59 protein-coding genes, 1 tRNA gene and 1 riboswitch (1 of these 61 running past the window's edge) are annotated in these 55724 nt (G+C 53.4%); of the genes, 27 read left to right on the plus strand and 33 right to left on the minus strand.

Annotated elements, in window-relative coordinates:
- Window positions 1-73: 73 nt before the first annotated feature.
- The 9 genes from OGY17_RS13610 to OGY17_RS13650 all read left to right on the plus strand — a co-directional run bounded on the left by OGY17_RS13610 (window position 74) and on the right by OGY17_RS13650 (window position 7283).
- Window positions 74-652 (plus strand): recombinase family protein, encoded by a 579-nt coding sequence (locus OGY17_RS13610; protein WP_150388430.1) that lies wholly within the window; start codon window positions 74-76, stop codon window positions 650-652.
- Between the two features lie 64 nt (window positions 653-716).
- The gene (locus tag OGY17_RS13615; RefSeq protein ID WP_150388431.1) at window positions 717-1904 is read left to right on the plus strand and encodes a phage tail sheath protein; all 1188 of its coding nucleotides are present in this window, start codon (window positions 717-719) and stop codon (window positions 1902-1904) included.
- A gap of 12 nt (window positions 1905-1916) precedes the next feature.
- Window positions 1917-2435: a phage major tail tube protein gene (locus OGY17_RS13620; protein WP_149617897.1), complete on the plus strand. Its 519-nt coding sequence runs from the start codon at window positions 1917-1919 to the stop codon at window positions 2433-2435.
- Window positions 2436-2497: 62 nt separating this feature from the next.
- A complete protein-coding gene (locus OGY17_RS13625) occupies window positions 2498-2779 on the plus strand; it encodes a phage tail assembly protein (protein WP_023223220.1) in 282 nt (93 codons plus the stop codon).
- Window positions 2780-2811: 32 nt separating this feature from the next.
- On the plus strand, window positions 2812-2931 hold the full coding sequence (locus OGY17_RS13630) for a GpE family phage tail protein (RefSeq protein WP_000763326.1): 120 nt from the start codon (window positions 2812-2814) through the stop codon (window positions 2929-2931).
- The gene (locus tag OGY17_RS13635; protein ID WP_286607571.1) at window positions 2924-5353 is read left to right on the plus strand and encodes a phage tail tape measure protein; all 2430 of its coding nucleotides are present in this window, start codon (window positions 2924-2926) and stop codon (window positions 5351-5353) included. The genes OGY17_RS13630 and OGY17_RS13635 overlap by 8 nt, the downstream gene beginning before the upstream one ends.
- Before the next feature lie 11 nt (window positions 5354-5364).
- Window positions 5365-5829 carry a phage tail protein gene (locus OGY17_RS13640; protein ID WP_103014989.1) on the plus strand — a complete coding sequence of 155 codons (465 nt, stop codon included), beginning with the start codon at window positions 5365-5367 and terminating at the stop codon, window positions 5827-5829.
- A gap of 2 nt (window positions 5830-5831) precedes the next feature.
- Entirely contained in the window at window positions 5832-7025 is a 1194-nt protein-coding gene (locus tag OGY17_RS13645; RefSeq protein WP_286607573.1) for a phage late control D family protein, read from the plus strand.
- Window positions 7026-7064: 39 nt separating this feature from the next.
- Window positions 7065-7283 (plus strand): DNA-binding transcriptional regulator, encoded by a 219-nt coding sequence (locus tag OGY17_RS13650; protein WP_023223216.1) that lies wholly within the window; start codon window positions 7065-7067, stop codon window positions 7281-7283.
- A 157-nt stretch (window positions 7284-7440) separates the two neighbouring features.
- Here the strand turns inward: OGY17_RS13650 and OGY17_RS13655 are convergent.
- Window positions 7441-7516: transfer RNA gene (locus OGY17_RS13655), tRNA-Ile, on the minus strand.
- A 125-nt stretch (window positions 7517-7641) separates the two neighbouring features.
- On the opposite strand from OGY17_RS13655, the gene mug reads away from it, so the two are divergent.
- Window positions 7642-8148, plus strand: a complete 507-nt coding sequence (mug, locus tag OGY17_RS13660; protein ID WP_008785849.1) for a G/U mismatch-specific DNA glycosylase — start codon at window positions 7642-7644, stop codon at window positions 8146-8148.
- Window positions 8149-8193: 45 nt separating this feature from the next.
- On the opposite strand, the gene rpoD is transcribed toward mug, so the two are convergent.
- The 3 genes from rpoD to rpsU form a co-directional block, all read right to left on the minus strand.
- A complete protein-coding gene (gene rpoD, locus OGY17_RS13665; protein ID WP_003024699.1) occupies window positions 8194-10041 on the minus strand; it encodes an RNA polymerase sigma factor RpoD in 1848 nt (615 codons plus the stop codon).
- Window positions 10042-10205: 164 nt separating this feature from the next.
- Window positions 10206-11951 (minus strand): DNA primase, encoded by a 1746-nt coding sequence (gene dnaG, locus OGY17_RS13670; RefSeq protein WP_003828467.1) that lies wholly within the window; start codon window positions 11949-11951, stop codon window positions 10206-10208.
- Window positions 11952-12188: 237 nt separating this feature from the next.
- Window positions 12189-12404, minus strand: coding sequence for a 30S ribosomal protein S21 (gene rpsU / locus OGY17_RS13675; protein WP_001144069.1), 216 nt, complete (start codon window positions 12402-12404; stop codon window positions 12189-12191).
- A 236-nt stretch (window positions 12405-12640) separates the two neighbouring features.
- On the opposite strand from rpsU, the gene tsaD reads away from it, so the two are divergent.
- Entirely contained in the window at window positions 12641-13654 is a 1014-nt protein-coding gene (gene tsaD, locus OGY17_RS13680; protein WP_003024694.1) for a tRNA (adenosine(37)-N6)-threonylcarbamoyltransferase complex transferase subunit TsaD, read from the plus strand.
- Window positions 13655-13742: 88 nt separating this feature from the next.
- On the opposite strand, the gene ureG is transcribed toward tsaD, so the two are convergent.
- The 10 genes from ureG to ttdA form a co-directional block, all read right to left on the minus strand.
- Window positions 13743-14360: an urease accessory protein UreG gene (gene ureG, locus OGY17_RS13685; protein WP_270422378.1), complete on the minus strand. Its 618-nt coding sequence runs from the start codon at window positions 14358-14360 to the stop codon at window positions 13743-13745.
- Window positions 14361-14369: 9 nt separating this feature from the next.
- Entirely contained in the window at window positions 14370-15041 is a 672-nt protein-coding gene (locus OGY17_RS13690) for an urease accessory protein UreF (protein WP_234096780.1), read from the minus strand.
- A complete protein-coding gene (gene ureE, locus OGY17_RS13695; RefSeq protein ID WP_048215518.1) occupies window positions 15041-15499 on the minus strand; it encodes an urease accessory protein UreE in 459 nt (152 codons plus the stop codon). The genes OGY17_RS13690 and ureE overlap by 1 nt, the downstream gene beginning before the upstream one ends.
- Before the next feature lie 9 nt (window positions 15500-15508).
- Window positions 15509-17212: an urease subunit alpha gene (ureC, locus tag OGY17_RS13700; protein ID WP_079935214.1), complete on the minus strand. Its 1704-nt coding sequence runs from the start codon at window positions 17210-17212 to the stop codon at window positions 15509-15511.
- Window positions 17205-17525 (minus strand): urease subunit beta, encoded by a 321-nt coding sequence (locus OGY17_RS13705; RefSeq protein ID WP_286607580.1) that lies wholly within the window; start codon window positions 17523-17525, stop codon window positions 17205-17207. The genes ureC and OGY17_RS13705 overlap by 8 nt, the downstream gene beginning before the upstream one ends.
- 9 nt (window positions 17526-17534) lie before the next feature.
- Window positions 17535-17837: an urease subunit gamma gene (locus OGY17_RS13710; RefSeq protein WP_003024678.1), complete on the minus strand. Its 303-nt coding sequence runs from the start codon at window positions 17835-17837 to the stop codon at window positions 17535-17537.
- A gap of 10 nt (window positions 17838-17847) precedes the next feature.
- A complete protein-coding gene (locus tag OGY17_RS13715) occupies window positions 17848-18672 on the minus strand; it encodes an urease accessory protein UreD (protein WP_206196572.1) in 825 nt (274 codons plus the stop codon).
- 123 nt (window positions 18673-18795) lie between these two features.
- Complete coding sequence (locus OGY17_RS13720; RefSeq protein WP_048225566.1) at window positions 18796-20259, minus strand: anion permease; 1464 nt, start codon at window positions 20257-20259, stop codon at window positions 18796-18798.
- A gap of 48 nt (window positions 20260-20307) precedes the next feature.
- Window positions 20308-20913: a L(+)-tartrate dehydratase subunit beta gene (ttdB, locus tag OGY17_RS13725; RefSeq protein ID WP_057067200.1), complete on the minus strand. Its 606-nt coding sequence runs from the start codon at window positions 20911-20913 to the stop codon at window positions 20308-20310.
- A complete protein-coding gene (ttdA, locus tag OGY17_RS13730) occupies window positions 20910-21818 on the minus strand; it encodes a L(+)-tartrate dehydratase subunit alpha (RefSeq protein ID WP_003828445.1) in 909 nt (302 codons plus the stop codon). The genes ttdB and ttdA overlap by 4 nt, the downstream gene beginning before the upstream one ends.
- A gap of 213 nt (window positions 21819-22031) precedes the next feature.
- On the opposite strand from ttdA, the gene ttdR reads away from it, so the two are divergent.
- Window positions 22032-22973, plus strand: a complete 942-nt coding sequence (gene ttdR, locus OGY17_RS13735; RefSeq protein ID WP_048236787.1) for an L-tartrate utilization transcriptional activator TtdR — start codon at window positions 22032-22034, stop codon at window positions 22971-22973.
- Window positions 22974-23004: 31 nt separating this feature from the next.
- On the opposite strand, the gene plsY is transcribed toward ttdR, so the two are convergent.
- On the minus strand, window positions 23005-23622 hold the full coding sequence (gene plsY, locus OGY17_RS13740; RefSeq protein WP_003828443.1) for a glycerol-3-phosphate 1-O-acyltransferase PlsY: 618 nt from the start codon (window positions 23620-23622) through the stop codon (window positions 23005-23007).
- Window positions 23623-23728: 106 nt separating this feature from the next.
- Here plsY and folB point away from each other — a divergent pair, with 106 nt between their 5' ends.
- Together folB and bacA are read left to right on the plus strand one after the other, a co-directional pair.
- Window positions 23729-24097 carry a bifunctional dihydroneopterin aldolase/7,8-dihydroneopterin epimerase gene (folB, locus tag OGY17_RS13745; protein ID WP_003024659.1) on the plus strand — a complete coding sequence of 123 codons (369 nt, stop codon included), beginning with the start codon at window positions 23729-23731 and terminating at the stop codon, window positions 24095-24097.
- An 86-nt stretch (window positions 24098-24183) separates the two neighbouring features.
- A complete protein-coding gene (gene bacA, locus OGY17_RS13750; RefSeq protein ID WP_003828439.1) occupies window positions 24184-25002 on the plus strand; it encodes an undecaprenyl-diphosphate phosphatase in 819 nt (272 codons plus the stop codon).
- A 109-nt stretch (window positions 25003-25111) separates the two neighbouring features.
- Here the strand turns inward: bacA and OGY17_RS13755 are convergent, their stop codons facing one another.
- Together OGY17_RS13755 and OGY17_RS13760 are read right to left on the minus strand one after the other, a co-directional pair.
- Entirely contained in the window at window positions 25112-26347 is a 1236-nt protein-coding gene (locus OGY17_RS13755; protein WP_286607585.1) for a multifunctional CCA addition/repair protein, read from the minus strand.
- A gap of 62 nt (window positions 26348-26409) precedes the next feature.
- Window positions 26410-27030, minus strand: a complete 621-nt coding sequence (locus OGY17_RS13760) for a TIGR04211 family SH3 domain-containing protein (RefSeq protein ID WP_048236784.1) — start codon at window positions 27028-27030, stop codon at window positions 26410-26412.
- A gap of 241 nt (window positions 27031-27271) precedes the next feature.
- Here OGY17_RS13760 and OGY17_RS13765 point away from each other — a divergent pair, with 241 nt between their 5' ends.
- The 3 genes from OGY17_RS13765 (at window position 27272) to hldE (ending at window position 33039) form a co-directional block, all read left to right on the plus strand.
- Window positions 27272-28579, plus strand: a complete 1308-nt coding sequence (locus tag OGY17_RS13765; RefSeq protein ID WP_286607587.1) for a CYTH domain-containing protein — start codon at window positions 27272-27274, stop codon at window positions 28577-28579.
- Between the two features lie 126 nt (window positions 28580-28705).
- Window positions 28706-31546 carry a bifunctional [glutamate--ammonia ligase]-adenylyl-L-tyrosine phosphorylase/[glutamate--ammonia-ligase] adenylyltransferase gene (gene glnE, locus OGY17_RS13770; protein ID WP_191215397.1) on the plus strand — a complete coding sequence of 947 codons (2841 nt, stop codon included), beginning with the start codon at window positions 28706-28708 and terminating at the stop codon, window positions 31544-31546.
- A 59-nt stretch (window positions 31547-31605) separates the two neighbouring features.
- A complete protein-coding gene (gene hldE / locus OGY17_RS13775) occupies window positions 31606-33039 on the plus strand; it encodes a bifunctional D-glycero-beta-D-manno-heptose-7-phosphate kinase/D-glycero-beta-D-manno-heptose 1-phosphate adenylyltransferase HldE (protein ID WP_003828429.1) in 1434 nt (477 codons plus the stop codon).
- A gap of 103 nt (window positions 33040-33142) precedes the next feature.
- Here the strand turns inward: hldE and OGY17_RS13780 are convergent, their stop codons facing one another.
- Together OGY17_RS13780 and OGY17_RS13785 are read right to left on the minus strand one after the other, a co-directional pair.
- Window positions 33143-34810 carry a flotillin family protein gene (locus tag OGY17_RS13780; protein WP_103284705.1) on the minus strand — a complete coding sequence of 556 codons (1668 nt, stop codon included), beginning with the start codon at window positions 34808-34810 and terminating at the stop codon, window positions 33143-33145.
- A 23-nt stretch (window positions 34811-34833) separates the two neighbouring features.
- Complete coding sequence (locus OGY17_RS13785; RefSeq protein ID WP_234103472.1) at window positions 34834-35463, minus strand: OB-fold-containig protein; 630 nt, start codon at window positions 35461-35463, stop codon at window positions 34834-34836.
- A 261-nt stretch (window positions 35464-35724) separates the two neighbouring features.
- Between OGY17_RS13785 and glgS the strand changes: the two genes are divergently transcribed.
- The gene (gene glgS, locus OGY17_RS13790; protein WP_008785836.1) at window positions 35725-35931 is read left to right on the plus strand and encodes a cell surface composition regulator GlgS; all 207 of its coding nucleotides are present in this window, start codon (window positions 35725-35727) and stop codon (window positions 35929-35931) included.
- A gap of 33 nt (window positions 35932-35964) precedes the next feature.
- On the opposite strand, the gene ubiK is transcribed toward glgS, so the two are convergent.
- A complete protein-coding gene (ubiK, locus tag OGY17_RS13795) occupies window positions 35965-36261 on the minus strand; it encodes a ubiquinone biosynthesis accessory factor UbiK (RefSeq protein WP_020996337.1) in 297 nt (98 codons plus the stop codon).
- 132 nt (window positions 36262-36393) lie between these two features.
- Window positions 36394-36543, plus strand: a riboswitch (FMN riboswitch).
- 106 nt (window positions 36544-36649) lie between these two features.
- On the opposite strand from ubiK, the gene ribB reads away from it, so the two are divergent.
- On the plus strand, window positions 36650-37303 hold the full coding sequence (ribB, locus tag OGY17_RS13800) for a 3,4-dihydroxy-2-butanone-4-phosphate synthase (RefSeq protein ID WP_003828424.1): 654 nt from the start codon (window positions 36650-36652) through the stop codon (window positions 37301-37303).
- Between the two features lie 84 nt (window positions 37304-37387).
- Here ribB and dsbI read toward each other — a convergent pair whose 3' ends face one another.
- Genes dsbI through assT form a run of 3 tightly spaced genes read right to left on the minus strand, consistent with a single transcriptional unit; the run spans window position 37388 to window position 40568 of the window.
- A complete protein-coding gene (gene dsbI, locus OGY17_RS13805; RefSeq protein ID WP_286607592.1) occupies window positions 37388-38065 on the minus strand; it encodes a protein-disulfide oxidoreductase DsbI in 678 nt (225 codons plus the stop codon).
- 14 nt (window positions 38066-38079) lie between these two features.
- Complete coding sequence (locus OGY17_RS13810; protein WP_234103474.1) at window positions 38080-38748, minus strand: thiol:disulfide interchange protein DsbA/DsbL; 669 nt, start codon at window positions 38746-38748, stop codon at window positions 38080-38082.
- Between the two features lie 23 nt (window positions 38749-38771).
- Window positions 38772-40568, minus strand: coding sequence for an arylsulfate sulfotransferase AssT (gene assT / locus OGY17_RS13815; RefSeq protein WP_008785832.1), 1797 nt, complete (start codon window positions 40566-40568; stop codon window positions 38772-38774).
- Between the two features lie 396 nt (window positions 40569-40964).
- On the opposite strand from assT, the gene OGY17_RS13820 reads away from it, so the two are divergent.
- The gene (locus OGY17_RS13820; RefSeq protein WP_003828416.1) at window positions 40965-41141 is read left to right on the plus strand and encodes a hypothetical protein; all 177 of its coding nucleotides are present in this window, start codon (window positions 40965-40967) and stop codon (window positions 41139-41141) included.
- Window positions 41142-41206: 65 nt separating this feature from the next.
- Here the strand turns inward: OGY17_RS13820 and zupT are convergent, their stop codons facing one another.
- Window positions 41207-41980, minus strand: coding sequence for a zinc transporter ZupT (zupT, locus tag OGY17_RS13825; protein ID WP_003024600.1), 774 nt, complete (start codon window positions 41978-41980; stop codon window positions 41207-41209).
- 147 nt (window positions 41981-42127) lie between these two features.
- Between zupT and ygiD the strand changes: the two genes are divergently transcribed.
- Window positions 42128-42916: a 4,5-DOPA-extradiol-dioxygenase gene (ygiD, locus tag OGY17_RS13830; RefSeq protein ID WP_286607595.1), complete on the plus strand. Its 789-nt coding sequence runs from the start codon at window positions 42128-42130 to the stop codon at window positions 42914-42916.
- Window positions 42917-43001: 85 nt separating this feature from the next.
- On the opposite strand, the gene OGY17_RS13835 is transcribed toward ygiD, so the two are convergent.
- The 3 genes from OGY17_RS13835 to tolC form a co-directional block, all read right to left on the minus strand.
- Entirely contained in the window at window positions 43002-44162 is a 1161-nt protein-coding gene (locus OGY17_RS13835) for a glutathionylspermidine synthase family protein (RefSeq protein ID WP_286607597.1), read from the minus strand.
- Window positions 44163-44167: 5 nt separating this feature from the next.
- The gene (locus OGY17_RS13840; protein WP_003024591.1) at window positions 44168-44845 is read right to left on the minus strand and encodes a DUF1190 family protein; all 678 of its coding nucleotides are present in this window, start codon (window positions 44843-44845) and stop codon (window positions 44168-44170) included.
- A gap of 147 nt (window positions 44846-44992) precedes the next feature.
- Window positions 44993-46471 (minus strand): outer membrane channel protein TolC, encoded by a 1479-nt coding sequence (tolC, locus tag OGY17_RS13845; RefSeq protein WP_122973808.1) that lies wholly within the window; start codon window positions 46469-46471, stop codon window positions 44993-44995.
- Between the two features lie 199 nt (window positions 46472-46670).
- Here tolC and nudF point away from each other — a divergent pair, with 199 nt between their 5' ends.
- From nudF to parE, 5 genes are read left to right on the plus strand one after another with little or no spacing between them, the layout of a single operon-like run.
- Window positions 46671-47303, plus strand: coding sequence for an ADP-ribose diphosphatase (nudF, locus tag OGY17_RS13850; protein ID WP_048215533.1), 633 nt, complete (start codon window positions 46671-46673; stop codon window positions 47301-47303).
- Window positions 47300-47722: a DUF1249 family protein gene (locus OGY17_RS13855; protein ID WP_003024582.1), complete on the plus strand. Its 423-nt coding sequence runs from the start codon at window positions 47300-47302 to the stop codon at window positions 47720-47722. Before nudF ends, OGY17_RS13855 begins: the two co-directional genes overlap by 4 nt.
- 24 nt (window positions 47723-47746) lie before the next feature.
- A complete protein-coding gene (gene cpdA, locus OGY17_RS13860; RefSeq protein ID WP_008785825.1) occupies window positions 47747-48574 on the plus strand; it encodes a 3',5'-cyclic-AMP phosphodiesterase in 828 nt (275 codons plus the stop codon).
- Window positions 48574-49155, plus strand: coding sequence for an esterase YqiA (gene yqiA / locus OGY17_RS13865; RefSeq protein WP_286607599.1), 582 nt, complete (start codon window positions 48574-48576; stop codon window positions 49153-49155). Before cpdA ends, yqiA begins: the two co-directional genes overlap by 1 nt.
- 28 nt (window positions 49156-49183) lie before the next feature.
- Window positions 49184-51076: a DNA topoisomerase IV subunit B gene (parE, locus tag OGY17_RS13870; protein WP_003024571.1), complete on the plus strand. Its 1893-nt coding sequence runs from the start codon at window positions 49184-49186 to the stop codon at window positions 51074-51076.
- Between the two features lie 106 nt (window positions 51077-51182).
- On the opposite strand, the gene OGY17_RS13875 is transcribed toward parE, so the two are convergent.
- From OGY17_RS13875 to qseB, 4 genes are all read right to left on the minus strand, one after another.
- Window positions 51183-51497: a putative quinol monooxygenase gene (locus OGY17_RS13875; protein WP_003024557.1), complete on the minus strand. Its 315-nt coding sequence runs from the start codon at window positions 51495-51497 to the stop codon at window positions 51183-51185.
- Between the two features lie 30 nt (window positions 51498-51527).
- Window positions 51528-52109 carry an NAD(P)H-dependent oxidoreductase gene (locus OGY17_RS13880; RefSeq protein ID WP_003828397.1) on the minus strand — a complete coding sequence of 194 codons (582 nt, stop codon included), beginning with the start codon at window positions 52107-52109 and terminating at the stop codon, window positions 51528-51530.
- Window positions 52110-52218: 109 nt separating this feature from the next.
- Window positions 52219-53568, minus strand: coding sequence for a quorum sensing histidine kinase QseC (gene qseC / locus OGY17_RS13885; protein WP_100271902.1), 1350 nt, complete (start codon window positions 53566-53568; stop codon window positions 52219-52221).
- Window positions 53565-54224, minus strand: coding sequence for a quorum sensing response regulator transcription factor QseB (gene qseB / locus OGY17_RS13890; protein ID WP_048236774.1), 660 nt, complete (start codon window positions 54222-54224; stop codon window positions 53565-53567). Before qseB ends, qseC begins: the two co-directional genes overlap by 4 nt.
- 148 nt (window positions 54225-54372) lie before the next feature.
- Here qseB and OGY17_RS13895 point away from each other — a divergent pair, with 148 nt between their 5' ends.
- Window positions 54373-54771, plus strand: a complete 399-nt coding sequence (locus tag OGY17_RS13895; RefSeq protein WP_286607602.1) for a YgiW/YdeI family stress tolerance OB fold protein — start codon at window positions 54373-54375, stop codon at window positions 54769-54771.
- Between the two features lie 45 nt (window positions 54772-54816).
- Here OGY17_RS13895 and OGY17_RS13900 read toward each other — a convergent pair whose 3' ends face one another.
- Together OGY17_RS13900 and tssD are read right to left on the minus strand one after the other, a co-directional pair.
- Entirely contained in the window at window positions 54817-55500 is a 684-nt protein-coding gene (locus tag OGY17_RS13900; protein ID WP_286607604.1) for a DUF2931 family protein, read from the minus strand.
- Window positions 55497-55724, minus strand: partial view of a type VI secretion system tube protein TssD gene (gene tssD / locus OGY17_RS13905; RefSeq protein ID WP_286607606.1) — the end only. It continues 1758 nt past the right edge of the window; only the last 228 of its 1986 coding nucleotides appear in the window; its start codon lies beyond the right edge, outside the window; its stop codon occupies window positions 55497-55499. The genes OGY17_RS13900 and tssD overlap by 4 nt, the downstream gene beginning before the upstream one ends.

Consider the following 55724-nt stretch of genomic DNA (forward strand, 5'->3'; position numbering starts at 1 on the left):
AAACCAACGTTTAAGAAAATGCAGGTTTAAGCCTCAACTGGCATCATTCCGGCTTTTGCATGAGGGAAAAAGGATGCAGGTTGGTTATGTGCGTGTATCAACAAATGAACAAAACACCGCGCTACAGCGTGACGCGCTGGAGCGGTCGGGATGTGAGCTAATATTCGAGGATAAAATCAGCGGCAAATCGACAAACAGACCAGGATTAAATCGCGCTCTCAGGCAACTAAATGCCGGTGATACTCTCGTTGTCTGGAAGCTCGACCGACTCGGGCGTAGTATGCGTCATCTTGTCTCGATGACTGAAGAGCTTCGCCAGCGCGGGGTTAATTTCCGAAGCCTGACCGACAGTATTGACACTTCAACGCCAATGGGGCGTTTTTTCTTCCATATCATGGGGGCTCTTGCGGAAATGGAGCGCGAGCTCATTGTCGAACGAACCCGCGCCGGTCTGGATGCTGCCAGAGCACAAGGCAGAATCGGAGGTCGTAGGCCGAAGCTGACGCCTGATGAATGGGCTCAGGCTGGCCGGTTGATTGCGGCCGGGGAGTCACGACAGCGTGTCGCACTGATTTTTGATGTGGGTATATCGACGCTGTATAAAAAATTTCCGGCGACAATTCCCGTTGTGTCAGCCACCGGCGAACCCTGACAAATAGCCCCCTGTAAACGTACACCCGACAATATCACTCACCCCAACTAACGGAGTTAAACGGATGAGTGATTTTCATCACGGTGTCGAGGTCGTCGAAATTAACGACGGCACCCGCACAATCTCGACGGTATCAACAGCGGTCGTTGGTATGGTCTGCACGGCCAGCGATGCTGACGCCGGGGCATTTCCGCTCAATGAGCCGGTGCTGATTACCAACCCACAAAGCGCCATCGCAAAAGCCGGTACTAAAGGTACCCTGGCAAAATCCTTACAGCTCATCGCTAACCAGTCAAAACCGGTTGTTGTTGTCGTGCGTGTCGCCGAGGGTACCGGTGATGACGAAGAGGCACAGGCGCAAACCATTTCTAACATCATCGGCACCACGGATGAGAACGGCAAATACACCGGGCTGAAAGCGCTGTTAACGGCGAAAGCGGTCACCGGCGTGAAGCCACGTATTCTCGGTGTTCCGGGTCTCGATACTCAGGAAGTGGCGACCGCGCTTGTCTCTGTGGCTCAGAAACTTCGCGCTTTCGCCTATGTCAGCGCGTGGGGCTGTAAAACCATTTCTGACGTCATTGCCTATCGTGAGAATTTCAGCGCGCGTGAACTCATGATTATCTGGCCTGAATTCCTCGGATGGGATACCACGGCCAGCGCCACAACGACCAGCTACGCGACCGCCATCGCGCTGGGTCTGCGCGCCAAAATTGATAATGACACCGGCTGGCACAAAACCCTGTCAAACGTCGGCGTCAATGAGGTCACCGGTATCAGCGCGTCCGTCTTTTGGGATTTGCAGGAAAAAGGTACCGATGCTGACCTGCTGAATGAGGCCGGTGTTACCACGCTGATTCGTGCCGATGGTTTCCGTTTCTGGGGTAACCGTAATTGCTCCGATGACCCGCTGTTTCAGTTTGAGAACTACACCCGCACGGCACAGGTCATCGCCGACACAATGGCCGAAGGGCATATGTGGGCGAATGATAAGCCCATCACCGCGACGCTGATTCGCGACATTATCGACGGCATCAACGCGAAATTCCGCGAGCTGAAAAGCGGCGGTTACATCATCGATGCGACGTGCTGGTTTGACGAAGAGGCGAACAGCAAAGAAACCCTGAAGGCCGGGAAACTGTTTATCGATTATGACTATACGCCGGTGCCACCACTCGAACACCTGACCTTACGCCAGCGCATCACCGATAAATATCTGGCGAATCTTATCTCGTCCGTCAACAGCAAATAAGGAGCCTGACAAATGGCATTACCGCGCAAGCTCAAACTCATGAACCTGTTTATCGACGGGGTGAGTTATCTCGGCGTCGTGCAGTCCGTCACGTTGCCAAAATTAACCCGCAAGCTCGAGAAGTATCGCGGCGGCGGGATGAATGGCTCAGCCTCGGTTGACCTTGGCCTCGATGACGATGCACTGTCGGCTGAAATCTCGCTCGGCGGTTTTCCTGATGATGCTGTCTGGTCGTTATATGCCGCCACCGGTACGGCCTCCGTGCCGCTACGTTTTGCAGGGTCTTACCAGCGTGATGACACCGGCGAGACCGTGCCGGTTGAGGTTGTTCTTCGTGGCCGTCAGAAAGAAATCGACCTCGGCGAAGCCAAGCAGGGCGAGGACACTGAGTCGAAAATCTCGCTCGAGTGCTCGTACTACAAGCTGACCCTCAACGGTAAAGATATGGTCGAAATTGACACCGTGAACCTCGTCGAAATAGTGAACGGTACCGACATGCTCGAGGCACACCGACAGAATATCGGCCTGTAATTATTGTCCCGGTCAGCATGGCTGGCCGGGGATCCTGAAACCTGAATTTAACGAGAAATATCATGGAAAAAACTAACGAAAATATCGTCACTCTGATTAAACCCATCAAGCGCGGTGAGCAGGTTATTTCCGACGTCACCCTGTTAAAGCCGTGTGCCGGAACCCTTCGCGGCGTCAGCCTGGCATCTGTCGCAAATTCTGACGTCGATGCGCTGATTAAAGTGCTGCCACGCATGACCATGCCGTCGCTGACCGAGCAGGAAGCCGCCGCGCTGGAGCTGCCCGACCTGCTGTCGTTTGCCGGTAAGGTGGTCGGTTTTTTGTCACCGAGTTCGGCGGCGTAACCTTCCCGAAAAAACTCTCGGTCGATGACCTGATGGCTGACATAGCGGTAATTTTTCACTGGTCGCCATCAGACCTTTATCCCATGAGCCTGACCGAGCTCGTCAACTGGCGCGAAAAAGCGCTACAGCGAAGCGGAAACACGAATGAGTAATAACCTCAAACTCGAAGTGCTGCTGAAAGCTGTCGACCAGGCGACCCGACCCTTTAAAGCGATCCAGACGGCGAGTAAATCGCTGTCTGGTGATATCCGCATGACTCAGCAATCCCTGCGTGATTTGAATGGTCAGGTATCGAAAATAGACGGTTTTCGTAAAACCAGTGCGCAACTGGCGGTAACCGGCCAGTCGCTGGAAAAAGCAAAACAGGAAGCTGAAGCGCTGGCGGTGCAGTTTAAAAACACGGAACGGCCAACAGCGGCACAGGCCAGAGTGCTGGAGTCAGCGAAACGCGCGGCTGATGGGTTGCAGACGAAATATAACAGCCTCACGCAGTCTGTTAAGCGGCAACAGGCCGGGCTCGGTAAAGCGGGGATAAATACCCGCAACCTGACGAATGATGAAAATCGCCTGAAAAATAATATCAGCGAAACGACCGCACAACTTAACCGACAGCGTGAAGCACTGGCGCGCGTCAGCGCGCAACAGGCGAAACTGAGTGCAGTACAAAAACGCTATCAGGCAGGGAAGGCTCTGGCAGGGAATGCCGCCTCGATGGGCGCTGCCGGGGTAGGTATGGCAACAACAGGTACTCTCGCCGGTGTTGCACTAATGAAACCCGGTTATGATTTTGCTCAGAAAAACTCTGAGCTTCAGGCTGTTCTCGGCGTCGAAAAAGATTCAGCTGATATGGTGGCTCTTCGCAAACAGGCGCGTCAGCTCGGTGATAACACCGCCGCGTCGGCTGATGATGCTGCTGGTGCTCAGATTATTATTGCAAAAGCCGGTGGTGATACCGCTGCTATTCAGGCGGCTACGCCAGTGACGCTTGATATGGCGCTCGCAAACCGTCGAACGATGGAAGAGAACGCCGGGTTATTGATGGGGATGCGCTCTGCATTCCAGCTCTCAAACGATAAGGTCGCCCATATCGGTGATGTTCTGTCGATGACGATGAACAAAACCGCCGCCGACTTTGACGGCCTGAGTGATGCGCTGACCTACGCCGCGCCGGTGGCGAAAAATGCCGGGGTCAGTATCGAAGAAACAGCCGCAATGGTCGGCGCACTGCATGACGCCAAAATTACAGGCTCGATGGCGGGTACGGGGAGCCGCGCCGTGTTAAGTCGCCTACAGGCTCCTACGGGAAAAGCGTATGACGCTATTAAAGAGCTCGGCGTAAAAACGGCTGATGGTAAGGGGGACACGCGCCCAATATTTACAATCCTGAAAGAAATGCAGCGGAGCTTTGAGAAAAACAATCTCGGTACCGGTCAGCGCGCTGAATACATGAAAACCATATTCGGTGAAGAGGCAAGCTCAGCTGCTGCTGTATTAATGACTGCCGCCTCAAGCGGAAAGCTGGACCAGCTTACCGCCACGCTTAAAGCATCTGACGGTAAAACGGCTGAGCTCGTCAAGGTCATGCAAGACAACCTCGGGGGCGACTTTAAAGAGTTCCAGTCAGCTTATGAGGCGGTCGGAACAGACCTGTTTGACCAGCAAGAGTCATCCTTGCGTAAGCTGGTACAAACGGCGACTGGGTATGTTTTAAAACTTGATGGCTGGATACAAAAAAATAAATCACTAGCGACGACGCTTGGGGTTATTTCAGCGGCGGCTATCGGTGTTGTGGGGGTTATAGGGGCAATCGGCCTTGTTGCGTGGCCGGTTATTATCGGTATTAACGCCATCATCGCTGCTGCTGGCGCACTTGGTGCTGTCTTTACGACAATCAGTGGCGGGGTTATCGCCGCTATCGGTGCGATTACATGGCCGGTCGTGGCCGTTGCGGCGGCGGTTGTCGCTGGCGCGCTGCTTATTCGCAAATACTGGGAGCCGGTCAGCGCCTTTTTCGGTGGTGTTATCGAGGGGCTGATGAGCGCCTTTGCGCCGGTCGGGGAAATGTTCGCGCCGCTGGCACCCGTCTTTGACGGCCTTGGGGAGAAACTTCGCGGTGTCTGGCAGTGGTTTAAAGCCCTGATAGCGCCGGTAAAAGCGACTCAGGACACATTAAACAGTTGCCGTAATGTTGGTGTCATGTTCGGTCAGGCGCTGGCTGATGCTTTGTTGATGCCGCTTAACGCCTTTAACAAGCTGCGAAGCGGGATTGACTGGGTGCTCGAAAAGCTCGGGGTTATCAACAAAGAATCCAGCTCACTTGACCAGACCGCGGCGAAAGCCAGTGCGGCGACGCAGAATGGTTACAGCCCGGCTATCAGCTCTTACAACAGCTACCAGCCGGTCACGGCACCCGCCGGTAAAACCTACATCGACCAGAGTCGGCCAACCTATCAAATCAACGTGCCGGGAAACGGTATGCCGGGCGGTCGGTTAGGTAATGATTTACAGGATGCCTTAGAAAAATATGAGCGTGAGAAACGCGCCAAAGCCCGCGCAAGCATGATGCATGACTAAGGAGACCGATTATGATGCTGGCACTAGGTATGTTTGTTTTTATGCGTCAGACGTTGCCCTATCAGAGTATGCAGCGCAGCGCGGATTATAGCTGGACGTCAAACTCCCGCGTCGGGAAGCGTGACGCATTTCAGTATCTCGGTGAAGGGGAGGACAAAATTACCCTGAGCGGTGACCTGTATCCTGAGCTGACCGGCGGCAAGTTTTCGATGCTGACGCTTTATGCGATGGCCGAGCAGGGGCGAGCATGGCCGCTTATTTCTGGCTCAGGCTGGATTTACGGGATGTTTATTGTCAGCAATGTCTCGGAGACCGGCACGGTATTTTTTGAGGACGGGTCGCCACGAAAAATCAGTTTCACTCTGTCACTGACCCGTGTCGATGAATCGCTCGCGGCGGTCTATGGCGATATAGGAAAACAGGCCGAGAGTCTGGTCGGTAAAGCGGGCGATCTGCTGTCTAAGGTGGGGGCTTAATCATGCTGGATATTATCACCGGCGCGGGGGCCACACTGACGCCCGATTTTATGCTGACACTGGAAAGCAAAGATATCACCGGCAATATCAGCGACCGGCTGATTAATCTCTCGATGACGGATAACCGGGGCTTTGAAGCTGACCAGCTCGACATTGAGCTCGATGATTCTGACGGGCTTGTCGCGCTGCCGATTCGTGGCGCTGTGCTGTCACTTTATCTCGGCTGGAAAGGTTTCGCGCTCGTTGGTAAGGGGCGATTTACCGTCGATGAGGTGGAGCACCGGGGGGCACCGGATACGGTGACCATTCGCGCCCGTAGCGCTGATTTTCGCGGAACGCTCAATTCACGCCGCGAGGAATCATGGCACGACACCACACTCGGCGCTATCGTCAGCGCGATAGCCGCCCGGAATAAATTAACGGCCAGCGTCGCGGATTCTCTTACCGGGATAAAAATTCCGCATATCGACCAGTCGCAGGAATCCGATGCAGTATTTCTGACTCGCCTCGCGGAACGTAACGGCGGCGCGGTATCGGTCAAAGCGGGTAAATTGCTGATGCTCAAAGCGGGAAGTGGTACGACGGCCAGCGGAAAAGCTATCCCTCAGATTACTATCCAGCGCAGTGACGGCGACCGGCATCAGTTTGCTATTGCTGACCGTGGTGCTTACACCGGCGTAACGGCTAAATGGCTGCACACCAAAGACCCAAAACCGGCGAAGCAAAAGCAAGCGGTGAAGCTGAAGCGCAAGCCCAAAGAGCAACACCTCCGGGCGTTACAGCACCAGAAAGCAAAAGTCGTGAGCAGTAAAACCGCAGCGAAAAAGAAGAAAGAGCAGGAAACCCGCGAGGGTGAATATATGGCCGGTGAGGCTGACAACATTTTCGCACTGACGACCATTTACGCGACAAAGGCGCAAGCGATGCGAGCGGCTCAGGCGAAGTGGGATAAATTGCAGCGTGGCGTTGCGGAGTTCTCAATCATGCTGGCAACCGGACGGGAAGATATTTATCCCGAAATGCCAGTCAGGGTCTCGGGCTTTAAGAGCGTCATCGATGACCAGTCGTGGATAATCAGTAAGGTGACCCATAATCTAGGCGGGAATGGCTTCACGACGGCTGTAGAGCTCGAGGTTATGCTTTCTGGCATAGAATATGAATCAGAAGAAAATGATTCTCAAATGGTGAATAACTGAGTATTATTAATTCACTTTTTGTGAATGTGTGGGGGTGGCATGTTCCATTGTCCAAAATGCCAGCATGCAGCGCATGCTCGTACCAGTCGCTATCTTAGCGAGAATACTAAAGAGCGTTACCATCAATGTACGAATATTAATTGCAGTTGCACATTCGTAACGATGGAGTCTGTAGAACGTTTTATCGTTACACCGGGAACAATAATTCCGGCGCCACCTCACCCGTCGGTGAGTGGTCAGCGGCCATTGTGGCTCTGATAAATTTTCTCTAAAGACCCGCCGCGCGCGGGTTTTTTTATGTGCTCATGAAAGTGGTGGTAAAAAATCCACCGCCATTTCATCGCCACTTGAAAACAAAATGACAAAAAAGCCACTCGCTAGAGTGGCTTAATTATATGATTATAAAGCTAAAATTTGGTGGCCCCTGCTGGACTTGAACCAGCGACCAAGCGATTATGAGTCGCCTGCTCTAACCACTGAGCTAAGGGGCCGTGGCGGTGGATTATAAAGTAACTCTGCGTTGCAATCCAGACATAAGCGTACGGATGCTGTTTTTATAAACAATGTATTTTCAGTCCGTTATACTGGTTCCTCTGATGTATTGTTCGGAGTAATTATGGTTAAGGACATACTGGCACCGGAGCTGCGGGTGGTGTTTTGCGGCATCAATCCGGGGCTTTCTTCCGCAGGTACAGGATTCCCCTTTGCGCACCCCGCTAATCGCTTCTGGAAGGTTATCCATCAGGCGGGATTTACCGATCGCCAGCTTAAACCTGAAGAGGCACAGCACCTGCTGGACTTCCGCTGCGGCGTGACTAAGTTTGTCGACAGACCAACGGTACAAGCCAATGAAGTGAAGCTACAAGAGATGCGTAGCGGCGGTCGTCTGCTTATTGAGAAAATAGAAGAATATCAGCCAGCCGCGCTCGCTATCCTTGGGAAGCAGGCATTTGAGCAGGGGCTTAGCCAGCGTGGGGCGCAGTGGGGAAAACAGACGCTGACCATTGGCGCGACGCAGATTTGGGTATTGCCGAATCCCAGCGGATTGAGCCGGATTACACTGGATAAGCTGGTGGAGGCGTATCGCGAGTTGGATGATGCGCTGGTCATGCGCGGGATGTAAAGAAAAACGCCACCTTGCGGTGGCGTTTGAACTTATACGGCGAGATTAATCGTCCAGGAAGCTACGCAACACTTCAGAGCGGCTCGGGTGGCGCAGTTTACGCAGTGCCTTCGCTTCGATCTGACGGATACGTTCGCGGGTAACGTCGAACTGTTTACCCACTTCTTCCAGCGTGTGGTCGGTGTTCATATCGATACCGAAACGCATACGCAGAACTTTCGCTTCACGGGCGGTCAGGCCAGCCAGAACGTCGTGCGTTGCGGCACGCAGGCTCTCGGTGGTCGCAGAGTCCAGCGGCAGCTCGAGGGTGGTATCCTCGATGAAATCACCCAGATGCGAATCTTCATCGTCGCCGATTGGCGTTTCCATGGAGATAGGCTCTTTAGCAATTTTCAGCACTTTACGGATCTTGTCTTCCGGCATCAGCATGCGCTCAGCCAGTTCTTCTGGCGTCGGCTCGCGGCCCATCTCTTGCAGCATCTGACGGGAGATACGGTTGAGCTTGTTGATAGTCTCAATCATATGTACCGGGATACGGATGGTACGCGCCTGATCCGCGATCGAACGGGTGATCGCCTGACGGATCCACCAGGTTGCATAGGTGGAGAACTTGTAACCACGACGGTATTCAAACTTATCAACCGCTTTCATCAGACCGATGTTACCTTCCTGAATCAGATCCAGGAACTGCAAGCCACGGTTGGTGTATTTTTTAGCGATAGAGATAACCAGACGTAAGTTTGCTTCAACCATCTCTTTTTTCGCACGGCGGGCTTTCGCTTCACCGATGGACATGCGGCGGTTGATATCTTTAACCTGCTCGATGGTCAGGCCGGTTTCTTCTTCAATCTGCTGCAGTTTCTGCAGGCCGCGGTGAACGTCATCTGCAACGTCGTGCAGTTTTTCAGACCACGGTTTGTTCATCGCGATTGCCGCGTTGAACCAGGTTTCGCTGGTTTCGTTGCCAGTGAACAGGGTGATGAAGTTTTTCTTCGGCATTTTGCACTGCTCAACGCAGAGCTTCATGATCAGACGTTCCTGAGTACGCACGCGGTCCATCATGACGCGCATGCTGTTTACCAGGTAGTCGAACTGCTTCGGCACCAGGCGGAACTGTTTGAACACTTCGGACAGCTTCTGAATTTCTTCCTGCGCGGCAGCATGGCTGCGGCCTTTCGCTTTGATGGTGTCGCGAGTGATTTCGTACTGAGTACGCAGTTCACCGAATTTTTCACGCGCTAACTCAGGGTCGATGCTGTTGTCATCATCGCTGCTGTCGTCGTCGCCATCTTCTTCATCTTCGTCTTCATCGTCATCCATCTCTTCCTGAGAGAGTTCAGAACCGACGTGGGTCGCCGTTGGCGCCATGTCTTCTTCCGCGTTTGGATCGACAAAGCCAGTGATCAGATCGGAAAGACGTGCTTCTTCAGCTTCTACGCGATCGTACTGCTCAAGCAGGTAGGTGATAGCTTCCGGGTATTCGGCAACGGAGCATTGAACCTGGTTAATCCCGTCTTCGATGCGTTTAGCGATGTCGATTTCGCCTTCGCGGGTTAACAGTTCAACGGTACCCATTTCACGCATGTACATGCGGACCGGGTCAGTCGTACGACCGATTTCGGACTCAACGCTGGACAGAACCTGGGCAGCCGCTTCTTCCGCGTCTTCATCGGTGCTGTTGGAGGTTTCAGCAAGCAGCAGATCATCGGCATCAGGTGCTTCTTCCATCACCTGAATACCCATGTCATTGATCATTTGGATGATGTCTTCGATTTGATCTGAATCGACGATATCTTCCGGCAGATGGTCATTGACCTCGGCATAGGTCAGATAGCCTTGCTCCTTACCACGTTGGACAAGAAGCTTCAGCTGTGACTGCGGGTTTTGCTCCATAAGACGGTATCCACACTTAATTCGTTTGATTGGTGTTGGGCGGTAAAACCGCCAACGGCAAAACGAGGGCATACTTATATTTTGCCGCTGCCTCTCCGTGCGGCTGTCGGGGGCTTCCCGATCGATATTCGGCAGTTAAGCCGTTAAATACTTTTGTCTTTCTGTTATTTCTTGGCCAGTTCCTGGTTCAGTGTCCAGAGTTCCCGGCGTTCTTCGCTGCTTAAACCGTGTGTGCGCTCACGAGCTATCAACTCTTCCTGGCGCAGTTCAAGCATCGAATCAAACATATGGTTGAGTGAGTCGGTGAAGGTTTTTTCCGCGATATCTTTATCTGCTATATCGTCCCACATCGACAGTTTTTCAAGGGTCGCAGCATCATTTGTGCCACGGTAGTGTTCTAAAAGTTGCCCGGTGGTCAGACCTGGCTGAGCCAGACAAGTGTTGACCAGTTCTCTGAATAAGCCAAGTCCAGGCAGCTTATTACTATCCAGTGCGCCTAACGGTGGAACCAGCGGGGCGAGGCCCGGGTTCTGTACCAGCAACCCTATAAGTATACGCATGGTCGTACGTTTTAGCTGTGGAACAGGGCGGGAAGCCCCATTTTCTGCCAGTTTAGGCATTAAACGTTCAAGCTGGCTGTCATCCAGAATGCCGAGCTTGTTCCCCAACTCCTGTCGCAAGTAAATGCGCAACGTTTCGCCTGGTACCTGAGTAATCAGCGGTAATGCCAGCGTACTGAGCTGTGCGCGTCCGTCCGGGGTACTCAAATCCACCTGCGGCAGCAGGCTGTTAAATAAAAACGCGGAGAGCGGCAGCGCCTGCTCCATCCGGGCTTCAAAGGCCTCTTTCCCTTCTTTACGCACCAGCGTATCGGGGTCTTCGCCGTCAGGTAAAAACATGAAGCGTAGCTGGCGTCCGTCTGTCATATAGGGCAGTGCGGTTTCCAGTGCGCGCCATGCTGCGTCGCGTCCGGCACGGTCGCCGTCGTAACAGCAAATTACGTTGTTCGTCGCGCGGAACAACAGTTGGATGTGATCGGCAGTAGTTGACGTCCCTAGGGATGCCACGGCGTAGTTAATGCCGTATTGCGCCAGCGCCACCACATCCATATAGCCTTCTACCACTAACAGGCGCTGTGGATCGGCGTTATCCTGCTGGGCTTCATAAAGGCCATACAGCTGGCGGCCTTTATGGAAAATATCGGTTTCCGGGGAGTTCAGATATTTCGGCAGGGCATCGCCCAGCACGCGTCCACCAAAACCAATGACTCGACCACGTTTGTCGCGAATGGGGAACATCACCCGTTCGCGGAAGCGATCGTAACTGCGTCCCTGATCGTTGGTGACCAACATCCCCGCATCGACCAGCGATTTGCGATTCTCAGCATTGCCGCCAAACCGTTTCAGGACGTTGTCCCAGCCGGGGGGCGCAAAACCAATAGCAAAACGGGTGATAACGTCGCTACTTAATCCTCGCTTTTCCAGGTACTGGCGCGCAGGGGTAGCGGCGGGCTGCATCAAAGACTGTTGATAAAAAGTGTTCAGGCCGTCCATCAATTGATAAAGGCTTTGCCGTTGATGGCGCTCTATCTGACTGGGGCCACTGCCTGCTTCATAGGGCACTTCAAGGTTGTGCATTGCGGCCAGTTCTTCGACGGTTTCCACAAACTCGAGCTTGTCGTAGTTCATGAGAAAGTCGACGGCGTTGCCATGCGCGCCACACCCAAAGCAGTGATAAAACTGTTTTTCACCGTTTACGGTGAAAGAGGGGGTTTTTTCGTTATGGAACGGACAGCACGCGTGATAATTTTTGCCCTGCTTTTTCAGCTTTACCCGCGCGTCGATGAGATCGACGATGTCGGTTCTTGCCAGCAGGTCATTGATAAAAACGCGAGGAATTCGTCCAGCCATAAGCCCCTGTTTTTTGATGACTCATATACACAAAATCATTCAGGATGCATCAAGGCGGCAAGGAAGCGAATCCTCAGGAGCGTACAGCAGTACGTGACTGGGGTGAGCGACTGCAGCCAACACTGAGGCAGCTTGAATGATGACGTGTATAAACGAAAATAAGCCGCGCATTCCTTCCGGAAGCACGGCCTTACAACTACAACTCAGTCTGAATTGAGAGCTTTGGCTCTCAATGGATTAGTACAGACGAGTACGGCGTGCGTTTTCGCGAGCCAGTTTCTTCGCGTGACGTTTCACAGCAGAAGCTTTAGCGCGCTTACGTTCGGTAGTCGGTTTTTCATAGAACTCACGACGACGAACTTCCGCCAGAACACCTGCTTTTTCGCATGAACGCTTGAAGCGACGCAGTGCTACGTCGAACGGCTCGTTTTCACGTACTTTAATTACCGGCATGTAACTCTCACCTTTAATAAATTCGGTTTGCCGCTGGCATCAACGCCAGCTTATTTCAAAATGGTGCGGAATTTTACTGCAATTGCTGCTGCTTTGTAAAGCACCGACGCGATTTTGAAAGGGACTTTTATAAGGACAAGGAGTATACACGAGCGAAACTCCTGGGGCGAACAAAGTTTTACATCAACCCGCATTGGTCCTACACTGCGCGGTAATAGAGCGAGGTAAAACAAGTCATGCGTGTACTGGGTATTGAAACATCCTGCGATGAAACCGGCATCGCCATTTACGACGATGAAAAAGGTCTTTTAGCCAACCAATTGTATAGTCAGGTGAAATTACATGCTGACTACGGCGGCGTAGTGCCTGAACTGGCCTCGCGCGATCACGTACGTAAAACCGTACCGTTGATCCAGGCCGCGCTGAAAGAAGCGGGACTGACGGCAAAAGAGATCGATGCGGTGGCGTATACCGCAGGTCCTGGTCTGGTTGGTGCGCTGCTGGTTGGCGCAACCGTAGGACGTTCGCTGGCGTTCGCCTGGGGCGTACCGGCAATTCCTGTGCACCACATGGAAGGGCATCTGCTGGCGCCAATGCTGGAAGATAATCCCCCTGCATTCCCGTTCGTCGCGCTGCTGGTTTCCGGCGGCCACACGCAGCTGATCAGCGTCACCGGTATCGGTCAGTATGAATTGCTGGGCGAATCGATTGATGATGCTGCCGGTGAAGCGTTCGACAAAACCGCCAAGCTGCTGGGATTGGATTATCCTGGTGGCCCAATGCTGTCAAAGCTGGCATCACAAGGCGTTGAAAAACGTTTTGTCTTCCCGCGTCCGATGACTGACCGTCCGGGGCTGGATTTCAGCTTCTCAGGTTTGAAAACCTTCGCTGCGAATACCATTCGTAATAACGAAAATGACGATCAGACCCGCGCTGATATCGCCCGAGCGTTTGAAGATGCGGTGGTTGATACGCTGATGATCAAGTGCAAACGCGCGCTGGATCAAACCGGTTTTAAACGTCTGGTGATGGCGGGAGGCGTGAGTGCGAACCGTACGCTGCGCGCAAAGCTGGCTGAGATGATGCAAAAACGTCGTGGCGAAGTGTTTTACGCGCGTCCGGAATTTTGTACCGATAACGGGGCGATGATCGCCTACGCGGGCATGGTGCGCTTTAAAGCGGGTGCAACGGCGGATCTTGGCGTGACCGTGCGCCCACGCTGGCCGCTGGCGGAATTACCGGCAGCATAAGTTTTTTTTGCCCGGTGGCGCTGCGTTTACCGGGCTTACAAAACCGTAGGCCGGGTCAGGCGAATCCGCCGCCCGGCGATAGCTCTCACTACATCCGCAACATTCCTTTCTCTTCCAGAAACGCGATAATTTTGTCCAGGCCTTCTCCAGATTTTAAATTACTAAACGTCCATGGACGCTCGCCGCGCATGCGCAAGGTATCGCGCTCCATCACCTCCAGCGATGCGCCGACGTAAGGGGCAAGATCGGTTTTATTGATCACCAGAAAATCGGATTTGGTGATCCCCGGACCGCCTTTACGCGGGATCTTCTCGCCTTCGGCAACATCGATCACATAGATCGTCAGATCCGCGAGTTCCGGGCTAAAGGTGGCGCTCAGGTTATCGCCGCCGCTTTCCACAAAAATCAGATCCAGATTGCCGAATTTCTCGCTCAGCGCTTCTACGGCGGCCAGATTCATCGACGCATCTTCGCGGATGGCGGTATGCGGGCAGCCACCGGTTTCCACACCAACGATCCTCTCTGGCTCCAGTGCGCCCGCCTCGGTGAGAATGCGCTGATCTTCTTTGGTGTAGATATCATTGGTCACTACCGCCAATTGATAGCTGCTGCGCATGGCTTTGCATAACGCTTCCAGCAGCGCCGTTTTGCCCGAGCCAACCGGGCCACCAACGCCCACACGCAAGGGATGTTTGTAGTTACTCATTTTTTCTCCTCAGGAGCGGAATAATCGGGAATATTGGGTTTCATGCCGGGCAGACGCGATAGCGGCCAACGGCGTTGCGGAGCCGAGGCTGGTGTCAGGACACGTCAGCGCCTGTGCCAAACCCTGCGCATAGCGATCGCAGAGCGCAATAATCAAACGCTGGGCCGCCTGTTGTCCAAAAGGAACCAGCTTGACGCCAGCCATGACAGCGCTCTCAATCCAGCTGTAGCCGAGGCTTAACGCCAGCTCCGTCAGCGGAATTTTCCAGCGTACGCCCAGCCAGGCCATGCCGCAGAGTTGGCTGTCGACAAAGAGGGTGCGCCATTCTCGCGAGCAATCCGCCTCCCAGTCGGTGACCAGCCGCGTAAACGCCGCACCCCGACTGCGTTCTTCATCCCGCAGTTCGCGGGTTTCGCGACAGGCCAGCAGGTAAGCGCTCCAGCGGCGTGCTGCGTCGAGATCGTCCTGCTCGCAGGCGCGATACAGTCTCGCCAGCAGCGGTAGGTCAACGGTAAAAAAGTTCTGCTCCATCTGCTGGATTTGCCAGGCAGAGAAGTCATCGACGCTTTTCACCCAGCCGATTTCCACCGCCCACTCCAGACCCTGGGACCAGGTAAATGACCCTACCGGGAGCGCGCTGCTGGCGAGCTGCATCAGACGTAGCTGTTGGCTGTTATGCATCAGTGCGCATGGCCGTGGTGATGCCCGTGTGATTCACTGGCATAAGCGCCTGCTTCAGGTTCAAACGGCAACTGGGCGAACGTCACCTCAAGGTTGAACTGGCGCAGCATGTCGTCCAGCACATGATCGTGATGGTAGCGCAGTTCGTCCGGCAGGATTTGCAGCGGAACGTGGCGATTACCGAGGTGATAACAGGCTTTGGCGAGCAGGAAAGGATCGGCGCAGCGCACCACGGAAACCGACTCCGGTGCGGCGATCACTTCGATCACTTCGCTGCCATCGTCGGTACTTAGCAGATCGCCACCGCGCAGCAGCAAACCACGCGGTAGCATTAGCCCGGCTTCGCGACCGTCGTTCAGTGCTACCCTGGCGCGACTTTTTACCCGGATATCAATGGGCAGCGTGACGCTTGCAGTAACGCGGTGAGCGTGGTCAAGGCGTTGGGTCAGATAGATCATCGTCACTCCTCAAAACAGAAAATAGCGTTGCGCCATCGGCAAAACATCTGCCGGTTCGCTGGTGATAAGTTCGCCATCAATACGCACCTCGTAAGTCTGAGCATCGACGGTGATATTGGGTTGCAGGCCGTTGTGGATCATGTCGACCTTTTTCACTGTCCGACAGCCTTTGACGACGGCGATAGCGCTTTGCAGATTGAGCTGCTGCGGGATGTTTTGCGCGTCAGCGGCCTGCGAAATAAAGGTCAGCCGGGTGTGGTGCCGCGCCGCGCCAAGCGCGCCGAACATCATGCGGTAATGCACCGGCTGCGGGGTGGGGATCGAGGCGTTGATATCGCCCATTGGCGCGCAGGCGATCATCCCGCCCTTGACGATCGTCGCCGGTTTTACGCCAAAAAAGGCGGGCGACCACAGCACCAGATCGGCCAGTTTGCCTGGCTCAACGGAACCGACTTCATGGGCTATACCGTGGGTTAATGCCGGGTTGATGGTGTATTTGGCGACGTAGCGTTTAACGCGCAGGTTGTCGTTGTCACCGGTTTCTTCTGCCAACGGGCCACGCTGAACCTTCATGCGGTGCGCCACCTGCCAGGTACGCAGGATCACTTCGCCAACGCGCCCCATCGCCTGTGAATCGGATGAGGTCAGGGAAAACGCGCCAATGTCATGCAGCACATCTTCGGCAGCGATTGTTTCCCGGCGAATGCGGGATTCGGCAAAGGCCACGTCTTCGGCGATATCCGGATCGAGGTGGTGGCAAACCATCAGCATGTCGAGATGCTCGTCGATGGTGTTGACGGTATAGGGCAGCGTCGGGTTAGTGGAGGAGGGCAGAATATTCGGATGCGCGCAGGCGGTGATGATATCCGGTGCATGGCCGCCGCCCGCGCCTTCGGTGTGAAAGGTATGAATGGTGCGATCGCCAATTGCCGCCAGCGTATCTTCAACGAAACCGGACTCATTGAGCGTATCGCTGTGCAGCGCGACCTGGATGTCCATTTCGTCGGCCACAGTCAGCGCGCAGTCGATAGCGGCAGGCGTGGCGCCCCAGTCTTCATGGATTTTCAGGCCAATTGCACCCGCGCTGATTTGCTCGCGCAGGGCGTCTGGGTTTGAGCCATTGCCTTTGCCCAGCAAACCAATGTTAACCGGCAACGCATCTGCCGCCTGCAGCATGCGCGCGATGTACCAGGGGCCCGGTGTGCAGGTGGTGGCGTTGGTTCCTGCGGCCGGACCGGTGCCGCCGCCGATCATCGTCGTCACGCCAGAAACCAGCGCCTCCTGCGCCTGCTGTGGGCAGATCCAGTGAATATGCGTATCCACGCCCCCCGCGGTGACGATCTTGCCTTCCCCGGCAATGACTTCAGTTCCCACGCCTATCGGGATCGTGACGTTGGGTTGAATATCGGGATTACCTGCTTTGCCGATAGCGAAGATCCTGCCGTTTTTGATGCCGATATCCGCTTTCACGATCCCCCAGTGATCGACGATCAGCGCGTTGGTGATCACCAGATCCACGCATGCATCGGCGCGCATTTGTCCCTGGCCCATGCCGTCGCGGATCACTTTTCCGCCGCCGAATTTGACCTCTTCGCCGTAGGTGGTGAAGTCTTGTTCCACCTCGATCCACAGGTCGGTATCCGCCAGGCGCACTTTATCGCCTGTGGTTGGGCCAAACATGTCGGCGTACGCCTGCCGGGAAATGTCACTCATTATCTGCCTCCAGTGCGCCCATCACTTCGCTGCGATAACCCACGATCCTTTGTGCACCAGCAACGCGCACCAGTTCGACTTCGCGTTTTTGTCCCGGCTCAAAACGCACCGCTGTGCCCGCAGCAATGTTCAGACGAAAACCGCGTGCAGCCAGCCTGTCAAAGCGCAGCGCCGGGTTCACTTCGTAAAAGTGATAGTGCGATCCCACCTGGATGGGTCTGTCGCCATGATTTTCCACCACGATCGTGCAGATCTCCCGCCCTTGATTAAGCGCAATATTGCCTTTTGCGATCTGATATTCACCTGGGATCATTGCTGCTCCTTAGACGATCGGATTGTGGACAGTGACCAGCTTCGATCCGTCCGGAAATGTGGCTTCAACCTGAATATCCGGGATCATCTCCGGTACGCCTTCCATCACCTGATCGCGGCGCAGGACGTGACGCCCGTCTTCCATCAGCGCGGCCACGGTTTGCCCGTCCCGCGCCCCTTCCATGATGAAAGCGCTAATTAGCGCCACCGATTCCGGGTAGTTCAGCTTCAGCCCGCGGGCCAGGCGACGTTCCGCCACCAGCGCGGCGGTAAACAGCAGCAGCTTGTCTTTTTCTCTGGGAGTCAGTTCCATTAGGGTTCTCTTAGGTTTGCCAGATTCGCGGGAGTACGGGCGCTTTATGTGTCAGCAGCGGGCGCAGAAATTGCCAGATGTCGCGCATAACGCGCTGGACAACCAGGTTGTCGTTAGCAAGAAAACGGATTGTCAGCAACGAATCGTTAAGCGTTGCCCCGGCGTAATCGCCAAGCGCCGTAAGCCGCTCCCGCGTGCCCTCGAGCATATGTTCGCTGGCCGGATAACACAGCAACGTGCCGACCCAGGGATGATGTGCGACGCCGCTCAGATTCCCCTCCTGCAACTGCAAGCGTTCTATCAGCAGTGGCTGCCCATCTCGCCATACTTCCAGGCGGTTTTGCAGCGTGCCGTAACTGAAGGTCTCCTGCATAACCGGTCGGCCAAGACACAGCAGATCCCAGGCCAGCAGGCGGCTTGCGGATGTCAGATGAAAGACGGTCTGAATAGCGGCGTTGGCGCCGGGAAAGAGGATCGTATCCTGCGGCAGCCACTCCAGCGTCGCGTGGGGTGCGAGGGTAAAATGCTGGCGCAGCAATGCCTGCGGTCCACGGCTGCGGTAAAACTTTCCCGCGCCAGGCTGGGTGATTAACGCGTGGCTGTTTTCGTCGAGCGTTACGGCGATATGGAGCTCATCCCCGCCGACGATCCCCGCCGGTGGATGAAGCAAATAGAGATGGCAAACGTCCTCTTCCGGGTAAAACGGGCGTTGAACCGTCAATGGACCATGATGACGCGCCGAGGCGAGCACCGTTTTGTGCCCGGTGCAGGTGAAATGCAGATCCAGTTCGGCCTGCCAGCCCCGTGTGAGTGTCTCGTGCGCAACCGTGTCCAGAGCGTTTCCCCTATCAGCATGAGGGTGTTTGCATACAAAAAAGTATGCCTCAGCGCATCGGGAAATCGATCATATGAGAAGCTTATGGATAAAGGGGCGACAATACGCCGCCCCACCAGGGTTTTACAGTAAAACGAGGGGCATCCAGACCAGACCGGTAATCACCAGTAGCACGAGGAAAATCAGGCCAAAAATAGCACCGAGTCGCCAGTAATCCACCGTTGGTAAATAGCCGCTGCCGTAGTAGATAGGGCTAGGGCCGGTGGCGTACGGGGTCAGAATGCTGCCCAGACCAATGGCGGCGCCGACCATCAGGCAGAAGACCGGTAGCGGGATTTCCGGCATTGCCAGCGCGGCGGCAATCATCATCGGTGCGAGGGCGGAGGTATACGCCGTGGCGCTGGCAAAGAAGTAGCGCAGCAGATAGAACACCACGATAAGCGCCACCATCACCATCATCGGCGAATAACCGCTCAGCCCATTTGCCAGCAGCTTGCCGAACCAGGTAATAAAACCGGTGTTATTGAGCCCGGTGGCCAGCGTGATCAGCGAGGCCAGCCAGAAAAAGACGTTCCATGCGGCTTTATTGCTGACGATGTCATCCCAGCTAATGATGCGCAGCACCAGCATCAACGCCACCACGCTGTATCCGACCATCGCAGCGTCAATATAATCGCCGCCGAAGATCCACAGCACCAGCGCGCCGACCATCAGCACCAGCATCTTTTTCTCGCGAGCGCAGAGCGGTCCCATCGCTTTTAGTTCGGTATCCGCCCAGCGTGGAACCTGATCACCGGATTTCAGCACCGGTGGATACAACACGTACGCCAGCCACGGCACGATCAGCACCAGTAAAATGCTCAGCGGCAGCATGCCTAAGAACCAGTCACCCCAGCTCAGCGCGGTGTGGGACGCGCCTTTCATCAGACCGATCAACAGCAGGTTCGGCGCCATCGCCGTTAAGAAAATAGCGCTGGTGACGCAGTCGGCGACAATGCCCATCCACATGATGTATGAGCCAATGGAGCGTGAACTGGCGCTATTGGGCTGTGAGTTATACAGCGGCGGCAGGTTGCGGATAATCGGGTAGATTATTCCGGCCCCACGCGCGGAGTTGGAAGGTGTGACGGGAGCGAGGATAAGTTCGGAGAACATCACCGCATAGCCGAGAAACAGCGTCCTATGCCCCATCTTTTTCACCAGCATCAGCGCGATTCGCCGACCGAGTCCGGTTTTCTCATAGCCAGTACCAAACATAAAGGCCGCGAAGATCAGCCAGATGACCGAGTTTGAAAAGCCAGATACCGCCCACGACAGCGATTTGGCGGTAAATTTAAAACCGTCCTGCGCGAGTTGCTCCGGGCTGAACAGCAGCCACGGTGAAAGGACGGCGATGATCGAAATGCCAATCATCGCCACTACCGCGCCCGGTACAGGTTCCAGAATAAGCCCGACAATCACACCGGTAAAGACGGCAAAATAGAGCCAAGTGTGGCTCTCAAGACCGGTGGGGACGGGTAGAACAGCAATAATGGCGATGACCACCAGCGGAGCCAGGTATCGCCACCAACCAGCTAAAGGTGCCATTGTTGTATCCCTACGAAAGGGGAGAGGCGTAGCGCCTCTCCGGGAGGGTTATTTGATGTAATGCACGTGCTCGCAGATTTCATCGACGATAGGGTCGCGACGTTCAGCGAACAGCTTTTTGTTTTCAGCGATCAGGTTATTGCCGTGGGTATCGATGGAAACGATCAGCGGGCCGAACTCTTTTACCCGACACACCCACAGGGACTCCGGCATGCCGAGTTCCGTCCAGTGCACCTCTTCGATCTCCTCAACCTGGGTTGCCGCCACGACCGCGCAGCCTGCCGGGAAGATGACGTGCAGCGCTTTAAACTGCTTGCAGCCTTCTTCCGTCAGCGGTCCCATGCCGCCCTTGCCGACCACCAGTTTGACGCCAGTCTGTTCGATAAAGTCTTTCTCAAACGCTTCCATACGCATGCTGGTGGTTGGGCCGACGGAAACCATTTCCCATTTATCACCGTTCTTACGTACGATCGGGCCCGCGTGGAAAATGGCTTTGCCGTTCAGGTCATAAGGAATCGGGCGCTTCAGTTCGATCAGGCGGCGGTGGCAAACGTCACGGCAGGTCACCAGCGTACCGGTCAGGTAAATGACATCGCCAACGCGAATGTCTGCCAGATCTTCGGCTTTGATCGGGGTTGTGAGGATCTTTTTCATAACGCGCTCCGGGTGTGAGACAGGTTTTCGAAGGAGAGGTCAGCATGAACCAATAGCGTGCCGCGACGGTGGGCCCAGCAGCCGGTAGAGACGGCAACGCCGATAGTCGACGGGTGGCGCGCGGCGGATTCGATATGCACGCCCATCACCGAGCTATTACCGGTCAATCCTTGTGGACCAATGCCCAGACGGTTAAGTCCTTCTTCCAGACGCAGTTCCAGTTCGGCCGCTTTCGGATTCGGATGACGTGAGCCGATAGGGCGCAGCACCGCTTTACGAGAAAGAACGGCGGCGGTTTCTACGGAGGTGGCAATACCTACGCCCACCAGCACCGGCGGACAAGCGTTGACTGCCAGCGTGGAGATATTTTCAAAAACAAATTTCACCACGCCTTCGTAGCCCTCAGAAGGCATTAACACTTTCGAGCGTCCCGGCAGCGTACAGCCGCCGCCTGCCATGTAGACTTCGATTTCCGCGTCATCGTTATCGGGGATGATGTCCCAGGTGACCCACGGCACACCGGTACCTGTATTTTTGCCGGTATTCACTTCGTCAAAAATCTCGACCGCGTTATGGCGCAGAGGCGCTTTTACCGTGGCGTCTTCAACGGCCTGCTTCAGAATGCTTTGCAGTTCGCCGAGGAGCGGAAAACGGGAACCGACCTTCACGAAGAACATAATCTCGCCGGTGTCCTGACAGGCTGGGCGGTTCAGGTCGATAGCCTTCTGCATGTTGTCAAACATGGTGTGGTAGATGATTTTACCCATCGGCGAGGTTTCGCCTTCACGCAGCTGTTTTAATTTATCCACGACGTCATCGGGCATGCGGGTAGAAATCATGGCGGTAAAATCAGCGACAATGTTAGTCAGCGTATTTATCGCATTTTGGTTATTTTGATTGCTCATCTTGTTAACTCCAGTTCTTTTATTTATCTGGAAATAAATTCTCCGCCACAAACTACCACTAAAAATGTGGATTAATATTATTTGCCACTGTGAATATCTAATTAACAGTTCGTGAATGATGTCCGGATAAGGCAATAAAAATTGCGCAAAGGCAGGGTTTAAGACGCATGAGAGAATTACACTGCGGTGAACAACATTACGGATAGACCGATCATGCTGAACACGTATCCCCTGGCGAAAGACCTGCAGGTGTTGGTTGAAATTGTGCATAGTGGTAGCTTCAGCGCCGCCGCCGCGACGCTGGGGCAAACGCCGGCGTTTGTGACGAAACGCATTCAGATCCTAGAGTCCGCGCTGGGGACGACGCTGCTAAGCCGCTCTGCGCGTGGTGTAGCGCTCACGGAGAGTGGTCAACGTTGCTATGAACATGCGCAGGCGATCCTCGCGGGCTATCAGCATCTGGTCGATGACGTCACGCAACTCAAAACGCGCCCGGCAGGGATGATTCGTATCGGCTGTAGTTTTGGCTTTGGGCGCAGTTATATTGCACCGGCAATTACCGAATTGATGCATAGCTACCCTGAATTACAGGTGCATTTTGAGCTTTACGATCGGCAAATTGATTTGGCACAGGATAATATCGATTTGGATATTCGTATTAATGACGAGATACCGGATTATTATATTGCGCATTTGTTAACGAAAAACAAAAGAATATTGTGTGCGGCCCCACCGTACTTACAAAAATACGGTGAGCCGATGACGTTACAGGAATTAAGTCGTCATGATTGTCTGGTCACTAAAGAACGCGATATGACTCACGGGGTGTGGGAACTGGACAATGGTCAGGAGAAAAAGTCGGTCAAGGTGGCGGGACATCTTTCCTCTAACAGCGGTGAGATTGTGTTGCAGTGGGCGCTACAGGGAAAAGGGATCATGCTGCGTTCTGAATGGGATGTGCAGCCGTTTCTGGCCAGCGGTGAACTGGTGCGTGTGCTGCCGGACTATGCGCAGAGCGCTAATATCTGGGCGGTTTATCAGGAGCCGCTGTATCGCAGCGTGAAGCTGCGCGTGTGCGTGGAATTTCTGGCGACGTGGTGTCAGAACCGATTAGGCAAACCGGTGGAGGGGTATCACATCCCCCACGCCGGATAAGACGCCGTTGCGTCGCTATCCGACAATAAATTCACTCGGGGTCTCGTTCGCGTTTTTTCTTCAACTTGGTCCAGATCTTCGGCTCCTGACGACGCCACAGGCGCTGAATGTTGTCATGGTGACGAAGCAGAATTAAGCACGACAGCATGGACACGGGGAAAGTGAACTGGGGATTGAACCACCAGACGTAAAAAGGGGCGATCAACGCGCTGACGATAGCGCCTAACGACGAGTAGCCGCTCAACAGGACGGTCAGCAGCCAGGTCCCGGCCATCACGCCGGTTAAGTCCCAACCAATCGGCGCAATCGCGCCAAAAGCGGTGGCAACGCCTTTCCCACCTTTAAAGCCGAAGAATACCGGCCAAATGTGGCCCAGACAGGCGGCGATTGCGATCAATCCCAGCCAGAAGGGGCTGACGCCTAGCGCATAGGCACCCCAGACGGGTAACATACCTTTCAGGACGTCGAAAATCAGTACCGCGACGGCGGCTCCCTTGCCACCGATGCGCAGCACGTTTGTCGCGCCCGGATTCCCAGAGCCGCTGTCGCGCGGGTCCGGCAATCCAGCAAGGCGGCATACCAGAATAGCACTGGAAATTGAGCCACAGAGGTACGCGAAGATAATCATTCCAGGCGCGATTGCACTCATAAGCTGTTCCGTTTTGAAAATGTCGTGTAAAACGCTACTTCTGTGGATAATACGCATATTTCGCCGGAAGTGGTATCCGGGTTAGCCAAAAAGCAGGCAGGTCGTGATGGATATTGTATTTATAGAGCAACTTTCTGTAATCACCACTATTGGTGTTTACGACTGGGAACAAACGATCGAACAACGGTTGGTGTTCGATATCGAAATGGCATGGGATAACCGCAAATCGGCTAAAAGCGATGATGTGGCTGATTGCCTGAGCTATGCTGATATTGCTCAAACGGTTGTTAATCATGTGGAAGGTGGGCGCTTTGCGCTGGTAGAACGGGTTGCGGAAGAGGTGGCGGATCTGCTGCTTAGCCGCTTTAATTCTCCCTGGGTACGGATCAAACTCAGTAAACCTGGCGCGGTAGCCCGTGCGGCGAACGTCGGGGTTATCATTGAGCGTGGCAATAATCTGAAAGAAAATAATTAATTTAATAATTTCTAAAACAAACGGGTATAAAAGGGTCCTTTCGTCGGCTCTTTTTTGCCGTGGTTTCTCTATCTAGGGGTTTATTAATGAGTGATATGCACTCGCTGCTGGTGGCGGCAATTTTGGGTGTGGTCGAAGGATTGACGGAATTTTTACCCGTTTCCAGTACTGGCCATATGATTATTGTTGGCCACCTGTTGGGTTTTGAGGGTGACACTGCAAAAACATTTGAAGTGGTGATTCAGCTGGGCTCTATTCTGGCGGTGGTGGTGATGTTCTGGCGACGTCTGTTTGGCTTGATCGGCATTCACTTCGGCAAGGCTCCGCATGAAGGCACTGGCAAAGGTCGGTTGACGCTGGGACATATCCTGTTGGGGATGATTCCAGCCGTGGTACTGGGGCTAATCTTCCACGACACCATCAAATCGCTGTTTAACCCGATCAACGTGATGTATGCGCTGGTGGTGGGTGGTGTACTGCTGATTGCCGCAGAATGCCTGAAGCCGAAAGAACCGCGTGCGCCGGGTCTGGATGATATGACCTATCGCCAGGCGTTTATGATTGGCTGTTTCCAGTGTCTGGCGCTGTGGCCGGGGTTTTCTCGCTCCGGGGCGACGATTTCTGGCGGCATGCTGATGGGCGTGAGTCGTTACGCGGCCTCTGAATTCTCCTTCCTGCTGGCTGTGCCGATGATGATGGGCGCGACGGCGCTGGATCTCTACAAGAGCTGGTCTTTCCTCAGCGCATCAGATATCCCGATGTTTGCAGTCGGATTTGTGACGGCGTTTATCGTGGCGCTGGTGGCGATTAAAACCTTCCTGCAACTGATTAAACGCATCTCGTTCATTCCGTTTGCGATTTACCGCTTTATTGTGGCGGCTGCCGTTTACGTCGTGTTCTTCTGATGTCTTACCGTGGTGCCGGATGGCGGCTTTCCGCCTTATCCGGCCTACGGGTTATATCCGTTTCGAACCTGTAGGCCGGATAAGCACAGCGCATTCGGCAACGCAGTGTCTACGCTTTCGGGCAACGCTGCTCCTTCCAACTGGCTACCGCCGCGATGCGACGCCGGGTCAGTTCTTCACGAATTGCCTGACCTTTGAATCCAGCTTCAACCACGTCTTTCGTTGGCACCGCCTGCGCAACCTGCCAGGCTTCGCGCAACAGTCTGCCTTGCGGATAATCTGCCGCTTCAAAACCGGTTCGCCCACGCACATCGGCCTCGCTGGTGAGGGCGATTTGCTCCACGCGCTGCGGTTTGCGCCAGGCATCGATGGAATCAAACAGCTTAACGATGGTTTTCGGCTGCAGGATCGGGAAGGTATGAATGAGGTCGTGGAACTCGGAAACCAGTTTGGCTAAATCACGGATGTCATTCGGCACGCGCAGGCGCTGGCACAGTTGTTCGACAAGCTTAACACCTGCCGGACCGTGGCCATGATGGCGCGGCCACAGCGCTTTAGGCGTCAATGCCTTGCCAAGATCGTGGCACAGCGTAGCAAAACGCACGTCGACTTCCGGACTTAACATGGCTGCCATCGACAGCGTCATCAGCGTGTGAATGCCGGTGTCGATTTCCGGATGCCACTGTGCGGGGGCTGGAACGCCAAACAAAGCATCCACTTCCGGAAACAGGACGCGCAGTGCGTCGCAGTCGCGCAGGACCTGGAAAAATACCTGTGGGTTACGGGTGGTTAATGCGCCTTCGGTTTCTTTCCACACCCGCTCTGGTGTCAGATGCTCCAGTTCACCAGCGGCGGTCATGTCACGCATTAGCGTCATGGTTTCGTCAGCAATCCGAAAACCGAGGTGCGCATAGCGGGCAGCAAAGCGTGCCACGCGCAGCACGCGCAGCGGATCTTCGCTAAAGGCAGATGAAACATGGCGCAGCAGACGGTTTTCCAGATCGTCGCGTCCGTTATACGGGTCGATAATCTCCCCGTCGTCATCGCGGGCGATTGCGTTGATGGTCAGGTCACGACGCTGAAGATCGGCCTCCAGCGTGACATCTGCGGCGGCATAGCAGGTGAACCCGGTATACCCCGAGCCTGACTTACGTTCGGTACGCGCCAGCGCATACTCTTCGCGGGTTTGCGGATGCAGAAACACGGGAAAACCGCGGCCTACCTGCTGGTAGCCCGCGTCGAGCATCTCTTGCGGCGTGGCGCCAACAACAACCCAATCTTTATCTTTAATCGGTAGCCCTAATAACGCATCCCGAACAGCACCACCGACCAGATAAATCTTCACGCCACTTTCCTTTTGAAAACTATGATCCCTTAATCATATGTCAGTGTGGCGGAGAAGGCGATTCAGTTCATCCAGCGATCTTTGCGTTTACGGCTTGGGATCATGTGTGGCAGAACCAGGCCGAGCAGCAGACCAAGACCCAACACGCCGCCACCGTACATAAACCACTGCATGATGATGGTGCGCTGTTTGTCATCAAGCTGAAGGTTGGCTGCGCTGACCTTCTTTTGCGCCACGATAAGCTCGTTTTTCAGCTTCTGGTTTTCTTGTTTCAGCCCGTCGATCACGCTGTCGCTTTGCGCTACCTTTTGCTGCATATCAGCGGTGCGCTGATTCCACGTGGTATCGATATTATTGAGCTTATCGGTCAAGGTCTTAACCTGGTTTTCCAGGTCGGGAACGCGGGTACGCAGGCTCGGCGTACTGTTCAGCTCTTTCAGTGGGATCCAGGCGGTACGTCCGGTGCTGTCTTTCACCTGGCCGTAGTTAGTGTTGGCATCGGTCTGTAATAGCGTGACTTCCTCGCCGGCGTTAACCGTACCCACGAGGCGATAATTATCTCCCGGACCGCTGCGGACCCAGGTGTTCAGTTCGTCAGAGACATAGCGCTTTTCTTCGGCATGAGAGACTGCAGTGGCGCTAAGTGCGAATAAAGTTAATCCAATCAGGCGTAATTTTGGCATCAGGCTGTCGTTATTGTCATAGAAAGTGGAACGATAGTAGTGGCATCAGTGTCTCTACGCAAAGCATTCGACATCAATCGGAATCATCTGTGTCCTTTTTGCCACCACTCGAAACTTTTACGCCCGTCAAATTGCTCGTTGCATGGCAATTTGGCGCAAAATACTATCTACTGACCATAAAGAACGAACTTAGTTCGCAGTCAGTTTTCTCAACTGTGACATAACCCATAAGTACAAGACCATGGCCCAGGAAATAGAATTAAAATTTATCGTCAATAGTGACGCTGTAGATGCGCTACGTGAACATCTGAATACGCTGGGGGGAGAGCATCATGCGCCCAGCCAGTTGCTGAATATCTACTACGAAACACCGGATGCGTGGTTGCGTGGTCACGATATGGGGCTGCGTATTCGCGGTGAAAATGGTCATTACGAAATGACCATGAAAATTGCCGGACGCGTGACGGGCGGACTGCACCAACGGCCGGAATATAACGTTGCGCTAAACGCGCCTGAGCTGGACCTCACCTTGTTCCCAACGGAAGTCTGGCCTGATGGCGAGCTGCCTGCTGAACTTGCTTCTCAAGTGCAGCCGTTGTTCAGCACCGATTTTTACCGTGAGAAATGGTTGGTTGATGTTGATGGCAGCCGGATTGAAATGGCCCTCGATCTGGGGGAGGTGAAAGCGGGCGAGTTTGCAGAACCTATCTGTGAGCTTGAACTTGAACTTGAACTGCTAAGCGGCGATACCCGTGCGGTACTGAAGCTGGCAAACCAGCTGGTTTCGCAAACCGGTTTACGCCAGGGTAGCTTGAGCAAAGCAGCGCGCGGTTATCACCTTGCTCAGGGGAATGCGCCGCGCGAACTCAAACCGACACGCATTTTGAAAGTTCCGGCGAAAGCGAGTATTGAGCAGGGGCTGGAAGCGGCGCTGGAGCTGGCATTATCACAGTGGCAGTACCATGAAGAGCTGTGGGTGCGCGGCGTTAAAGGGGCGAAAGCCGAGGTGCTGGCGGCTATGGGCCTGGTGCGTCACATTCTGATGCTGTTTGGCGGTAATGTACCGCGAAAAGCGAGCGCTCACTTACGTGATTTGTTGACCCAGTCGGAAGCGATCATTTTGTCGGACGTTTCTGCTGTATCGGCGGTTTACAGCACGCAAACGGCAATGGCCAAGCTGGCGCTGACCGAATGGCTGGTGACCAAAGGATGGCAGCCGTTCCTTGATGCGAAGGCGCAGGGAAAAATTGCCGACTCCTTTAAGCGTTTCTCTGATACCCATCTTTCACGCCATGCCGCTGAGCTGAAGACCGCTTTTGCGCAGCCGCTGGGCGATCAGTACGCCGATCAGCTTCCTCGTTTGACGCGCAACATTGATAGCATGCTGATGCTGGCGGGATACTACGACGAAAATGTCGCATCAGAATGGATCGCCAACTGGCAGGGTTTGCGTCACGCCATTGCGGCCAATCAATATATTGAAATTGAACACTTCCGCAATGAGGCGATTGCGCTGGAACCTTTCTGGCTGCACAGCGGAAAACGATAATCAGGGCCGAGGCCGGGATGCCTGATGGCGCTGCGCTTATCAGGCCTACGCGATGTGTGTAACTGTCATGTAGGCCGGATAAGGCTAAACGCCGCCATCCGGCACCATTCAAAGGATAACCCGTAAATGAAGCAGCTCTCTTCACCGTTACAGCAGTACTGGCCGACCGTTGTTGAGCGGCTGCCAGCAGCAATATCTGAGTCCTCGCTTAGCGTTCAGGCGAAGTCAGTACTTACATTCAGTGATTTTGTCCGTGACAGCATTATTGCCCATCCTGAATGGCTGGCTGAGCTGGAAAGCACCCCCCCCCTGGCGGATGAATGGCAACACTATGCCGACTGGTTACAGCAAACATTGGCTGACGTCAGCGATGAAAACACGCTGATGCGTGAGCTACGCCTGTTTCGCCGACGTATCATGGTGCGTATCGCTTGGGCACAGACGCTGTCGCTGGTGACCGAAGAGAGTATTTTGCAGCAGCTAAGCCATCTGGCTGAAACGTTGATCGTCGCCGCGCGCGACTGGTTATACGCTGCCTGCTGTCGCGAATGGGGTACGCCCTGTAATCCTGAAGGTGTGGCGCAGCCGCTGCTGATTTTAGGCATGGGGAAACTGGGCGGCGGCGAGCTGAATTTTTCCTCCGATATCGACCTGATTTTTGCCTGGCCTGAGCACGGCAGTACGCAGGGCGGGCGCCGCGAGCTGGATAACGCCCAGTTCTTTACCCGTTTGGGCCAGCGGCTCATCAAGGTATTAGATCAGCCCACAATGGATGGGTTTGTCTATCGGGTGGATATGCGTTTACGCCCGTTTGGCGACAGCGGTCCGTTGGTACTGAGCTTCTCTGCGCTTGAGGATTATTACCAGGAGCAAGGGCGCGACTGGGAACGCTATGCGATGGTCAAAGCCCGCATTATGGGCGATGCCGACGGCACTTATGTCAGCGAGCTTCGTGCCATGCTGCGGCCTTTTGTTTTCCGTCGCTATATTGATTTCAGCGTGATCCAGTCGCTGCGTAACATGAAAGGGATGATTGCCCGAGAAGTGCGCCGCCGTGGCCTGAAAGACAACATCAAGCTGGGGGCGGGCGGTATTCGTGAAATCGAATTTATCGTACAGGTATTCCAGCTGATTCGCGGCGGGCGTGAACCGTCGCTGCAATCCCGCTCGCTGTTACCGACGCTGAGTGCCATCAATGCGCTGCACCTGCTGTCTGATACCGATACGGAACAACTGCGAGCAGCCTATCTCTATTTACGCCGCCTGGAAAACCTACTGCAAAGCATCAATGATGAACAGACCCAAACGCTGCCAGGCGATGAACTGAATCGCGCGCGGCTGGCGTGGGGGATGAACGTTGATGACTGGCAGCAATTAACTGATGTGCTGGCCAATCATATGGACAACGTGCGCCGGGTATTTAACGAGCTGATTGGCGATGACGAGGCCGAAACTCAGGAAGAGTCGCTTTCAGAACAGTGGCGCGAACTGTGGCAGGATGCATTACAGGAAGATGACACCACGCCGGTGCTGACGCATCTGGCTGATGACGATCGCCGACGCGTGCTGTCTCTGATTGCTGATTTCCGTAAAGAGCTGGATAAACGCACCATTGGCCCACGCGGACGCCAGGTGCTGGATCATTTAATGCCGCATCTGCTGAGCGATGTCTGTACGCGTGACGACGCCTCAGTCCCGCTATCGCGCATTACCCCTCTGCTGGTGGGGATTGTTACCCGTACGACCTATCTGGAACTGCTAAGCGAATTCCCCGGGGCGCTGAAGCATCTGATTTCGCTCTGTGCGGCCTCGCCGATGGTCGCCAGCCAGCTGGCGCGGTATCCGCTGTTGCTCGATGAACTGCTGGATCCGAACACCCTGTATCAACCCACCGCGACGGATGCTTACCGTGATGAGCTGCGCCAGTATTTGCTGCGCGTGCCGGAAGATGACGAAGAGCAGCAACTGGAGGCTCTGCGCCAGTTTAAGCAAACGCAGCTACTGCGTATTGCCGCGGCCGATATCGCCGGTACACTGCCGGTGATGAAGGTGAGCGATCATTTAACCTGGCTGGCGGAAGCTATTATTGATGCGGTAGTCCAGCAGGCGTGGACGCAGATGGTCGCACGCTACGGTCAACCCACTCATCTTGGCGAACGCGAGGGGCGTGGTTTTGCCGTCGTCGGCTATGGCAAACTGGGCGGTTGGGAGCTGGGGTACAGCTCGGATCTCGATTTGATCTTCCTGCATGACTGTCCGATGGACGTGATGACGGACGGTGAGCGTGAGATTGACGGGCGACAGTTCTATCTGCGTCTGGCGCAGCGCATTATGCACCTCTTCAGTACCCGTACTTCGTCCGGTATTTTGTACGAAGTGGATGCGCGTTTGCGTCCGTCAGGGGCGGCGGGAATGCTGGTGACATCAGCTGATGCTTTCGCCGATTATCAGCGTAACGAAGCCTGGACATGGGAGCATCAGGCGCTGGTGCGTGCTCGCGTAGTGTACGGCGACCCGCAGTTAACCTCTCAGTTTGATGCGATTCGTCGCGATATCATGACCCTTGTCCGCGATGGGAAAACCTTGCAGACCGAGGTGCGCGAAATGCGTGAGAAAATGCGTGCCCATTTGGGCAATAAGCATCGCGATCGTTTTGATATCAAAGCGGATGAAGGCGGCATCACAGATATTGAGTTTATTACGCAGTATCTGGTGCTGCGCTATGCGCATGAAAAACCGAAGCTGACGCGCTGGTCGGATAACGTGCGCATTCTGGAATTACTGGCGCAAAACGACATTATGGACGAACAGGAAGCGCTGGCGCTTACCCGTGCTTATACGACGTTGCGTGATGAACTTCACCATCTTGCATTGCAGGAACTTCCGGGCCATGTGGCGCCGGAGCACTTCGACGCTGAACGTACACTGGTGCGTGACAGCTGGCAGAAGTGGCTGGGTGCCGAGTGAAGTGTGCTATTATCGCGCGCAAATTTTAAGACACTCAGAGAATCTCTCAGGAGACAGGAATGAAAGTAACTCTGCCAGAGTTTGAACGTGCAGGAGTCATGGTTGTCGGTGATGTGATGCTGGATCGCTACTGGTACGGTCCTACCAGCCGTATTTCACCTGAAGCGCCTGTTCCGGTGGTAAAAGTGGATACCATCGAAGAACGTCCCGGTGGCGCAGCAAACGTGGCGATGAACATTGCCTCTCTGGGAGCGAATTCGCGCCTGGTGGGCCTGACCGGCATTGACGACGCGGCGCGTGCGCTGAGCAAAACGCTGACGGATGTAAACGTAAAATGTGATTTCGTATCCGTGCCGACCCATCCGACGATCACCAAACTGCGCGTGCTTTCCCGCAATCAGCAGCTGATTCGCCTGGATTTCGAAGAAGGTTTTGAAGGTGTGGATCCGCAGCCGCTGCACGAGCGTATTAACCAGGCGCTGGGTTCTATCGGTGCTCTGGTGCTCTCCGACTACGCCAAAGGCGCGTTGGCAAGCGTGCAGCAGATGATTGCTCTGGCGCGTAAGGCTGGGGTGCCGGTGCTTATCGATCCGAAAGGAACCGATTTTGAACGCTACCGTGGCGCAACGCTGCTGACGCCGAACCTGTCTGAGTTTGAAGCGGTGGCGGGCAAGTGCAAAAGCGAAGATGAACTGGTTGAACGCGGCATGAAAGTGATTGCTGATTTCGACCTTTCCGCACTGCTGATCACGCGATCCGAGCAGGGGATGACGTTGCTGCAACCGGGCAAATCGCCGCTGCATATGCCGACGCAGGCGCAGGAAGTGTATGACGTGACCGGTGCAGGCGATACGGTTATCGGCGTGCTGGCGGCGACGCTGGCGGCGGGTAACTCACTGGAAGAGGCGTGCTATTTTGCTAACGCCGCAGCCGGTGTTGTCGTTGGTAAGCTGGGGACCTCCACTGTTTCTCCGATTGAACTGGAAAACGCCGTGCGCGGGCGGGCTGATACTGGTTTTGGCGTGATGAGCGAATCTGAGCTGAAACAGGCCGTTGCCAGCGCCCGCAAGCGCGGCGAGAAAGTGGTAATGACCAACGGTGTGTTCGACATCCTGCATGCGGGCCATGTTTCCTATCTGGCGAATGCGCGCAAGCTGGGCGATCGCCTGATCGTGGCGGTCAACAGCGATGCTTCGACCAAACGTCTGAAAGGTGAAACGCGTCCGGTCAACCCGCTGGAACAGCGTATGATCGTACTGGGCGCGCTGGAATCCGTCGACTGGGTGGTCTCTTTTGAAGAAGATACGCCGCAGCGTCTGATTGCTGGCATTCTGCCGGATCTGCTGGTCAAAGGCGGCGACTATAAGCCGGAGCAGATTGCGGGTAGTGAAGAGGTGTGGGCGAACGGCGGTGAAGTGCTGGTGCTGAACTTCGAAGATGGCTGCTCCACGACAAATATCATCAAGAAGATCCAGAAAGATAGCGATAAATAACACCTGAAAAGTTTGCCGGATGGCGGTGTAAACACCTTATCCGGCCGACGAGATTGTAGGCCGGATAAAACGCGTAAGCGTTGCCATCCGGCATTTCTGTTTCTTATTGTTCAGTCGTTTTCTCAACAGGCTGTGGACTGTTTTTCAGCGGCTCGGCCAGTGCCGACAGCGAACCGCCGGACAAGCCAATTTCATTTAACAGCGAGTCGATCAGCGGCGCTTGTGTACGATAGGAAAGGGCTGCGGATAATGCCTGCTCTGCGAGATTCCCACCGTTTACGTTACCTGCGGTTACTTCACCGACTGCGCCGCCGCGATTGAGACCATCAACCTGAATAATCTTGATCCCATCGATAGACTTCATTGGCTCGACGGATTTCTCAATAACCGCTGGCAGGGACTGCAGCAGCGCCAGCTTAAATTTCAGGCTGGTCTGTTCATCGGAAAGCACGTTGATGGCATCGTTAAGTGCGCGTTGTGCTTCTGCTTCTGCCAGACCTTTTTTCCGCGTTGCCTCGGCTAGTTCAACAATCGCTGCCGCCTGCAATTCTGCCGCTTCTTTCTCCGCTTTCGCGCGCACGGTCAGCTCAACGGCCTGGGTTTCCGCATCCTGAGCTGCGGCAATCAACGCCACCTGTTTGGCACGATCCGCTTCTGCGGTCTGGCGGGTGGTTTCTACGTTCTGCTGGGCACGAACCGCATCGGCCAGCGCATCGTTAGCGCGTGCTTCAGCCTGAGACTGCTGTTCGGACTTGGCGGCAATGGCGATGGACTTGGTCTGGTTGGCGATCTCTGTTGCCTGCTGCTGTTCGATCTCTTTGATGCGAACTTCACGCTCGGCCTCGACTTTTCTTGAACGAACCGCCTGCTCGCGATCGATTTCTGTTTCCTGAATTTGACGTTCGGCAAGGATACGCGTCTGTTCAGCTTCACGATGGCGCTCGGCTTCAAAGGCGGCAATTTTGGCGTTTTGCTCGGCCGTGCGGGTTTTCACCTGCTGCTCCTGCTCGAGCGTCATGAAGGCTTCCTGCTGCTCGATCTCCAGCTTACGCGACAGCGCATCACGATTTTTCTCACGGACGGCAACTTCTACGTCCTGCTCGACTTCGTTACGTTCGCGACGACGACGTTCCGTTTCCTGGGTCAGCTTGGTCAGACCCTCGGCATCAAAGGCGTTGTTAGGGTTGAAATGGACTTTTTCGGTCTGGTTGAAGTTGGTGAGTGAAACGCTCTCCAGCTCCAGACCGTTTTTGGACAGGTCTTCCGCGACGGTGTTTTGTACGCCCTGAACGAAGTTTTCACGCGTATCCTGCAGTTCGTGCATGGTCATCTGCGACGCAGTGGCACGCAGGGCATCGACAAACTTATCTTCTATTAGCACACGCAAATCCTCTGGTGACAGCGTCCGCTGTCCCAGCGTCTGTGCGGCGGTAGCAATCCCTTCAACAGACGGTTTTACACGCACAAAAAAGGCGACGACGACATCTACGCGCATACGGTCTTTGGTGATAAGACTGTCGACAGTAGAACGGCTCACCTCAAGTTTGAGGGTGTTCATGTTGATAGGAATGATTTCGTGGAAGATAGGCATGACAATTGCGCCGCCGCTCATCACCACTTTTTGCCCACCAAGGCCGGTACGCACAAATGCCTGTTCAGCAGATGCACGACGATACAGGCGGGCAAAAATAATCCCGATAATGACTAAGACGACCACCGCGACAATGGCGGTAAACATCCATGAAGGTAACATGCCAAAAACATCATCCATCTATAAGGTCCCTCTGTGTAAAATTATAAAACAGTCGGCCAGGGGTTTAGCTCGGCCAGGTAACGCGTTGCAGAGAGTCGGCAAATAATCAGCACCTTGTCTCCTTTTTTGAATTCTTTGCCCGCTTCAGGCTCCAGCAGCACATAGTGGGTCTGCCCAAACTTGTCGGTAAATTTGCCTTCGCATGGGGTTCCGGCACTCGCAGAATGGCCGGTAATAATTGCCATGCTGCCGATAAACTCATCCTCGGCGAGGGCGGTGGTTTCATCTCGTGGTAGCCATGGAGCAATAATTTTCCCGCTGTAATGCACGGCGAAGAACGCAAAAATAAAGCTCACCGGCGCGAGCAGCAGATTGCTGAGCGGTGCTTGCCACAACGTGACCCAGCCATGCTGAAGGAGGATACCGAAGAGTCCAAAGAAGCCAGCGAGTAAGCACAGCACGATCAGCGCTGGAATCCGTCCGATATTGAGATAGTGCAATGCCTGTCCGATATTGCCGGAGGTCAGGGCATCGTAATGTTCGAGATGCGCATCAAGCGCGCCAGAAAGGTAATGACCGAAAATAAGAGAGATGATTTCTAATAGGCCAATCAGTAGTACAAATGAAATAGCAAACAGGTAGGGGCTGTTGTAATCCGTGAATAATACCAAGTTGTTTCCTCCTGTTACTGCGTTCCCTGTCAGTATCAAAAGTAATGGTTTTACCCCTTACTTTTACATGTCGTTACAATAACATGTGTCACCGTGACCTTAAATCCGAAAAGGGGGGTCATCCCCCTCTTAGATTTCGTAGGAAACTGTGAAGCAGGCGGTTTTTTTGCGCACAATATGTACAGAATAACTTCGTATCCAGGGAAATACTGAAATTAGAAAAAGCATATGGCCTTAGCAGATATTCAATAACTGGAGGGTATGCTCATGAACAGCAATATGTATTCACTGAACAATTTCGATTTCCTGGCCCGTAGTTTTGCCAGGATGCAGGCTGAGGGCCATCCCATTGATATCCAGGCGATAACCGGGAATATGGATGAAGAACATCGTAGCTGGTTTTGCAAACGCTATGCGCTGTACTGCCAGCAAGCGACGGAAGCCAGGAAGCTAGAACTGGAACACTAACAGAAAAACGGGCCTTGCGGCCCGTTGTCGTTTTTACTCTTGCGGATCAACTGACGGGATCGCGGGGGCAGGCTTAACGTCTGCCGTTTTATCACGTGATTCAAGCTCAGTCAGACGTTGCTCAAGCAGCGCCAGCTTTTCACGCGTGCGCAATAAAACCTGAGTCTGTACATCGAATTCTTCGCGGCTTACCAGATCCAGACGGGTCAGCTGTGACTGCAGCGTTTGACGAATTTTCTTCTCGACGTCTTCGCCAAACTCGCGGATCCCTTTCGGCATCGACTCGTGAACCTGACGAGCAATCTGCTCAATTTTTTTCGGGTCAATCATTGTGGTTTCCCTGAACTGGTACGTGTTGCTGCCTATTGTAGTGCGAACTGGCACAGGCATAAACCAGAATTGTGTGAAGCTAAGACGAGTAAAGGCGTTGATGAAGGTAATCAATAGCGTTATAGTTAACCCGCTTATTCTCAGGGCGGGGCGAAATTCCCCACCGGCGGTAAATCAACTGATGTTGAAAGCCCGCGAGCGCTTTTTGTTACGGCAAAAAGGTCAGCAGATCCGGTGTAATTCCGGGGCCGACGGTTAGAGTCCGGATGGGAGAGAGTAACGATCCAGTCGGGCATGGACCCGCTCACGTTATTTTTTTGCCGCTTAGACGGTACTCCTAAGACTGCCCTGATTCTGGTAACCATAATTTTAGTGAGGTTTTTTTACCATGAATCAGACGCTACTTTCCTCTTTTGGTACGCCTTTCGAACGTGTTGAACATGCGCTGTCTGCGCTGCGTGAAGGACGCGGTGTAATGGTGCTTGACGACGAAGACCGTGAAAACGAAGGCGATATGATTTTCCCGGCAGAAACCATGACCGTAGAACAGATGGCGCTGACTATCCGTCACGGTAGCGGTATTGTTTGCCTGTGCATCACTGAAGACCGACGCAAACAGCTCGATCTGCCAATGATGGTGGAAAATAACACCAGCGCTTACGGTACCGGTTTTACCGTGACCATTGAAGCCGCAGAAGGCGTAACCACCGGCGTTTCCGCAGCAGACCGTGTTACAACGGTGCGTGCGGCAATTAAGGATGGCGCAAAACCTTCCGATCTTAACCGTCCGGGGCACGTTTTCCCGCTGCGTGCTCAGGCAGGCGGCGTGTTGACCCGCGGTGGTCATACTGAAGCAACCATCGACCTGATGACGCTGGCAGGGTTTAAACCAGCCGGTGTGCTGTGCGAACTGACCAATGATGACGGCACCATGGCCCGTGCGCCAGAGTGCATCGAATTTGCCGGTAAGCATAATATGGCTGTAGTGACTATCGAAGACCTGGTGGCCTACCGTCAGGCGCATGAGCGCAAAGCCAGCTAATTGCTGACTACCGCGACAACCGTGGTAGGGATAAAAAAACCGAAGTCAGTTTTCTGGCTTCGGTTTTTTGTTATTGCAGCCTGGCTATTTAGTTCTGGCCAGTTTAAGTGCCCAGACTCCGCTCATTACCAGCAACAGCACTAAACACAAACCAAAAGCGAGCAGGCAGGCCTGCGCCATATTCATAAAATGCCATGGCGGGAGCAGATACCAGCCTTCGGACTGCTGGTACAGATCGACAAACCACTTTTGCACACTGCTAAGCGCTACGCCATCAGGAACGACAGGTGCGTCATAGCCGCAATCTCCAGTGGGCTTAAACCATTCTGGAGCCCAGTTTGCCAGCGGCAAATTGAAAGGGAATGTCGGATCGGTGGAACATCCCTGTACGCCAAAGAGCGAATCCGGGTCCGGGTTATGTACCGCATAATGAATGCCATTAAGTTTGATGGAGAACTTAATACCTATAATGCTGCCATAAAATGCCGCAATACAGCCGACCAGTTTTAGAATAAGGTTTTTAGGGTTTATTGCCGCGATCAGCCCACCCAAAACCATCACAAACATGGCAAAGCGGATGTATACACATTGCTCGCAGGGGGCCATGTAGAGATAGATTTGGAAGAACGAGTGCGCCAGAATAATTAACCCACCCATGGCACAAGCCATTAGCAACCACAAAAAGCGTCGCTCCTGCCATCTCACCAGGGTATCAACCGGTGCGGTACATAAGTCTCGCCACAATCCTTTAATAAAAGCCATAGCCGGTTCCCTGTTTATTTTGTCGCTAGCTCTCTGACAAGCTCAGCCATGGAATCAATCGATTTGATACTTTTGGTGTAGATCAGGTACTTACCATTGACGACGTAAGCCGGAACGCCCTGAATTTTGGCAACATCATAAGCCGCTTTCCATTTTTCCAAGGTCTCCTGGACCACGGGTTCTTTTAAGGCGTTCTCGAAGTCTGCTTGACTCATACCCGCAGCATCCAGCCCTGTTTTGATGAATGAAGCGGGATCTTTACCGTCAGACCAGCGTTCCTTCTTGTCGTGGTAGGCAGTGTAGTAAGCAAACTTGGCTTTTTTAAACTGTGATTTGGCGTCAAACAATGAGACCCCTGCGGCCTGATCCTTCGCAATCATTACTGCAAATACTTCACTGGCCTGTTTGCCATATTTTCCTTTGGTTTCGAGATGAAACGGTGTGAAGGCGACGAGATCGGCAACTTTTTCTGACACCGGGCCGGTCACGGCTTTATCATATTTGTAGCAGAATGGGCAGTCGTAGCTGAATACTTTTATCAACGTCTTATCAGCATTGGGAATCGGTTTCTCCAGTACCATATAGTCAGTACCTTCAGTAAAAGCCGATGCTGCAAATGGTGATACCAGCGCCGCCGTTAATACCACGCTTTTAAATAATGAAGTAATCCATTTAGATGACATAATTAATCCTTAATCTAACGAAATTATTTAAACATTTGTTGTGGGCGAACCAGTAATGCGCGGTAGTGCGTTTGGTTTGGTTTATCGGAAAGGACATCAATTTCGACTTTGACTTCTTTTGTTTTGTAGTCAATTTCGTTGATTTTGCCGATGGTTGGCTGTCCAACGTCAAATAAATTAATAGAACCACCAAATCCAAACATCGTGTCGCGGTCTTTTTGATATTCAATTACCGACGTGATAGGACTGTAGAAATCATAACCGCGCTCTTTCCCGTATTCCCAAACTTGCTGAACGGTTCCTTTTTTCTCGTCAATTTTATATTCGACGAACCGGGAGTATTTCATTGTTGGTAGAGCCGGTTGTTCGAGTCCACGGCCATCGCCATTGTCAAAGATGGTTAGCGTTCCTTTGCTGGAGAGCCAGGCGGTGTGTTGGGTGTAGGTAAAATCGAAATCAGTATTCTCGCACTTACCGTTTTCATCACACTTCAGCGCGTTGCCCTTATCATCAACCGGTTTTAACAGTTTGCTTGCCAGCGCCTTATTCCAGCCTTTAGACGGTGCCAGGATCCATTTCACCTGTTTATCGCGACCGATTTTGACGACACCCTGATGGCGGGAAGAAAGAATGATGGAGTCATCTTTAGCGTCATAGGCAATGGAGTTGACGTGAGCCCAGTTACGGCCCGCACCAACGCCGAGGGCGTCACCATAGGGGGTATCTGGCTCCAGTTTCGCCTGTTGGCCTGCGTGAGCGAGATCCACGTTGACGCATACCGCGCCTGCGTCCAGCGCACCCAGCAGCGCGTCACGCATCGGGTCGAGAATTTGTGTCAGATCCCATACGTCAACAACACGTCCAGATTTATCGACTTCAATAATCTGGTCGCGGATGGTATGTACGTGAAGGCCATCTTCTTTGCGATAATCGCGTTTACCCACGCGAAGCAGTACGGTGCCGTTCACTGTTTCGACCGACTCATGCGACGCGTCGAGGAATCCCCGAGGCAGCTTATGGTCGGCCAGAATTTGCCCCAGCATATCGAATTCATACCAGTGCTGGCCCTGGACGGCGGTGAAAGTGCCTCGCGGTGTTTCACGAATACCCATCAGGTAGCCGCGCTTGTTGATATCCATGTCATGGCCGTCATAGAAGGTGTCCTGATCCAGCCACCACCGATATTCACCTTCCGTATCGACGACAAAGGTAAAGGGTGCGATATCAAAGGGGAGTGCGCCGCCAGCTGGACCCGCATCCAGGATGCCGGCATTTTTATCTTTTTCGCCATGCCAGTGGAATTCTGCACCCTGCGGGGTAAAGGTGTGGGTATTCACCAGATAAAGACGATCTTCAAAACCCGGTGCTACTTTAATCACTTTTGTTTGCTGCAAATCAGATATTGAGCGGTTATCCATGTAGTGATTTACGATGGCGGAAGTTTGCACCACATAATCATCTTTCATGGCCTTACCGTTTTCTTTATATTCAACGGTTACCTTATTTGCGAACTTTTGATAAAGGCCAAAAATAGGAATGCCATCGTACGTGGCGAGTGACTCTTTGCCGACGGTATAAGTCACCGGAACGCCTTTTTCACCTTTACCATGGACGGTAACTTTAACATCTGAAATAACGTGGCTATCTAATTCAACCAGCGCAGTAAGCGGGGCATTTCCATAAGGGTCAACTACTATTGCGCCCAATTTTCCTGCAGGTTGGGCCGGTTGAAAACCAGCGGCAAGAGAGTTTCCTGCTGCTAATCCAAATGTCAGTGCCAGAGTCCCTGCCAGAAGTGTTTTTCGGTATTGTGTAAACATGGATATATCTCCTTATATTACCTATAAATATAATATTGCTGAATATATTATGTTTTTACGGTTTTGATAAAATAAAATGGTATTGCTAATACTACTTTTGTAATGCATTAATTAATATTGGCGAAATGTATTATTCTGCAGGAGCTAATTTTTATTATTTTTTGGATAGTATGAGTGAGATATTTTAAGAACAATATTTATTATTGCGTAGTGTGATCTTGTCGACATTGTTTTAATTGTTTATAACGAGTTTGGCTAATAGCATAGCCGCTGATTTATATGATCGAAATCATATATTTGTTTCTGAAGTATGCCACTATATGAGTATGTCAGAATAAGGTTGTGTAAAATTTTAACGTTAAATGTTTAATGATGTTAAATTTTAAGGGTAGAAGAATGTTTATTGCCTGGTATTGGATTGTATTAATTGCACTCGTTGCGGTGGGTTATTATTGCCATATGAAACGTTATTGTCGGGCATTCCGCCAGGACAGAGATGCCTTACTTGAAGCGCGAAACAAACTCTTTCGTCGCTCTGGTGAAGATAACAGCGCGATTAAGGAACAGGATTAGTCCTTCATATTCTGCTATGGATGAGCGGATGCTGTAAATTTGCAGGGTGGCATCCGCCCTCTGGATTATCCGATTCCCATCGACTGGAGGATGACGAGGCTTAACCCCATCACCGACATTCCACATAACACCCCATAGCTGGGATTATTATTGGGATCGATCTCTTTTGCCAACGGCATCAATTCATCGACGGACAGCGCCACCATAATACCTGCGACAGCCGCCATTATTGCCGCCATCACCACCGGTGATATCAGGCTACCGAGAATTAACCACGCCAGTACGCCGCCCAGTATTTCTGCCATACCTGAAATCCCTGCCCAGAATATCGCCGTACGTTTGGAGCCTGTGGCGGCATAGACGGGACCCGCCACTGCTAATCCTTCAGGAATATTGTGCAATGCAACGGCGAGGGCAATACCAAAGCCCAGCTCAAGGTTGCTACTGGCGGTAACAAACGTCGCAATCCCTTCAGGAAAGTTGTGCAGGCTGATGCCGAGCGTTAATAAAATCGCGGTGCGTTTAATAGAGCCGGGTAGAGGCTGCGTTGTTTTTTGTACCAGATCCTGAGGGTGCGCGTGCGGCAATAGACGATCCAGGCCAAAGTAGCCCAGTAAGCCAACGATGAACATTCCGTAGCCTAATACCGGCGACATACCTTCAGCGGCCAGCGCAGCAGGTAGCATCTCCATAAGGGAGATCAGTAACATAATCCCGGCGGCGAAGCCTAAAGAAAAGGCGAGAACGCGGTTAGACGGTTTTTGCCCTAACACGCCGAGAAATGCGCCGATAAACGTGGCGGCACCTGCCAGTAAAGTCAGAAGTAAAGGTACTGACATCGACAAATAAAACTCCTTATCAATCTGCTATCCGGGTTGGATCGTCAAAATAACTGATGATCTTCATCATGGTTATCTGAGTTCTTCATCAACCGAATAAGCGTATTGTGGTGGTATCAAAATGACTCCCTCAGTAAGGATATCATCATGTCTTCAATTCGTATGCCAGCATTGTTTTTGGGTCACGGTAGCCCGATGAATGTTCTGGAAGATAACGTTTATACCCGTGCCTGGCAGCAACTGGGGGAAACGTTGCCGCGTCCGAAAGCCATTGTGGTGGTCTCGGCGCACTGGTTCACCCGTGGAACGGGTGTGACTGCGATGGAAGCCCCCAAAACGATCCACGATTTTGGCGGTTTTCCGCAAGCATTATATGACACCCATTACCCAGCTCCTGGCTCGCCTGAACTGGCGCAGCATCTGGTTGACTTACTTGCTCCAGTGCCTGTGACCCTGGACAAAGAAGCCTGGGGTTTTGACCACGGTTCCTGGGGCGTGCTGATCAAGATGTATCCGAATGCGGACATTCCGATGGTGCAGTTGAGTATCGACAGCACCAAACCCGCGTCATGGCATTTTGAGATGGGCCGTAAGCTGGCGGCGCTGCGTGATGAAGGCAATATGCTGGTGGCCAGTGGTAACGTGGTGCATAACCTGCGCACTGCGCGTTGGCACGGTGAGAACACGCCTTATCCGTGGGCGACTTCATTCAATGACTATGTTAAGGCAAACCTGACATGGCAGGGACCGGTTGAGCAGCACCCATTGGTGAACTATCTCGATCATGAAGGTGGATCGTTGTCGAACCCGACGCCGGATCACTATCTGCCGCTGCTGTATGTACTTGGGGCTTGGGATGGTAAAGAGTCTGTCACTATCCCGGTAGATGGTATTGAGATGGGAAGTTTAAGTATGTTGTCGGTGCAGGTTGGATGATGAATGCCCGATGGCACTGCGCTTATCGGGCATTAAGTTCGCGCCGTAGGCCGGGTAAGGCGAAGCCACCACCCGGCACTCTCAATTATTCGACAAAAATATGCGGATAGAAACGTGACAGATCCTGCGTGATCAACGCGCGGTCTTCACGAATGCCGATCCCAGCTGGTTGATCGTTGATTAGCCAGCTGCCAATCAGCATATAGCTGTCGCCAAACTTTGGTAACGGATGGAACTGCTGCACGATCATGCCTTCTTCACCGTACGGTCCTTCCACGGATTCGATCGTTTTACCGTTCTCAACGATGGAGACATTAGCCCCCTCGCGCGAGAAGATCGGTTTGACGACGAATTTATCCATCTGCGGATGGCCGTCTTCGGCGAAGTACGCTGGCAGCAGGTTCGGATGGTCCGGGAACATTTCCCATAACAGCGGCAACAGTGCTTTGTTGGAGATAATGCTCTTCCAGGCCGGTTCCAGCCAGCGAACGCCAGCGTCTTCCAGCTTGGTGGAGAACATTTCACGCAGCATGAATTCCCACGGATAGAGCTTGAACAGGTTAGCGATTACCTGATCCTGCATGTCGGTGAACTGACCTTTTTCACCAAGACCAATATCTTCTACATAGAGGAATTCTGTAGCGATCTCAGCTTCGGCAGCGCAATCCTGCAGATACTGGATCGTACCGCGATCTTCTACCGTATCACGACAGCAGGTCAGATGAAGCAGTTGAAAACCATACTGCTCACGTAGCTCGGTGAAACGCTCGATCAGTTTTTCCTGCAGACTGTTGAACTGATCGCTGCCTTCCGGCAGGTTGCCCGCATTGAGCTGATCTTCCAGCCAGATCCACTGGAAAAACGCGGCTTCGTACAGCGAGGTTGGCGTATCGGCGTTGTTTTCTAAAAGCTTGGGTTCACCCGTGCCGTCCCACGCCAGATCGAGACGTGAATAGAGCGACGGTTGCTGTGTCTGCCAGGACTGGCGGACAAAGCCCCAGGTATGCTTCGGAATGCGAAACTTGGTCATCAACTCATCGCTGGCGATGACCTTTTCCACCACCTTGAGGCACATTTGATGCAGCTCTGAGGTGACCTCTTCCAGCTTTTCAACCTGAGCAAGAGTGAGCTTATAGTACGCGTCTTCACACCAGTAAGGCTCGCCGTACATAGTGTGAAAATTGAAACCGTATTCGGTGGCTTTGTCGCGCCAGTCCGGGCGCTCAACAATACTGACTCTTTCCATGACGATCAGCCACCCATTGAACGTGTGGTGGTGCCGCTTGCGCTACGCTGCATGGTGCTCTGTTTGGCCACAGACTCACCAAATCCGCCGCGGGTTACGGTAGAGGTGGTAGCTGGTTTCGGTGCCATAGCGGTTTTCGGTACGGTCATGGTGCGACCCGGCGTTGCTGCACCGTAGTTTTTACCGCTGGCATCCGTGTATTTGCCGTAAGCCGGGCTGGCTGGATTTTTCGAGCTGAACAGCGGTTGCTGAGCGCCCATTCCGCCGCCCATCAGTCGACCCATCATGTAGCCCGCCATCAGCGGCATCCAGAAGCTGCCGCTGCTTTGATTCTGTGCCTGAGCCTGGCCTTCACCGGTCGGCGCCATACCCGCTTGCGCAGGAGCCTGCTGGCACTGGCCTTCGCCGAATTCAGCGATACAGTCTTCACGAGTGGCGTATTTTGGCGCGGTACGTTCAGCTTCTTTCAGCGCATTGTTAAACGCGGTAGTACATTCGGCGCTTTTACCCGGATTCGCCGCAGAGCAGTCGTCAGCGTTCTGATAAAGCGAAACCGTTTCGTCGCTCTTTTCACAGCCCGCGAGCATAAACACAGCGGTAACTGCCAGGGCGACAGGAGTCAGATGGCGCGCGCTCCAGCTTTTGCGGAACGAGGCGTGATGTATAGATTTTGTCCGTTTCATTTATGTCTTCCAGTACCCAGTGGTAACTCTGCTCAGAATAGAGGATGACTGGTCGAAATTGAAGCGGTAAGAGGCGAGAATGCGGAAGAAGGGGCGGATCTTTACGTTGTCTTACGTTCAGACGGGGCCGAAGCCCCGTCATCAGCATCAGTTACGGAACGGGTTGTTGCCGGTGCTGCTGGTTGAACGTACTGCTGTCGGCTGCGCCGCAGGTGTCGCGCTGTTGGACGTATAACCGTCCGCCGCGGCGTCTTGCTGCGCATTTTCCGGCGCGATCGTATCCGGAGTCGTGGATACTGGTTTACCCAGCGTATTGTTCAGTGCCACCAGATCCTGCTCGTTCAGCGTACCGAGCGCAGATTTGACGTTTAACTGGTTGATAAGATAGGTATAACGCGCATTCGCCAGTTGCTGCTTGGCGTTGTAAAGCGTGGTGGTGGCATCCAACACATCCACAATGGTACGTGTACCTACGGAATAGCCAGCTTCCATCGCATCCAAAGAACTTTGTGCAGAGACAACCGCTTGTTTGTACGCGTTAATGCTACTGATAGACGCATTAATGTTGTTGAACGAAGAACGAACGGTCTGCACCACGCTGCGGTGTGCGCTTTCCAGTTGTTCACTCGCGCCAACAAAGTTGTACTGCGCTTGTTTCACCTGCGAGTTAACCATTCCGCCCTGGTACAGCGGCAGTGAGAAGCTCAGACCGATTTTATTCTGGCCCATGTTGCTGTCGTCATACTGGGAGGTGTTGGTTTTAGACCCGCTGTACGAGGTGTCAGATACCCCGGTAGAGGCGGTCAAATCCAGGGTCGGTAAATGACCATCCTGCGCCAGACGAATCTGCTCACGTGCCAGATCCTGGCTCAAACGGGCCTGCAATAACGACAGGTTGCGGTTTTCTGCTTCTTTCAGCAGCGCGTTCACCGCCTGCGGTTTGTTGGTTTTAAAACCATCAACGTTCAGTGAAGCCAGTTCCGGGTAGTAGTTACCGGTTACCTGGCGCAGCTGTTCTACCGCGTTATCCAGATTGTTACGCGCGGTAACTTCATTCGCCAGTACAGTATCGTATTGTGAACGGGCGTTTTGTACGTCAGTGATGGCAACCAGGCCAACGTTAAAACGCTGAGTGGTCTGATCTAACTGACGATAGACCGCATCTTTCTGTGCCTGAGTGTAAGAAAGCACGTCAATTGCGTTTAGTACGTTAAAATAGGCCGTGGCGGTATTCAGGATCAGCGTTTGCTGATCGGTCTGATAGGTCACGTCCTGGATGCCCGCTGATTTTTCTTGCAGCGTCAGGGCACGCCATTTAGACATGTCAAAAATAGACTGAGTTAACTGCAAAGATGCGCTGGTGGCGTTGGAGTTGACGCCATTTGCATCACGGTAGCCATTGCTGTAGGTGTAATCGGCACCTAAACCCAGTTGCGGCAGTAATGGGCTACGCGCTTCGTTAATTTTTTCGAATGCAGCATCGCGATCGGCGGCGGATTTACGCAATTCCGGGTTGCTCAGGCGTGCTTGCTGATAAACCTGCATCAGGTTTTCTGCCTGGCTCAAAGTACTGAACCCCGACAGGCTCAGGCCGATAAGGATGGGGAGCAATTTCTTCATTTGCATTCCTTGTTGTGAAGCAGTATTTAGCGCTGATCAAATTGTAAAAATATTTGCTGATTCTAGCAGAATCCGCCACTTCAAAAAGTTGGCGTTACGTGCCATACGGCGTTAATTTGCATCAATTTAACACAAGGGCGTTCAAACATCAGTCAAACGACCTTGAAATTCAAATTTTAATCACTATTGGTTTCAGGACCGCACAATGAGTAAACCAGACAACTTGCCAATGACTTTCACTAAAAATGATGTAGAAATTATTGCACGAGAAAAGCTATACCGCGGTTTTTTTTCACTGGATCTTTATCGGTTTCGCCATCGCCTGTTTAACGGGGGGATGAGCGGCGAGGTAACGCGCGAAATTTTTGAGCGCGGACACGCGGCAGTCTTGCTACCCTTTGACCCTGAGCGAGATGAAGTTGTGCTGGTCGAGCAGATCCGTATCGCGGCATTTGATACCAGCGAAAGCCCGTGGTTACTGGAAATGGTGGCCGGGATGATCGAAGAGGGCGAAACCGTTGAAGATGTAGCCCGTCGTGAAGCAATGGAAGAGGCCGGGCTGGAAGTTAAGCGGACGAAGCCCGTTCTGAGCTATCTGGCAAGCCCGGGTGGCACCAGTGAGCGCCTGTCTATTTTAGTCGGCGAAGTGGACGCCACGACCGCGAGCGGGATCCATGGTCTGGCTGATGAAAACGAAGATATTCGTGTTCATGTGGTAAGCCGGGAACAGGCTTACCAATGGGTAGAAGAGGGGAAAATCGACAACGCAGCGTCTGTCATCGCCTTGCAATGGTTACAGCTGCACTATCAAGAGTTAAAAACTGAGTGGAAAAAATGAAGCGTTACACACCTGACTTCCCTGAAATGATGCGTCTGTGCGAAACCAACTATTCGCAATTGCGCCGCCTGCTGCCACGTAATGATGCAGCCGGTGAAACAGTGAGCTATCAGGTAGCAAACGCACAATATCGGTTAACGATCGTGGAATCGACCCGATACACTACGCTTGTTGCGATCGAACAAACGGCACCGGCCGTCACATACTGGAGCCTGCCTTCATTGACCGTGCGCCTGTATCATGACGCAAGGGTGGCTGAAGTGTGTTCAAGTCAGCAGATCTTTCGCTTCAAAGCGCGGTATGATTATCCAAATAAAAAGTTGCATCAACGCGACGAAAAGCATCAAATTAATCAGTTTTTGGCCGACTGGTTACGGTACTGTTTAGCACATGGAGCGATGGCGATTCCGGTTTATTAGCGTCGTGAAACCTAAGGACACCATTTGGAAAGCCTGTTAACCCTTCCTTTGGCTGGTGAGGCCAGAGTCAGGATCTTACAAATTACAGACACTCACCTGTTTGCCGAAAAGCATGAAACGCTGCTGGGTGTGAACACCTGGGACAGCTATCAATCCGTACTGGATGCAATACATGCAGAGTCGCCTGAGTACGATCTGATCGTCGCGACGGGTGATTTGGCGCAGGATCAATCCGCTGCGGCTTATCAGCATTTTGCTGAGGGCATCGCAAGTTTTCGTGCACCCTGCGTTTGGCTACCGGGCAATCACGATTTTCAGCCGGCAATGTACAGCGCGCTGCAGGATGCGGGCATTTCCCCGGCCAAACGCGTTTTCATTGGCGAACAGTGGCAAATCTTGCTGCTCGACAGCCAGGTGTTCGGCGTTCCCCACGGTGAGTTAAGTGAATTCCAGCTCGAATGGCTGGAGCGTAAACTTGCTGATGCGCCAGAGCGTAATACCTTGCTGCTTCTGCATCATCATCCTCTGCCTGCGGGCTGCAGCTGGCTCGATCAGCACAGTCTGCGTAATGCCGCTGAGCTGGATAACGTGCTGGTGAATTATCCTCGCGCCAGGTATCTATTGTGCGGGCATATTCATCAGGAACTGGATCTGGACTGGAACGGTCGCCGTCTGCTGGCGACGCCGTCGACCTGCGTGCAATTTAAACCGCACTGTTCCAACTTCACATTGGATACCATCAGCCCAGGCTGGCGGACGCTGGAGCTTTTTGCCGACGGGACGTTGCAGACTCAGGTACGTCGTCTGCAGGGTAATCGGTTCCACCCTGATACCGCTTCAGAAGGCTACTGATGTCTACGCTTCTCTATCTTCACGGATTTAATAGCTCTCCTCGTTCGGCGAAGGCGTGTTTACTGAAAAACTGGCTGGCAGAACACCACCCGCACGTTGAGATGATCGTGCCGCAGCTACCTCCGTATCCTGCGCAAGCCGCAGAGATGCTGGAATCGATCATTCTTGAACACGGCGGGGAGTCGCTGGGGATTGTCGGTTCCTCTTTAGGCGGCTATTACGCCACCTGGCTGTCGCAATGTTTTATGCTGCCGGCAGTGGTGGTGAACCCTGCTGTACGGCCTTATGAACTGCTGGTCGACTATCTCGGTCAAAACGAGAACCCCTACACGGGACAGCAATATGTGCTAGAGTCACGCCATATTTACGATCTTAAAGTCATGCAGGTTGACCCGCTGGAAGCGCCGGATTTGATCTGGCTGCTCCAACAAACGGGCGATGAAGTGTTGGACTACCGCCAGGCGGTGGCGTATTACGCCTCCTGCCGTCAGACAGTTATTGAGGGCGGAAACCACGCATTCACGGGCTTCGAAGATTATTTCAACCCGATTGTCGATTTCCTTGGACTGCACAGTTTCTGACGATCAATTCGAATTGCTTATTTAAACCATGACGCAAACTTATAACGCTGATGCCATTGAGGTACTCACTGGGCTTGAGCCGGTACGCCGTCGCCCTGGGATGTACACCGATACGACCCGTCCGAACCATCTTGGGCAGGAAGTGATTGATAACAGTGTGGATGAAGCACTGGCGGGCCACGCAAAACGCGTGGACGTGATCTTACATGCCGACCAGTCTCTGGAAGTCATTGATGACGGACGCGGCATGCCGGTAGATATTCACCCTGAAGAAGGCGTTCCGGCGGTTGAGCTGATCCTCTGTCGTCTGCACGCGGGCGGCAAGTTCTCTAACAAGAACTACCAGTTCTCCGGTGGTCTGCACGGTGTGGGTATCTCCGTTGTTAACGCCCTGTCCAAACGTGTGGAAGTGAACGTGCGCCGCGACGGGCAGGTATACAACATCGCGTTTGAGAATGGCGATAAAGTGCAGGATTTACAGGTTGTCGGTACCTGCGGCAAACGCAATACCGGGACCAGCGTGCACTTCTGGCCGGATGAAAGCTTCTTTGACAGCCCGCGTTTTTCTGTTTCGCGCTTAACGCACGTACTGAAAGCAAAAGCGGTACTGTGCCCAGGCGTTGAGATCACTTTTAAGGATGAGGTCAACAACAGCGAACAGCGCTGGTGCTACCAGGATGGTTTAAATGACTATCTGAGCGAAGCGGTGAATGGCCTACCGACGCTGCCGGAAAAACCGTTTATCGGTAATTTCAGCGGTGAGACGGAGACGGTGGACTGGGCGCTGCTCTGGCTGCCGGAAGGCGGCGAGCTGCTGACCGAAAGCTATGTGAACCTGATCCCAACCATGCAGGGCGGTACGCACGTTAACGGTCTGCGTCAGGGACTGCTGGATGCGATGCGCGAGTTCTGCGAGTACCGTAACATCCTGCCGCGTGGCGTGAAGCTGTCGGCGGAAGATATCTGGGATCGCTGTGCTTATGTGTTGTCGGTAAAAATGCAGGATCCGCAGTTTGCCGGACAAACCAAAGAGCGCCTCTCTTCGCGTCAGTGTGCGGCATTCGTCTCTGGCGTGGTGAAAGATGCATTCAGCCTGTGGCTGAACCAGAACGTGCAGTCAGCCGAACTGCTGGCTGAGATGGCGATTTCCAGCGCGCAGCGTCGTCTGCGTGCAGCGAAAAAAGTAGTGCGTAAAAAGCTGACCAGCGGTCCGGCGCTGCCGGGTAAACTGGCGGACTGTACCGCACAGGATCTTAATCGCACCGAACTGTTCCTTGTCGAAGGTGACTCCGCGGGCGGATCGGCCAAGCAGGCGCGCGATCGTGAATATCAGGCGATCATGCCGCTGAAAGGTAAGATCCTCAATACCTGGGAAGTCTCTTCCGATGAAGTGCTGGCTTCGCAGGAGGTTCACGATATTTCCGTGGCGATCGGTATCGATCCGGACAGCGACGATCTGAGCCAATTGCGCTATGGCAAGATCTGTATCCTGGCGGATGCGGACTCCGATGGCCTGCACATCGCTACGCTGCTGTGCGCGCTGTTTGTGAAGCACTTCCGCACGCTGGTGAAACACGGTCACGTCTACGTGGCGCTGCCGCCGTTATACCGTATCGACCTCGGTAAAGAGGTGTATTACGCGCTGACGGAAGAAGAGAAAGCGGGCGTACTGGAGCAGTTAAAGCGCAAGAAAGGCAAGCCGAACGTGCAGCGCTTTAAAGGTCTGGGTGAAATGAACCCGATGCAGCTTCGTGAAACTACGCTGGATCCGAACACCCGTCGCCTGGTGCAGCTCATTATCGATGATGAAGACGATCAGCGTACCAACGCAATGATGGATATGCTGCTGGCTAAGAAGCGTTCTGAAGATCGTCGTAACTGGTTGCAGGAGAAAGGCGACCTGGCGGATCTCGAAGGGTAATTGCATGTAGAAAAGCCGGAGACGGGCGTAAAATGCCTTATCCGGCTCTCATCTGACGAAGCGATTTATGCCGGATAGCTAAGCGTCACCCGGCAAATCGACAATCTTAAATGCCCGACTCCAGAATACGAATATTCATGTCCAGCACGTCACCTTTCACGGCTTCGCTGTAGGCTTTCATATGCGGGGTCTGCAAATGCGCTTCAAGATGCGCGATGCTTTCCCACTGCTCAACCATCACGATTGAATCTGGCGCTGTGGTCTGAAAACTCACACCTGCGGCATGATCCACCATCGGCGCATAGCCGTGGCAGCCTTCTTCTTTCAGTACGGTCGGAACGATTTTGGCAAACTGATCCAGTACCGCCTGGCGGTGATGTTGACCAGGACGTGTACGGATTTCTGCAATAACGGTAAGCATGGTTAACTCCTTCTAATTCCAGGTTACCAGTTAACCAAAAATTTCGGTCAGATGCTTGCGATATTCTGCGATATAACGCGGGACGTCCGGCATTTTAATCACGTCATTGGTGATAAAGGTCGGCAGCGCTTCCATTCCCAGGAACTGGTTTGCTTTATGGAACGGGAGATAGACGCCATCAACGCCAACGCCATGGAAGAACTGGTCTTTTTCAGTGAAGGCTTCCATCGGTGCGTTCCAGGTCAGGGACAGCATGTATTTTTTGCCCTGAATCAGCCCGCCGGAGCCGTATTTTTTTGAGGCATCTGAACGTGTGCGGCCGTCGCTGGCGTACAGCGTACCGTGACCTTCGGTAAACACGTCATCGATGTATTTTTTCACGGTCCACGGTGCGCCCATCCACCAGCCTGGCATCTGCCAGATAACCGCATCGGCCCAGACGAAATTCTGCACTTCTGCTTTTACGTCATAATCGCTGTCTGCGCGTACGACTTTAACATCATGCCCGAGGTCGCGCAGGATACCGTCCGCGACCTCGGTCAGGGTGTCATTCAGTTGACCATTAGAATGGCCGAATTTTTTCGCCCCGTTGATAATCAGAATGTTGCTCATTTTGTGTCCTCAAGGAAATACGTTTGAGGACGATTTTACTCCCACCAGCGGTACGGTGAAATTAGCAAAATGTGCAAAGTCTTTTGCTATATGAGCAACAATAACGCAATTACCAACTGACTTTTGCTTCAAAGCCACCTTCCGGAGCGTTGCCGAACGAGGCTGACATTCCATGCAGTGTTGCGATACGACGGACAATCGACAGGCCGAGACCGCTGCCGGTCACGCTTTGTCCCGGTGGACGATAAAAGCGTTCACCGATGTGTGTAAGTACCTCTGGCGCAACGCCAGGACCGTTATCTTTGACGCTGAAGTTACGGGCGTTGAGCGTCACTTCCACAATGCTCCCCTGCGGACTGTAGCGAATGGCATTATCCAGCAGATTTCGTACCATCAGGCTCAGCAACAGCGGCTGTCCTGTACGCGTGATATTGTGCGCGTTAATCTGCAAACGTACGTCAATGTGCGCCTGCTGGGCCGGGTGGTAGATATCCATCACCGCGGATTGCAGTAGCTCCTCCAGCGAGATTTCTGCCACATCCTGAAGATTATCGAGGGAGTCGAGGCGCGAAAGCGTCAGGAGCTGATCGACCAGTCGGGTGGCGCGTTCAATTCCCGCATGCAGCTGTACCAGCGCTTTTTCCCGCGTTTGCGGGTCGTCGTCTGACAGTTGCACCACTTCGGTTTGCACCTTCAGCGCGGTCAACGGACTGCGCAGCTCGTGAGCGGCGTCAGAGGTAAAGCGCCGTTCGCGGACCATCATAGAGTGGATGCGGGTAAACAGCTGATTAAGCGATTCAACCAGCGGGCGCACTTCGCTTGGCACACCTTTCGGGTCGAGCGGTTCTTCTGACTCCGGGGCGCGCCAGCGCAGAGCTTGCGCCAGTTTTTTTAGCGGCCTGAGTTCGCGACTCAGCATGACCACCAGGATCAGCAACATCAGCGGCAGCGCAACCAGCCACGGGGTTAACTGTGCGGTAAGGATCGACAGCGCCATATCCTCCCGGTATTCCCACTCCTGGCCCACCACAATGCGATATTTTCCATCAGCGGAATTCAGCCACAGGAAGCGCCAGGAATCGTTGTCGCCCCTGAGTTGGCCGTCGCTAAACCCCTCCCGGCTGTAGCTGTAGGGAATATCCTGGCCATTGTCGCCATCGTGTAGCACCATTTTGCCGTCGGTGGAGTAGATGGCAAACGCCAGTGCGTCGTCATCAATATGGCCATGTTTCAGTTTTTTTGGCGTGCGGGCCATATTGTTTGAGGTGGTGACATCGCTGATATCCAGCGTGCTAAGCCGCTTGGCGAACAGCATCAGCTGCGTATCAAACAGCTCATCGACATTATCGGTAGTCTGCCTCCAGGCCACAAAACTGGATACGGCCCAGGTTGCTGAGGCCAGAATCAGAAAAATAAGCGTTAGCCTGACTCGCAGGCTGAGGCGTTGTGTGAGTTTCATGCGCCACCCAGGGTATAGCCAATGCCATGCACGGTACGGATAAAGTCGCTGCCGAGCTTACGGCGTAAGTGATGGACGTGGACCTCAATCGCATTGCTGGAGACATTTTCGTCCCAGGTATACAGTTTTTCTTCAATCAGTTTGCGGGGCAGGACGCGACCTTTGTTGCGCATTAGCAGTTCCAGCAGCGCGAACTCTTTAGGTTTGAGTGACAAAGGTTCACCCGCCGCCGTGGCGACCAGCGCGCCGGGATCGAGCGTTACCTGGCCATGACACAATGTGTTGCTGGCCTGGCCGCTGGCACGACGTACCAGTGCCTCCAGTCTGGCGGCAACTTCGATCAGCGCAAAGGGTTTGCACAGATAGTCATCTGCGCCCAGGCGCAGGCCTTCAACGCGTTCTGCCAGTGCGTCGCGAGCGGTCAGAATCAGCACAGGCTCCTGCTTTCCGTTGGCTCGCCATTCGCGCAAAATGTCCCGTCCGTCTATGCCTGGCAGCGTCAGGTCGAGGATTACCGCATCGTAAGGTGCGCTGTAGAGTGCTTCTTTCCCTTGGCGACCTTCGGTAAACCAGTCGATGCTGAAACCCATTTTACTCAGACCTGTTTTCAGGCCATCGCCAATCAACGTGTCATCTTCGATCAGTAAAATACGCATATGTTCATCCCTGCGAACTCATTTGCAGTTAGTAAACCTGTGGCTACAGCCTCTGTACAGCAAAAAAAGTATCTTTTTTTGCCTTAAGAACTTGTTAAGGATTAACTTATTTAATAGTCGTAAACCAACATGAAAGGGAGACATGACGATGAAAAAATTAGTTGCAATGGTTGCCGTAATGGCACTGTGTTCCGCACCTGTTCTGGCAGCTCAGCAGGGCGGCTTCTCTGGGCCAACAACAACCACCACGCAGAGCCAAAACGGCGGATTTGTCGGCCCGAACGGTAGCAGCACGACGGTAGAAAGCGCCAAATCACTGCGTGATGACACCTGGGTTACCCTGCGCGGGAACATCGTTGAGCGTATTTCCGACGACCTGTACGTGTTTAAAGATGCAACCGGCACGGTGAATGTGGATATCGACCACAAGCGCTGGAACGGCGTAACCGTCACACCGCAGGATGTGGTTGAAATCCAGGGTGAAGTGGATAAAGACTGGAACTCCGTTGAAATCGACGTGAAACAGATTACCAAAGTTGCTAAGTAATCCCCGTCAGGGCCGCATTCGCGGCCCTTTTCTTTAGAACCAGTCTTAATCCCAGTTGCCATAGGGGTAGGTTTTACCGTTGATAAATGCCTGCGTTGACCGGAGGAAGGTAAAACTGCCGCCCGGGACGACGTAGTATTTACACAGGGTCAGGTCTTTGCCGGAGCGGGTTGTCAGTTTCAGGGGCGTGACCGGCAGGCTGGGGCGTCCGGCGACATCGGAAAACCAGATTTTGACCTTGCCGCCGGGAGACAGGCCAAACACCATTCTGTTGTACCAGACAGGGGCGCCCGATGGGCGGGTATGATCGGCAGGTGTTTTCATCCTCTGCCAGGTTTCGGGGCCGAAGACGGCGCTGGTTTCATAGGTCTGCTGGTCAATATAGGAATCCCAGCAGAAGACAATGTACTGTGGGGGCTTGTTGACTTTGTTGAACTGATCGCCAAAACCATGCGCGTTTTCAGCCCATTCTTTGACGGAATCAGGGTCGGGAGAAGCCTGGTCAAGCGTATTAAACGTATACAGATAACCATCGGTATCGATAACTCTTGCGTGGTTGACCATTGAGGGTAATTCATAGGGGGTGATAAAAGCGAAGATCCACTTACCGTAAGGTAGGGTCCAGTCGCCGCTGGCGGCCTGTTTTGACTGTAAAGGGTGAGACTGATGTGGGCTGCAGCCTGCAGCGGCCAGGAACAGGGCAAGCGCCAGGGCGTAAGATATTTTCATCGTTTATTTCCATCCATGTTGTAAATGGTTCTGATCCAGTTAGCGTCCGGCCGGTTGACAAAGCTGACGGTTTCCGAGGCTGATGCTCCACCCTGTAACTCCCCGCTCTGTTTGAGCTCCACTGCATTCCAGTGGGCTGAGCAGTGGATATAGCGGCCGGCAATCCGATCCACCTCTTCAGGCGTAAAGCCGGCGGTGCTTCTGTGCTGACGGGCTGCTTTTCC

Origin of the sequence: Citrobacter sp. Cpo126 (genome assembly GCF_030332445.1) — a bacterium.
In the GTDB taxonomy this organism is placed as follows: domain Bacteria; phylum Pseudomonadota; class Gammaproteobacteria; order Enterobacterales; family Enterobacteriaceae; genus Citrobacter; species Citrobacter portucalensis.

What these genes read in the sequence shown, in the direction of transcription:
- ureC (WP_079935214.1), bottom strand. Translation starts at nt 17,212, where the DNA reads ATGAGTGACATTTCCCGGCAGGCGTACGCCGACATGTTTGGCCCAACC.
- OGY17_RS13835 (WP_286607597.1), bottom strand. Translation starts at nt 44,162, where the DNA reads ATGGAAAGAGTCAGTATTGTTGAGCGCCCGGACTGGCGCGACAAAGCC.
- rpoD (WP_003024699.1), bottom strand. Translation starts at nt 10,041, where the DNA reads ATGGAGCAAAACCCGCAGTCACAGCTGAAGCTTCTTGTCCAACGTGGT.
- OGY17_RS13710 (WP_003024678.1), bottom strand. Translation starts at nt 17,837, where the DNA reads ATGGAACTGACTCCCAGAGAAAAAGACAAGCTGCTGCTGTTTACCGCC.
- bacA (WP_003828439.1), top strand. Translation starts at nt 24,184, where the DNA reads ATGAGTGATATGCACTCGCTGCTGGTGGCGGCAATTTTGGGTGTGGTC.
- ttdB (WP_057067200.1), bottom strand. Translation starts at nt 20,913, where the DNA reads ATGAAAAAGATCCTCACAACCCCGATCAAAGCCGAAGATCTGGCAGAC.
- ureG (WP_270422378.1), bottom strand. Translation starts at nt 14,360, where the DNA reads ATGAGTAACTACAAACATCCCTTGCGTGTGGGCGTTGGTGGCCCGGTT.
- OGY17_RS13635 (WP_286607571.1), top strand. Translation starts at nt 2,924, where the DNA reads ATGAGTAATAACCTCAAACTCGAAGTGCTGCTGAAAGCTGTCGACCAG.
- OGY17_RS13880 (WP_003828397.1), bottom strand. Translation starts at nt 52,109, where the DNA reads ATGAGCAACATTCTGATTATCAACGGGGCGAAAAAATTCGGCCATTCT.
- OGY17_RS13705 (WP_286607580.1), bottom strand. Translation starts at nt 17,525, where the DNA reads ATGATCCCAGGTGAATATCAGATCGCAAAAGGCAATATTGCGCTTAAT.
- ygiD (WP_286607595.1), top strand. Translation starts at nt 42,128, where the DNA reads ATGTCTTCAATTCGTATGCCAGCATTGTTTTTGGGTCACGGTAGCCCG.
- assT (WP_008785832.1), bottom strand. Translation starts at nt 40,568, where the DNA reads ATGTTTACACAATACCGAAAAACACTTCTGGCAGGGACTCTGGCACTG.
- mug (WP_008785849.1), top strand. Translation starts at nt 7,642, where the DNA reads ATGGTTAAGGACATACTGGCACCGGAGCTGCGGGTGGTGTTTTGCGGC.
- qseB (WP_048236774.1), bottom strand. Translation starts at nt 54,224, where the DNA reads ATGCGTATTTTACTGATCGAAGATGACACGTTGATTGGCGATGGCCTG.
- OGY17_RS13900 (WP_286607604.1), bottom strand. Translation starts at nt 55,500, where the DNA reads ATGAAAATATCTTACGCCCTGGCGCTTGCCCTGTTCCTGGCCGCTGCA.
- OGY17_RS13810 (WP_234103474.1), bottom strand. Translation starts at nt 38,748, where the DNA reads ATGTCATCTAAATGGATTACTTCATTATTTAAAAGCGTGGTATTAACG.
- OGY17_RS13765 (WP_286607587.1), top strand. Translation starts at nt 27,272, where the DNA reads ATGGCCCAGGAAATAGAATTAAAATTTATCGTCAATAGTGACGCTGTA.
- OGY17_RS13720 (WP_048225566.1), bottom strand. Translation starts at nt 20,259, where the DNA reads ATGGCACCTTTAGCTGGTTGGTGGCGATACCTGGCTCCGCTGGTGGTC.
- OGY17_RS13645 (WP_286607573.1), top strand. Translation starts at nt 5,832, where the DNA reads ATGCTGGATATTATCACCGGCGCGGGGGCCACACTGACGCCCGATTTT.
- glgS (WP_008785836.1), top strand. Translation starts at nt 35,725, where the DNA reads ATGCTCATGAACAGCAATATGTATTCACTGAACAATTTCGATTTCCTG.
- hldE (WP_003828429.1), top strand. Translation starts at nt 31,606, where the DNA reads ATGAAAGTAACTCTGCCAGAGTTTGAACGTGCAGGAGTCATGGTTGTC.
- OGY17_RS13760 (WP_048236784.1), bottom strand. Translation starts at nt 27,030, where the DNA reads ATGCCAAAATTACGCCTGATTGGATTAACTTTATTCGCACTTAGCGCC.
- ureE (WP_048215518.1), bottom strand. Translation starts at nt 15,499, where the DNA reads ATGATCTATCTGACCCAACGCCTTGACCACGCTCACCGCGTTACTGCA.
- ttdA (WP_003828445.1), bottom strand. Translation starts at nt 21,818, where the DNA reads ATGAGCAATCAAAATAACCAAAATGCGATAAATACGCTGACTAACATT.
- glnE (WP_191215397.1), top strand. Translation starts at nt 28,706, where the DNA reads ATGAAGCAGCTCTCTTCACCGTTACAGCAGTACTGGCCGACCGTTGTT.
- OGY17_RS13895 (WP_286607602.1), top strand. Translation starts at nt 54,373, where the DNA reads ATGAAAAAATTAGTTGCAATGGTTGCCGTAATGGCACTGTGTTCCGCA.
- ttdR (WP_048236787.1), top strand. Translation starts at nt 22,032, where the DNA reads ATGCTGAACACGTATCCCCTGGCGAAAGACCTGCAGGTGTTGGTTGAA.
- OGY17_RS13620 (WP_149617897.1), top strand. Translation starts at nt 1,917, where the DNA reads ATGGCATTACCGCGCAAGCTCAAACTCATGAACCTGTTTATCGACGGG.
- tsaD (WP_003024694.1), top strand. Translation starts at nt 12,641, where the DNA reads ATGCGTGTACTGGGTATTGAAACATCCTGCGATGAAACCGGCATCGCC.
- rpsU (WP_001144069.1), bottom strand. Translation starts at nt 12,404, where the DNA reads ATGCCGGTAATTAAAGTACGTGAAAACGAGCCGTTCGACGTAGCACTG.
- ubiK (WP_020996337.1), bottom strand. Translation starts at nt 36,261, where the DNA reads ATGATTGACCCGAAAAAAATTGAGCAGATTGCTCGTCAGGTTCACGAG.
- OGY17_RS13780 (WP_103284705.1), bottom strand. Translation starts at nt 34,810, where the DNA reads ATGGATGATGTTTTTGGCATGTTACCTTCATGGATGTTTACCGCCATT.
- OGY17_RS13820 (WP_003828416.1), top strand. Translation starts at nt 40,965, where the DNA reads ATGTTTATTGCCTGGTATTGGATTGTATTAATTGCACTCGTTGCGGTG.
- qseC (WP_100271902.1), bottom strand. Translation starts at nt 53,568, where the DNA reads ATGAAACTCACACAACGCCTCAGCCTGCGAGTCAGGCTAACGCTTATT.
- dnaG (WP_003828467.1), bottom strand. Translation starts at nt 11,951, where the DNA reads ATGGCTGGACGAATTCCTCGCGTTTTTATCAATGACCTGCTGGCAAGA.
- OGY17_RS13630 (WP_000763326.1), top strand. Translation starts at nt 2,812, where the DNA reads ATGGCTGACATAGCGGTAATTTTTCACTGGTCGCCATCAGACCTTTAT.
- OGY17_RS13650 (WP_023223216.1), top strand. Translation starts at nt 7,065, where the DNA reads ATGTTCCATTGTCCAAAATGCCAGCATGCAGCGCATGCTCGTACCAGT.
- parE (WP_003024571.1), top strand. Translation starts at nt 49,184, where the DNA reads ATGACGCAAACTTATAACGCTGATGCCATTGAGGTACTCACTGGGCTT.
- plsY (WP_003828443.1), bottom strand. Translation starts at nt 23,622, where the DNA reads ATGAGTGCAATCGCGCCTGGAATGATTATCTTCGCGTACCTCTGTGGC.
- nudF (WP_048215533.1), top strand. Translation starts at nt 46,671, where the DNA reads ATGAGTAAACCAGACAACTTGCCAATGACTTTCACTAAAAATGATGTA.
- zupT (WP_003024600.1), bottom strand. Translation starts at nt 41,980, where the DNA reads ATGTCAGTACCTTTACTTCTGACTTTACTGGCAGGTGCCGCCACGTTT.
- OGY17_RS13625 (WP_023223220.1), top strand. Translation starts at nt 2,498, where the DNA reads ATGGAAAAAACTAACGAAAATATCGTCACTCTGATTAAACCCATCAAG.
- yqiA (WP_286607599.1), top strand. Translation starts at nt 48,574, where the DNA reads ATGTCTACGCTTCTCTATCTTCACGGATTTAATAGCTCTCCTCGTTCG.
- tolC (WP_122973808.1), bottom strand. Translation starts at nt 46,471, where the DNA reads ATGCAAATGAAGAAATTGCTCCCCATCCTTATCGGCCTGAGCCTGTCG.
- folB (WP_003024659.1), top strand. Translation starts at nt 23,729, where the DNA reads ATGGATATTGTATTTATAGAGCAACTTTCTGTAATCACCACTATTGGT.
- OGY17_RS13875 (WP_003024557.1), bottom strand. Translation starts at nt 51,497, where the DNA reads ATGCTTACCGTTATTGCAGAAATCCGTACACGTCCTGGTCAACATCAC.
- dsbI (WP_286607592.1), bottom strand. Translation starts at nt 38,065, where the DNA reads ATGGCTTTTATTAAAGGATTGTGGCGAGACTTATGTACCGCACCGGTT.
- OGY17_RS13855 (WP_003024582.1), top strand. Translation starts at nt 47,300, where the DNA reads ATGAAGCGTTACACACCTGACTTCCCTGAAATGATGCGTCTGTGCGAA.
- OGY17_RS13615 (WP_150388431.1), top strand. Translation starts at nt 717, where the DNA reads ATGAGTGATTTTCATCACGGTGTCGAGGTCGTCGAAATTAACGACGGC.
- OGY17_RS13610 (WP_150388430.1), top strand. Translation starts at nt 74, where the DNA reads ATGCAGGTTGGTTATGTGCGTGTATCAACAAATGAACAAAACACCGCG.
- OGY17_RS13690 (WP_234096780.1), bottom strand. Translation starts at nt 15,041, where the DNA reads ATGCATAACAGCCAACAGCTACGTCTGATGCAGCTCGCCAGCAGCGCG.
- ribB (WP_003828424.1), top strand. Translation starts at nt 36,650, where the DNA reads ATGAATCAGACGCTACTTTCCTCTTTTGGTACGCCTTTCGAACGTGTT.
- OGY17_RS13640 (WP_103014989.1), top strand. Translation starts at nt 5,365, where the DNA reads ATGATGCTGGCACTAGGTATGTTTGTTTTTATGCGTCAGACGTTGCCC.
- OGY17_RS13840 (WP_003024591.1), bottom strand. Translation starts at nt 44,845, where the DNA reads ATGAAACGGACAAAATCTATACATCACGCCTCGTTCCGCAAAAGCTGG.